Origin of the sequence: Nocardiopsis sp. NPDC057823 (genome assembly GCF_042797335.1) — a bacterium.
In the GTDB taxonomy this organism is placed as follows: domain Bacteria; phylum Actinomycetota; class Actinomycetes; order Streptosporangiales; family Streptosporangiaceae; genus Nocardiopsis; species Nocardiopsis changdeensis.
On sequence record NZ_JBHVLR010000016.1, the window covers coordinates 1 to 54,980 of the forward strand.

55 protein-coding genes (1 of these 55 running past the window's edge) are annotated in these 54,980 nt (G+C 74.6%); 21 read left to right on the forward strand and 34 right to left on the reverse strand.

Features of this window, described 5'->3' with window-relative positions; all coding sequences use genetic code 11:
- Positions 1–130 precede the first annotated feature (130 nt).
- Together ACFVNO_RS22855 and ACFVNO_RS22860 are read right to left on the reverse strand one after the other, a co-directional pair.
- A complete protein-coding gene (locus tag ACFVNO_RS22855) occupies positions 131–649 on the reverse strand; it encodes a hypothetical protein (protein WP_355261219.1) in 519 nt (172 codons plus the stop codon).
- Positions 650–823: 174 nt separating this feature from the next.
- Positions 824–2,206 carry an amino acid permease gene (locus ACFVNO_RS22860; RefSeq protein WP_355261821.1) on the reverse strand — a complete coding sequence of 461 codons (1,383 nt, stop codon included), beginning with the start codon at positions 2,204–2,206 and terminating at the stop codon, positions 824–826.
- Between the two features lie 345 nt (positions 2,207–2,551).
- Here ACFVNO_RS22860 and ACFVNO_RS22865 point away from each other — a divergent pair, with 345 nt between their 5' ends.
- The 3 genes from ACFVNO_RS22865 (at position 2,552) to ACFVNO_RS22875 (ending at position 5,421) form a co-directional block, all read left to right on the forward strand.
- Positions 2,552–3,844 (forward strand): histidine kinase, encoded by a 1,293-nt coding sequence (locus ACFVNO_RS22865; RefSeq protein ID WP_355261216.1) that lies wholly within the window; start codon positions 2,552–2,554, stop codon positions 3,842–3,844.
- Complete coding sequence (locus tag ACFVNO_RS22870; protein ID WP_355261213.1) at positions 3,841–4,488, forward strand: response regulator transcription factor; 648 nt, start codon at positions 3,841–3,843, stop codon at positions 4,486–4,488. Before ACFVNO_RS22865 ends, ACFVNO_RS22870 begins: the two co-directional genes overlap by 4 nt.
- A gap of 183 nt (positions 4,489–4,671) precedes the next feature.
- A complete protein-coding gene (locus tag ACFVNO_RS22875; protein ID WP_355261210.1) occupies positions 4,672–5,421 on the forward strand; it encodes a class I SAM-dependent methyltransferase in 750 nt (249 codons plus the stop codon).
- A gap of 54 nt (positions 5,422–5,475) precedes the next feature.
- On the opposite strand, the gene ACFVNO_RS22880 is transcribed toward ACFVNO_RS22875, so the two are convergent.
- The 6 genes from ACFVNO_RS22880 to ACFVNO_RS22905 form a co-directional block, all read right to left on the reverse strand.
- The gene (locus tag ACFVNO_RS22880) at positions 5,476–6,234 is read right to left on the reverse strand and encodes an alpha/beta fold hydrolase (protein ID WP_355261818.1); all 759 of its coding nucleotides are present in this window, start codon (positions 6,232–6,234) and stop codon (positions 5,476–5,478) included.
- A 24-nt stretch (positions 6,235–6,258) separates the two neighbouring features.
- Complete coding sequence (locus ACFVNO_RS22885) at positions 6,259–7,059, reverse strand: exodeoxyribonuclease III (RefSeq protein WP_378895750.1); 801 nt, start codon at positions 7,057–7,059, stop codon at positions 6,259–6,261.
- 21 nt (positions 7,060–7,080) lie between these two features.
- Positions 7,081–8,079 carry a tyrosine-type recombinase/integrase gene (locus ACFVNO_RS22890; protein WP_220561043.1) on the reverse strand — a complete coding sequence of 333 codons (999 nt, stop codon included), beginning with the start codon at positions 8,077–8,079 and terminating at the stop codon, positions 7,081–7,083.
- A 145-nt stretch (positions 8,080–8,224) separates the two neighbouring features.
- Positions 8,225–8,530, reverse strand: coding sequence for a hypothetical protein (locus ACFVNO_RS22895; protein ID WP_355261203.1), 306 nt, complete (start codon positions 8,528–8,530; stop codon positions 8,225–8,227).
- Positions 8,531–8,749: 219 nt separating this feature from the next.
- Positions 8,750–9,832, reverse strand: a complete 1,083-nt coding sequence (locus ACFVNO_RS22900; RefSeq protein ID WP_355261812.1) for an acetate/propionate family kinase — start codon at positions 9,830–9,832, stop codon at positions 8,750–8,752.
- A complete protein-coding gene (locus ACFVNO_RS22905; RefSeq protein WP_355261200.1) occupies positions 9,832–12,180 on the reverse strand; it encodes a phosphoketolase family protein in 2,349 nt (782 codons plus the stop codon). The genes ACFVNO_RS22900 and ACFVNO_RS22905 overlap by 1 nt, the downstream gene beginning before the upstream one ends.
- A 932-nt stretch (positions 12,181–13,112) precedes the next feature.
- Here ACFVNO_RS22905 and ACFVNO_RS22910 point away from each other — a divergent pair.
- On the forward strand, positions 13,113–14,264 hold the full coding sequence (locus ACFVNO_RS22910; protein ID WP_378895566.1) for a winged helix DNA-binding domain-containing protein: 1,152 nt from the start codon (positions 13,113–13,115) through the stop codon (positions 14,262–14,264).
- Positions 14,265–14,337: 73 nt separating this feature from the next.
- Here ACFVNO_RS22910 and ACFVNO_RS22915 read toward each other — a convergent pair whose 3' ends face one another.
- Positions 14,338–15,198 (reverse strand): haloalkane dehalogenase, encoded by an 861-nt coding sequence (locus tag ACFVNO_RS22915; RefSeq protein WP_378895568.1) that lies wholly within the window; start codon positions 15,196–15,198, stop codon positions 14,338–14,340.
- 457 nt (positions 15,199–15,655) lie between these two features.
- Between ACFVNO_RS22915 and ACFVNO_RS22920 the strand changes: the two genes are divergently transcribed.
- Complete coding sequence (locus tag ACFVNO_RS22920) at positions 15,656–16,303, forward strand: flavin reductase family protein (protein WP_378895570.1); 648 nt, start codon at positions 15,656–15,658, stop codon at positions 16,301–16,303.
- A 149-nt stretch (positions 16,304–16,452) separates the two neighbouring features.
- Positions 16,453–17,529 (forward strand): hypothetical protein, encoded by a 1,077-nt coding sequence (locus ACFVNO_RS22925; protein ID WP_378895572.1) that lies wholly within the window; start codon positions 16,453–16,455, stop codon positions 17,527–17,529.
- 7 nt (positions 17,530–17,536) lie between these two features.
- Here ACFVNO_RS22925 and ACFVNO_RS22930 read toward each other — a convergent pair whose 3' ends face one another.
- A complete protein-coding gene (locus tag ACFVNO_RS22930) occupies positions 17,537–18,028 on the reverse strand; it encodes a GNAT family N-acetyltransferase (protein WP_378895574.1) in 492 nt (163 codons plus the stop codon).
- Positions 18,029–18,077: 49 nt separating this feature from the next.
- On the opposite strand from ACFVNO_RS22930, the gene ACFVNO_RS22935 reads away from it, so the two are divergent.
- On the forward strand, positions 18,078–18,662 hold the full coding sequence (locus ACFVNO_RS22935) for a TetR/AcrR family transcriptional regulator (RefSeq protein WP_378895576.1): 585 nt from the start codon (positions 18,078–18,080) through the stop codon (positions 18,660–18,662).
- A 1-nt stretch (position 18,663) separates the two neighbouring features.
- Here ACFVNO_RS22935 and ACFVNO_RS22940 read toward each other — a convergent pair whose 3' ends face one another.
- A complete protein-coding gene (locus ACFVNO_RS22940) occupies positions 18,664–19,629 on the reverse strand; it encodes a helix-turn-helix domain-containing protein (protein WP_355261179.1) in 966 nt (321 codons plus the stop codon).
- A gap of 70 nt (positions 19,630–19,699) precedes the next feature.
- On the opposite strand from ACFVNO_RS22940, the gene ACFVNO_RS22945 reads away from it, so the two are divergent.
- The gene (locus ACFVNO_RS22945) at positions 19,700–20,653 is read left to right on the forward strand and encodes an NADP-dependent oxidoreductase (protein ID WP_378895578.1); all 954 of its coding nucleotides are present in this window, start codon (positions 19,700–19,702) and stop codon (positions 20,651–20,653) included.
- Between the two features lie 85 nt (positions 20,654–20,738).
- Here the strand turns inward: ACFVNO_RS22945 and ACFVNO_RS22950 are convergent, their stop codons facing one another.
- From ACFVNO_RS22950 to pabB, 5 genes are all read right to left on the reverse strand, one after another.
- Complete coding sequence (locus ACFVNO_RS22950; protein ID WP_378895580.1) at positions 20,739–21,416, reverse strand: DNA alkylation repair protein; 678 nt, start codon at positions 21,414–21,416, stop codon at positions 20,739–20,741.
- A 308-nt stretch (positions 21,417–21,724) separates the two neighbouring features.
- Complete coding sequence (locus ACFVNO_RS22955; protein ID WP_378895582.1) at positions 21,725–23,230, reverse strand: amidase; 1,506 nt, start codon at positions 23,228–23,230, stop codon at positions 21,725–21,727.
- Positions 23,231–23,277: 47 nt separating this feature from the next.
- Positions 23,278–24,033, reverse strand: coding sequence for an MBL fold metallo-hydrolase (locus ACFVNO_RS22960; protein WP_355261167.1), 756 nt, complete (start codon positions 24,031–24,033; stop codon positions 23,278–23,280).
- Positions 24,030–24,641 (reverse strand): DUF4291 domain-containing protein, encoded by a 612-nt coding sequence (locus ACFVNO_RS22965; RefSeq protein ID WP_378895584.1) that lies wholly within the window; start codon positions 24,639–24,641, stop codon positions 24,030–24,032. The genes ACFVNO_RS22960 and ACFVNO_RS22965 overlap by 4 nt, the downstream gene beginning before the upstream one ends.
- 53 nt (positions 24,642–24,694) lie before the next feature.
- Positions 24,695–26,698 (reverse strand): aminodeoxychorismate synthase component I, encoded by a 2,004-nt coding sequence (pabB, locus tag ACFVNO_RS22970; RefSeq protein WP_378895586.1) that lies wholly within the window; start codon positions 26,696–26,698, stop codon positions 24,695–24,697.
- 151 nt (positions 26,699–26,849) lie between these two features.
- On the opposite strand from pabB, the gene ACFVNO_RS22975 reads away from it, so the two are divergent.
- A complete protein-coding gene (locus ACFVNO_RS22975) occupies positions 26,850–27,065 on the forward strand; it encodes an SHOCT domain-containing protein (RefSeq protein ID WP_378895588.1) in 216 nt (71 codons plus the stop codon).
- A gap of 64 nt (positions 27,066–27,129) precedes the next feature.
- On the opposite strand, the gene ACFVNO_RS22980 is transcribed toward ACFVNO_RS22975, so the two are convergent.
- A complete protein-coding gene (locus ACFVNO_RS22980; RefSeq protein ID WP_378895590.1) occupies positions 27,130–27,915 on the reverse strand; it encodes a MerR family transcriptional regulator in 786 nt (261 codons plus the stop codon).
- 302 nt (positions 27,916–28,217) lie between these two features.
- Here ACFVNO_RS22980 and ACFVNO_RS22985 point away from each other — a divergent pair, with 302 nt between their 5' ends.
- Together ACFVNO_RS22985 and ACFVNO_RS22990 are read left to right on the forward strand one after the other, a co-directional pair.
- On the forward strand, positions 28,218–29,360 hold the full coding sequence (locus tag ACFVNO_RS22985) for a serine hydrolase domain-containing protein (RefSeq protein ID WP_378895592.1): 1,143 nt from the start codon (positions 28,218–28,220) through the stop codon (positions 29,358–29,360).
- A gap of 574 nt (positions 29,361–29,934) precedes the next feature.
- Complete coding sequence (locus tag ACFVNO_RS22990; protein WP_378895594.1) at positions 29,935–31,596, forward strand: ATP-binding cassette domain-containing protein; 1,662 nt, start codon at positions 29,935–29,937, stop codon at positions 31,594–31,596.
- Between the two features lie 40 nt (positions 31,597–31,636).
- Here ACFVNO_RS22990 and ACFVNO_RS22995 read toward each other — a convergent pair whose 3' ends face one another.
- The 4 genes from ACFVNO_RS22995 to ACFVNO_RS23010 form a co-directional block, all read right to left on the reverse strand.
- Positions 31,637–32,059 (reverse strand): VOC family protein, encoded by a 423-nt coding sequence (locus ACFVNO_RS22995; protein ID WP_378895596.1) that lies wholly within the window; start codon positions 32,057–32,059, stop codon positions 31,637–31,639.
- Complete coding sequence (locus ACFVNO_RS23000; protein ID WP_378895598.1) at positions 31,983–32,915, reverse strand: helix-turn-helix domain-containing protein; 933 nt, start codon at positions 32,913–32,915, stop codon at positions 31,983–31,985. The genes ACFVNO_RS22995 and ACFVNO_RS23000 overlap by 77 nt, the downstream gene beginning before the upstream one ends.
- Before the next feature lie 49 nt (positions 32,916–32,964).
- The gene (locus tag ACFVNO_RS23005) at positions 32,965–34,395 is read right to left on the reverse strand and encodes a sugar porter family MFS transporter (RefSeq protein ID WP_355261141.1); all 1,431 of its coding nucleotides are present in this window, start codon (positions 34,393–34,395) and stop codon (positions 32,965–32,967) included.
- A gap of 162 nt (positions 34,396–34,557) precedes the next feature.
- Positions 34,558–35,970, reverse strand: coding sequence for a sugar porter family MFS transporter (locus ACFVNO_RS23010; RefSeq protein ID WP_378895601.1), 1,413 nt, complete (start codon positions 35,968–35,970; stop codon positions 34,558–34,560).
- Between the two features lie 262 nt (positions 35,971–36,232).
- Between ACFVNO_RS23010 and bioB the strand changes: the two genes are divergently transcribed.
- Positions 36,233–37,294: a biotin synthase BioB gene (gene bioB, locus ACFVNO_RS23015; protein ID WP_355261135.1), complete on the forward strand. Its 1,062-nt coding sequence runs from the start codon at positions 36,233–36,235 to the stop codon at positions 37,292–37,294.
- 39 nt (positions 37,295–37,333) lie between these two features.
- On the opposite strand, the gene ACFVNO_RS23020 is transcribed toward bioB, so the two are convergent.
- Both ACFVNO_RS23020 and ACFVNO_RS23025 read right to left on the reverse strand, forming a co-directional pair.
- Positions 37,334–37,615, reverse strand: coding sequence for a YiaA/YiaB family inner membrane protein (locus ACFVNO_RS23020; RefSeq protein WP_378895604.1), 282 nt, complete (start codon positions 37,613–37,615; stop codon positions 37,334–37,336).
- An 88-nt stretch (positions 37,616–37,703) separates the two neighbouring features.
- Positions 37,704–38,822 (reverse strand): FAD-dependent oxidoreductase, encoded by a 1,119-nt coding sequence (locus ACFVNO_RS23025; protein ID WP_355261129.1) that lies wholly within the window; start codon positions 38,820–38,822, stop codon positions 37,704–37,706.
- A gap of 274 nt (positions 38,823–39,096) precedes the next feature.
- On the opposite strand from ACFVNO_RS23025, the gene ddaH reads away from it, so the two are divergent.
- The 3 genes from ddaH to ACFVNO_RS23040 all read left to right on the forward strand — a co-directional run bounded on the left by ddaH (position 39,097) and on the right by ACFVNO_RS23040 (position 41,612).
- On the forward strand, positions 39,097–39,843 hold the full coding sequence (ddaH, locus tag ACFVNO_RS23030; protein WP_378895753.1) for a dimethylargininase: 747 nt from the start codon (positions 39,097–39,099) through the stop codon (positions 39,841–39,843).
- A gap of 76 nt (positions 39,844–39,919) precedes the next feature.
- A complete protein-coding gene (locus ACFVNO_RS23035) occupies positions 39,920–40,963 on the forward strand; it encodes an NAD(P)/FAD-dependent oxidoreductase (protein WP_378895606.1) in 1,044 nt (347 codons plus the stop codon).
- A 25-nt stretch (positions 40,964–40,988) separates the two neighbouring features.
- Complete coding sequence (locus ACFVNO_RS23040) at positions 40,989–41,612, forward strand: class I SAM-dependent methyltransferase (RefSeq protein ID WP_378895608.1); 624 nt, start codon at positions 40,989–40,991, stop codon at positions 41,610–41,612.
- Positions 41,613–41,645: 33 nt separating this feature from the next.
- On the opposite strand, the gene ACFVNO_RS23045 is transcribed toward ACFVNO_RS23040, so the two are convergent.
- From ACFVNO_RS23045 to ACFVNO_RS23060, 4 genes are all read right to left on the reverse strand, one after another.
- The gene (locus ACFVNO_RS23045) at positions 41,646–42,251 is read right to left on the reverse strand and encodes a response regulator transcription factor (protein WP_220561090.1); all 606 of its coding nucleotides are present in this window, start codon (positions 42,249–42,251) and stop codon (positions 41,646–41,648) included.
- 22 nt (positions 42,252–42,273) lie between these two features.
- A complete protein-coding gene (locus tag ACFVNO_RS23050; RefSeq protein ID WP_378895611.1) occupies positions 42,274–43,395 on the reverse strand; it encodes a sensor histidine kinase in 1,122 nt (373 codons plus the stop codon).
- Positions 43,396–43,557: 162 nt separating this feature from the next.
- On the reverse strand, positions 43,558–44,115 hold the full coding sequence (locus ACFVNO_RS23055; RefSeq protein ID WP_355261114.1) for a Clp protease N-terminal domain-containing protein: 558 nt from the start codon (positions 44,113–44,115) through the stop codon (positions 43,558–43,560).
- Positions 44,116–44,119: 4 nt separating this feature from the next.
- Positions 44,120–44,311: a hypothetical protein gene (locus tag ACFVNO_RS23060; protein WP_378895613.1), complete on the reverse strand. Its 192-nt coding sequence runs from the start codon at positions 44,309–44,311 to the stop codon at positions 44,120–44,122.
- A 131-nt stretch (positions 44,312–44,442) separates the two neighbouring features.
- Here ACFVNO_RS23060 and ACFVNO_RS23065 point away from each other — a divergent pair, with 131 nt between their 5' ends.
- Together ACFVNO_RS23065 and ACFVNO_RS23070 are read left to right on the forward strand one after the other, a co-directional pair.
- Complete coding sequence (locus ACFVNO_RS23065; RefSeq protein ID WP_378895615.1) at positions 44,443–44,847, forward strand: RidA family protein; 405 nt, start codon at positions 44,443–44,445, stop codon at positions 44,845–44,847.
- 50 nt (positions 44,848–44,897) lie between these two features.
- Positions 44,898–45,740, forward strand: coding sequence for an alpha/beta hydrolase fold domain-containing protein (locus ACFVNO_RS23070; protein ID WP_378895617.1), 843 nt, complete (start codon positions 44,898–44,900; stop codon positions 45,738–45,740).
- 4 nt (positions 45,741–45,744) lie between these two features.
- On the opposite strand, the gene ACFVNO_RS23075 is transcribed toward ACFVNO_RS23070, so the two are convergent.
- Together ACFVNO_RS23075 and ACFVNO_RS23080 are read right to left on the reverse strand one after the other, a co-directional pair.
- Positions 45,745–46,524, reverse strand: a complete 780-nt coding sequence (locus ACFVNO_RS23075) for an SDR family oxidoreductase (RefSeq protein WP_355261102.1) — start codon at positions 46,522–46,524, stop codon at positions 45,745–45,747.
- 76 nt (positions 46,525–46,600) lie between these two features.
- Positions 46,601–47,137 carry a CGNR zinc finger domain-containing protein gene (locus ACFVNO_RS23080; RefSeq protein WP_378895619.1) on the reverse strand — a complete coding sequence of 179 codons (537 nt, stop codon included), beginning with the start codon at positions 47,135–47,137 and terminating at the stop codon, positions 46,601–46,603.
- A 55-nt stretch (positions 47,138–47,192) separates the two neighbouring features.
- On the opposite strand from ACFVNO_RS23080, the gene ACFVNO_RS23085 reads away from it, so the two are divergent.
- From ACFVNO_RS23085 to ACFVNO_RS23095, 3 genes are all read left to right on the forward strand, one after another.
- On the forward strand, positions 47,193–48,332 hold the full coding sequence (locus ACFVNO_RS23085; RefSeq protein WP_378895621.1) for an MFS transporter: 1,140 nt from the start codon (positions 47,193–47,195) through the stop codon (positions 48,330–48,332).
- Positions 48,333–48,371: 39 nt separating this feature from the next.
- Positions 48,372–49,328, forward strand: a complete 957-nt coding sequence (locus ACFVNO_RS23090; RefSeq protein WP_355261093.1) for a YafY family protein — start codon at positions 48,372–48,374, stop codon at positions 49,326–49,328.
- Positions 49,329–49,428: 100 nt separating this feature from the next.
- On the forward strand, positions 49,429–50,322 hold the full coding sequence (locus tag ACFVNO_RS23095; protein WP_355261090.1) for a GNAT family N-acetyltransferase: 894 nt from the start codon (positions 49,429–49,431) through the stop codon (positions 50,320–50,322).
- Here ACFVNO_RS23095 and ACFVNO_RS23100 read toward each other — a convergent pair.
- The 5 genes from ACFVNO_RS23100 to ACFVNO_RS23120 form a co-directional block, all read right to left on the reverse strand.
- Positions 50,303–51,316, reverse strand: coding sequence for a Gfo/Idh/MocA family oxidoreductase (locus tag ACFVNO_RS23100; protein ID WP_355261087.1), 1,014 nt, complete (start codon positions 51,314–51,316; stop codon positions 50,303–50,305). The genes ACFVNO_RS23095 and ACFVNO_RS23100 overlap by 20 nt on opposite strands.
- Before the next feature lie 136 nt (positions 51,317–51,452).
- Positions 51,453–52,442 carry a YihY/virulence factor BrkB family protein gene (locus tag ACFVNO_RS23105; RefSeq protein ID WP_355261806.1) on the reverse strand — a complete coding sequence of 330 codons (990 nt, stop codon included), beginning with the start codon at positions 52,440–52,442 and terminating at the stop codon, positions 51,453–51,455.
- Between the two features lie 229 nt (positions 52,443–52,671).
- A complete protein-coding gene (locus ACFVNO_RS23110; protein ID WP_355261084.1) occupies positions 52,672–53,247 on the reverse strand; it encodes a DUF3618 domain-containing protein in 576 nt (191 codons plus the stop codon).
- Entirely contained in the window at positions 53,223–53,645 is a 423-nt protein-coding gene (locus tag ACFVNO_RS23115; protein WP_355261081.1) for a phage holin family protein, read from the reverse strand. Before ACFVNO_RS23115 ends, ACFVNO_RS23110 begins: the two co-directional genes overlap by 25 nt.
- A gap of 11 nt (positions 53,646–53,656) precedes the next feature.
- Positions 53,657–54,346, reverse strand: a complete 690-nt coding sequence (locus ACFVNO_RS23120) for a hypothetical protein (RefSeq protein WP_378895625.1) — start codon at positions 54,344–54,346, stop codon at positions 53,657–53,659.
- A 364-nt stretch (positions 54,347–54,710) separates the two neighbouring features.
- Here ACFVNO_RS23120 and ACFVNO_RS23125 point away from each other — a divergent pair, with 364 nt between their 5' ends.
- Positions 54,711–54,980 carry the 5' portion of a hypothetical protein gene (locus tag ACFVNO_RS23125; protein WP_355261075.1) on the forward strand. 114 nt of this gene lie beyond the right edge of the window, so 270 of the gene's 384 nt are visible here — the first part of the coding sequence; it begins with the start codon at positions 54,711–54,713; its stop codon lies beyond the right edge, outside the window.

A 54,980-nucleotide genomic window follows, 5' to 3' on the forward strand; every position in this document is an offset into this window, starting at 1 on the left:
GGCCCCCCGGGGTCCCACACCGCCCCGCGTGGCGCCCCACCGGCCGCTCCCCCCCCCCGCCCCCCGGCCGGCCCCCCCCCCCCCCTCTTCCCGGGGATGCGGGCCCGCGGCCGTGCGGGGGACGGGGCGCTCAGGCCCGGTGCCGGGGCACGTGCTGGGCCTCGGGCTCCGCGCGCTTGTCCGCGGGCCGCTCCTCGCCCTCCTCGTACAGGCCCTCGAAGTACTCCTCCTCGGTGACCTCGTGCTCCTCGGTGCGCCGCCAGCGCCCGCCGACGAACACCGTGGCCGCCAGCACCAGCGCCACCGGCACGAACACGCCCAGCGGCAGCAGGTCCAGCGCGCCCTCCAGGCCGGGCACCGGGGGCAGGCGCTCCAGCAGGTGGCCGCGCACCAGCGCCACACCCGTCGCGGAGCCCAGCACCAGCGCCACCGACAGCGGCAGCATCGGGGTCAGCCGCGGGGGGACGGCCAGCAGCGCCACGATGACCCCCACGCCCACCAGGCCCGCCAGGACCAGGGGGCCGCTGCCCTCCAGGACACCGCGCTCGGCGGCGTGCAGGGAGCGCAGGTGGGAGAAGGCCCAACCGCAGGCCAGCAGCAGGACGGGGGCGAGGATGAGACCGGACAGGAAGCCGACGATATGTCGCACGGGGGTGCTCCTCTCAGGGGTTGCGCGACACCTTAGCGACAAAACAGGTGACCAGCACCCGAACCCCCACCGAACGGGACCACCCGGCCCCCGGCCCGCCGACCGTGCCCCGGACGCGCGGCGGGCGCCGCACCCCGGTGGGGGAGCGGCGCCCGCGTCCGGACGTCCGACGGGTCAGGGGGCCCCGGGGTCCCGGCGCAGCCCGTCCGCCCCGGCCCGCCCGTCCATGGGCAGGACGCGGTCCGAGGGCGGGCTGCCGAAGCGCCGCCGCACCTCGAAGGCGGCCAGGGCCACCGCGACCGCGCCCAGGGACGCCAGCAGCGCCGGGCGCTGGTCCGGGATGACCAGCATCGCCACCCCGATCACGACCAGGCCGACGAGCGTGGCCCAGGTCAGGTACGGGAACGCCCAGATGGCGAACCCCAGCCGCTCCGGCTCGCGCTCGCGGACCCGGCGCCCCACCACCAGCTGGGAGGCGCAGATCGTCAGGAACAGCACCAGCAGGATCGCGCCGATGGAGGCCACCAGGAACGGGAACACGTGCCCGGGGAACAGGTACTCGGCCACCGCGGCCACGTACCCGACCACCGTGCCCAGCAGGATCGCCCGCACCGGCACGCCGCGCCGGCTGGTCCCGCGCAGCACGCGCGGGGCGTCCCCCTGGCGGGTGAGGGTGAACAGCATCCGCGAGGAGGTGTACATCGCGGCGTTGAGCACGCTCAGCACGGCGATGAACACCACGATCTCCATGATCAGGGCCGCGCCGGGGATCCCGACGTGCTCCATGACCGCCACGAAGGGGCTGGCCCCCGGATCCACCGTGCCCCACGGCAGCACCGCCACGATGACCAGGATCGAGGCCACGTAGAACAGGCCGATGCGCCACAGCACGTTGGTGACCGCCGTGGCCACCCCGCGCTCGGGCTCGGCGCTCTCCCCGGCGGCGACGGTGATGATCTCCACGCCGCCGAAGGCGAACAGCACCACCACGGTCGCGGCCAGCACGGCCGTCCACCCCTGGGGCGCGAACCCGCCGTGCTCCCACAGGTTGGCGACCGAGGAGCCGTCGGCGCCCTGCCACAGGCCCAGCGCCCAGGCACCGCCGATGAACAGGAACGCCACGATGGTGGCGACCTTGACCAGGGAGAAGAACGACTCGGTCTCGGCGAAGACGCGCACGGAGATGAGGTTGGCGGCCGTCATCGACAGCAGGACCGCCAGGGCCAGGATCCAGGCCGGGACGCCGGGGATCCACCCGGCCAGGATGGTGGCGCCGGCGACGGACTCGGCGGCCACCAGGACCGCGTACATCCACCAGTAGACCCAGCCGATGGTGAAGCCCGCGCGGGGGCCGAAGGCCAGGCGCGCGTAGTCGGAGAAGGAGCCCGCGGCCGGGACCGACACGACCATCTCGCCCAGGGCGCGCAGGGTCAGGAAGACCAGGGCGCCGGCGATGAGGTAGGAGACCACGGACGCGGGGCCGGCCGCCTGGATGACCGCGCCGGAGCCGATGAACAGGCCCGCCCCGACCGAACCGCCGATGGCGATGAGCGCCATGTGGCGGCGCCGCAGGGTGTGGGCCAGCCCGGTGGTGGTGGACTGATCTGGGGTGTTCGCCGCGGGGTTGGGCGGCGTTGTACTGCTCGTCACATCCCCAACACTAGGAGCACACCGTCACCCCGGTGAGCACCGACCCCACAGAAAACACCCCATCAACCCACCAATATGGGGCAAATCACAGTGAAATCCGGCCAACCGGCACGCACATGACCGGGGACACCCACACGGGCGACCGCCGCCACCACACGGCGTGAGCGCCGCCACGCCACCGGTCCGTACCGGTCCGGACCCTCCCCACCACGGGGGAGGCGCACCACCGCCCCGGCGTGCGACGATCACCCTGTGCGCCACCTCCACCGACCGCTCACCACGGCCGCCCGACCCTTCACCAGCGCCCACACCTACCGCCGCTGGGCCTACCTCATCATCGGCGGCGCGCTCCTGACCCCCTACGCCATGGCCGGCCTCGTCCTGGCCACCCTCATCACCCAGGGCGGCACCGCCCAGGAGAGCCCCGGCCCCGCCGGCTGGGCCCTGGGCCTGCTCATCACCCTGGCCGCGCTGGCCGCCACCGCCCGCGTCCCCGCCGTCGCCGGCGCACAGCACCAGCTCGCCCGCGCCCTGCTGCGCGGCCCCCTGAACCTGCTGCCCGACACACCCCCCGCACCCGGTGTGCGCACCTTCGTGTGGCTGTGCCTGTTCACCTTCACCGGCATGGCGGTCTGCCTGGCCACCATGGTCGGCCTCACCGAGTCCGCCCTGCTCGCCGTCGCACCCCTGACCGGCGACCCCCTCGCCCCCGCCGGGCCCCTCACCGTCCTGGGCCCCTCCCCGGACCCGGTCCCCAGCCCGCTGGGCCCCCTCGCGGGCCTGACCCTGCTCCTGGCCGTCATCTCCGCCGTCGCCCTGACCGGCCACCTCATGGCCCGGCTCGCCCCGCGCCTGCTGGGCCCCTCGCCCGCCCGCCTGCTCGCCGACGCCCAGGCCCGCGCCCGCACCCTGGCCGAACGCAACCGCCTGGCCCGCGAACTCCACGACTCCCTGGGCCACGCCCTGTCCGTCATCACCCTCCAGTCCGCCACCGCCGCCCGCCTCATCGACACCGACCCCGACTTCGCCCGCCAGGCCCTCACCCACATCGCCGACCAGGCCCGCACCGCCACCGCCGACCTCGACCACGCCCTGGGCATCCTGCGCGAGGACACCACCGCCCCCACCGCGCCGCCCCCCGACCTCACCCACCTCACCCACCTGGCCGAGACCGCCTCCCACACCGGCACGCCCCTGCACCTGGCCCTGAACGGCGACCCCCGCACCGTCCCCGCCCTGCTCTCCCGCGAGACCTACCGCATCGCCCAACAGGCCCTCACCAACGCCCTCACCCACGCACCCGGCCGCCCCCTCGACCTCACCCTGGACATCGCCCCCCGACACCTGCACCTCACCGCCACCAACCCCCTCCCGCCCCGCCGCCCCCTGGGACGGCGCCGCACCGGCGGCCGCGGCATCACCGGCATGCAGGAACGCGCCCACCTGCTCGGCGGCACCCTCACCGCGGGCCCCCACCCCGCCGCCGACCCCACCCACTGGACCCTCGACCTCACCCTGAACTGGAAAGACACCGACACCCCATGATCCGGATCGCCCTGGTCGACGACGAAGCCCTCATCCGCGCCGGGCTCGCCGCCCTCATCAACGCCGAACCCGACATGGAGGCCGTCGGCCAGACCGACGACGGCGCCGGCGTCCCCGACCTGGTCGCCCGCACCCGCCCCGACCTGGTCCTCATGGACGTGCGCATGCCCCGCCTGGACGGCATCCAGGCCACCCGCACCCTCACCGCCCGCCCCGACGCCCCCCGCGTCCTGGTCCTGACCACCTTCGACAACGACGCCTACGTCTGGGACGCCCTGCGCGCCGGCGCCACCGGGTTCCTCCTCAAACGCACCCCGCCCGAGGACATCCTGGCCGCCATCCGCATCACCCACCGCGGCGAGAACCTGCTCTTCCCCACGGCCCTGCGCGACCTGGCCGCCACCAGCCCCTCCCGGCCGACCCCCGCCGCCCGCGCCGTGGCCACCCTCACCCCCCGCGAATCGCAGACCCTCACCCTCATCGCCCAGGGGCTCACCAACACCGAGATCGCCCACCGCCTGCACCTGGGCACCGAGACGGTCAAGACCCACGTCTCCAACATCCTCACCAAGCTCGGCGCCCGCGACCGCACCCAGGCCGTCATCGCCGCCTACGACTCCGGCCTCGTCCAGGCCCGCCGCTGACCGCGACCGCGCCGCGACGGGGGAGGGCCGGACCGGGCCACGGCGGGGGAGAAGGGGCGAACCCCGACGAACCCGCCCCGCCCCGGGCCCGCGGCGACGACACGCCCACCACAACCCCGGCACCCGGTCACCGGACTGCTACGTTCGGCAATCACACTCCGTCGCACCACCGGGAGCAGCACCGTGCCGACCATCGACCTGGACCACATCAGCACCCTCTACCGCACCCACCGCGACGGCCTCGCCCACGCCCGCGACCACATCCGCGCCCTGCCCGCCACCCCGGCACCCGCCCCCGCACCCCACGACATCGAAGCCGAGATCACCTACCTCCTCGTCCGCCACCACGCCCCCGACCACGTCGTCCGCATCGGCACCGCCCACAGCACCGCCACCGCCTGGACCCTCGCCGCCCTGCACCACAACGGCACCGGCCGCCTCCACACCTTCGACACCCACGACCCCCACCCCCACCACCTCCCGCCCGGCATGGACCCCGACCGCTGGACCCACACCAAGGGCGACGTCCGCGCCAAACTCACCCACCTGCCAGAACACACCGGACTGCTCGCCCTCGACAGCACCCACGGCGGCTGGTTCGCCCGCTGGTACCTCCACCACCTCCTGCCCACCCTGGACCCCCACACCCCCATCGCCGTCCACGGCGTCTTCCAGCACCCCCACACCCCGCCCTTCACCGAAGGCGCCCTCGTCCTGTCCTGGCTCGCCAACAACACCACCGGCTACTTCACCGCCTCCGCCGCCCGCGCGCCCCACGCCCACCGCGCCCTCACCGACCTCAAGGCCGCCCTCGGCCTGGACGCCCCCCTGCACCCGACCCGCACCGACCCCGCGATCTTCTTCCACCTGCCCACCCGCCCCCACCCCGCCTCACCGGCCACCACCCGGCCCCGCGCCCACGCCACCCACTGACCCGGCGCACGAAAAAAAGGGGGGCGGCCCCAGGCCACCCCCCACCGCACGCGCTCACACGCCGTCGGACTCCAGCGAACGCCCCTCACGCGCGGCCGCGCTCTCGCGCACCCACACCACGTCGGCCGCGTCCGACACGATCCGCGTGAAGTCCACCGGCTGGTCCAGGCTCACCATGTGCCCGGCCCGCGGCACGTTCAGCAGACGCCCCTCCGCGCACGCCTCGAAGAACTGCCGCTCGTGGATCCGGAAGTGGTCCCGGGCCCCGTTCACCAGCCACACCGGCCCCGGGTACCGCTCCAGCGCCGCCAGCGCGTCCATCTCCGCCACCGCGTCGATCACCGCCGTGGCCGCCTCCACCGCCAGACCGCCGTCCAGCACCGCCTCGGCCGCCGTGTCGCGCAACGTCAACCGGTGGAAGCGCTCGTTCAGCGTCGCCCCCTTGTCCGGCAGCCGGTCCATCAGCACCGCCGGGATCCGGTACACCTGCGCCAGCGCCTGCGCGGGCTTGGCCGTGCAACTGGCCGCCACCAGCCCCGCCACCTTCCCCGGCGCCGCCGCGGCCGTCGCGATCGACACGAACCCGCCCAGGCTCAGCCCCACCACCAGGGCCCGGCCGCCCACGCCGTCGATCGCCTCCACCACCGCGTCCACCGCACGGCCCAGCGAGAAGTCCTCACCCCGCCGCGACCCGTGGCCCGGCAGGTCGGGCGCGACCACCCGCCGGCCCTGCTCCGTCAACAGGTCCACCTGCGGCCGCCACATGCTCCCCGACACCCGCAGACCGTGCACCAGCACGATCGGCACACCCACCGGAACGCCCATGCACCCCACCCCTCACACCTGGTAGCGCACCGTCACCGGCGCATGATCGGACCAACGCCCCGCACGGTCGGGATACCGCTCCACCCGACCCTCCACCACACGGCCGGCCAACTCCGGCGTGCAGACCTGGTAGTCGATGCGCCATCCCGTGTCGTTGTCGAAGGCACGCCCACGATACGACCACCACGAGTACGGGCCCTCCTGGTCCGGGAACAGCGCCCGCACCACGTCCACGTACCCGGCCTCACCGAACACCCGGTCCATCCACGCCCGCTCCTCGGGCAGGAACCCCGAGTTCTTCGTGTTCGCGCGCCAGTTCTTCAGGTCGGCCTCCCGGTGCGCGATGTTCCAGTCCCCGCACACCACCAGGTCCCGGCCCTGCTTCCGGAGCTCCTCGCGCCGCCTGACCAGGTAGGGCAGGAACGCCTTCATGAAGCGCTCCTTCTCGTCCTGGCGCTCGGTCCCCACCTCGCCCGACGGCAGGTACAGGCTCGCCACCGACACCCGGCCGAAGTCCGCCTCCAGGTACCGGCCCGACGCCTCGAACTCGGCCTCGCCGAACCCCACCCGCACCGCGTCGGGCTCCACCCGCGAGTACACCGCGACGCCGGCGCGCCCCTTGGCCTCGGCCGGGGCCAACGCCACGTGCCACCCCGGGGGAGAGGCCACCTCCGGAGGCAGCTGGGCCGCCTCCGCGCGCACCTCCTGCAGGCACACCACATCGGCCGTCGAGGCCGACAACCAGTCCACGAACCCCGGCGACTTCTTCGCCGCGGCCCGCAGCCCGTTCACGTTCACCGTCGAGATCACCATCGTCTGCTGCACGCACACAGCCTAACCAGCGCCGCCCACGACCTCGCCGCGATCGCCCCCCGCCAACCGCCGCACCACCCCGTACGTCCGGTTCGACGACGCCGCGTCCCGCGTCGCCCGCGCCGTCACCTCGATGTACGCCTGCGAGGACGCCACCGAGGCGTGCCCCAGCAGGTGCATGATCTCGGTGACCGACGCCCCGTCCTCCGCCAGCCGCGTGGCGAACGTGTGCCGCAGCGCGTGCACCAGCGTCCCCCGCGCCACCCGGTCGTTCACCCCCGCGTGCCGGTAGCACTGCCGCACCAGGTACTGCAGCCCGCCCCGCCGCAGCCCCTCGCCCCGGTTGTCCACCAGCAGCGGGTCCGCCCCCGCCACCGCCCCGAACCGCTCCCGCCGCGACGCCAGGTACGCCTCCAGCAGCACCTCCAGCGGCCGCTCGATCGGCAGCACCCGCTCGCCGCCCCCCTTGCCGACCACGCGCACCCGCATCTCGCCCGACCGCCCCGACACCGAGTCCACCCGCAACGCCAGCATCTCCGCCGACCGCATCCCCGTCAGCAGCGCCAGCGCCAGCACCGCCAGGTCCCGCTCCGGCCACGGGTCGCGCGCCTTGCGCGCCCCCCGCGCCAGCGCCTCCAGCAGCCGCTCCGGCGTGTCCTCGCCCCGCAGCGGCTTGGGGCCCGAGGGCCGCACCCGCGGCCGCGGCACCGCCGGCATCGGGTTGCCCGACAGCACCCGCTCCGACACCCAGAACCCGAAGAACCCGTTCCACGTCGACCACGCCCGCAGCACGCTCGACGCCGCCCTGGACGCCGCGAACTCCGCGAAGGCCCCCCGCAGCGTCGCCACGTCCAGGTCCGCCCACCGCAGCTCCTCCGGCCGCGCCCCCCGGATCCCGGCCGCGCACCCCAGCACCCCCAGCAGGTCCCGCCGGTAGGCCGCCACCGTGTGCTCCGACGGCTTGGCCGCCCGACGCGCCACCAGATACTCCTCCACCGCATCCACCAGACGCTCGCTCATGCCCACAGCATTCCCGATCCCGGCCCCCACCGCCCACACGGCACGGACCCGCCGACCGGAACACCCCTTCCCCGCACACGACGAAGGGGCCCCCGCAGCACCCGCCGCGAAAGCCCCCACCGGACCCGCCCCTACGGGCGGACCCTCACTCCGTCTCCAGACCGGCCAGGTAACGGCGCACCAGACGCCGGCCCGCATAACGCTCCCTGCGGTTGGCCGCCCTCACCATCGCCTGCCACTCCGCCCTGCACGCCCGGTCGTTGCACCCCGAACAGCAGGTGCGACCCCACAGCAGCACACCGGGGTCCTCCCACCGGCACCGCGTCCCCTCGTCCCGGGGACCGGGACGCTCGGGCAGATCACACGGGCCGAAGCGGTGATCGTGCACCGCCCCGGGACCATGCTCGGCATGGCGCACCCACAGGGGCTTGGTGGCGTCCGTACGGGACATCTCGTTCCTTCCGGAACCCGCCGCCCGCACCCCGGACCCTCCGGACGGGCGGCCAGGTCCTGAACCTCACGCCCATCACCTCCCGCCGTACACGCATGGACCCCGGACGATACCCCCCACCCCCGCCACCGGCAAGGGAGAACCACGGGGGAGCAGACCCCGCACACCACGACGGGCGCGGACCCCGCGGCCCGCGCCCGTCCCACCGGGGGAGGGGGCTCACACCCCCGCCACCTCCCGCGCCCCCCGCGCGATCTGCACGTCCTCACGCGTGGGGACCACCAGCGTCCGCACCGACGCCCCCGCACCCGAGATGTCCGCCTCCCCGGACACCCCCTCGTTCGCCGCCCGGTCCACCACCACCCCCAGAAAACCCAGCCCCTGCGCCACCGCCCACCGCACCGGCGCCGACCGCTCGCCCACACCCGCCGTGAACACCAGCACGTCCAGACCGCCCAACGACGCCGCCATCGCCGCCACCGACGCCCGCAACCGGTGCACGTACACCCCGAACGCCAGCACCGACCGCTCCTCGCCCCGGCCGACCCCCGCCAGCACCTCCCGCATGTCCGCCGTCCCCGCCAACCCCACCAGACCCCCGCCCCGCTCCAGCCCCTCCGCCACCTCGTCCGCGCCCAACCCGCCCTCACGCTGCAACCACAGCACCATCCCCGGGTCCACGTCCCCCGAACGCGTCGCCATCACCAGCCCCTCCAGCGGCGTGAACCCCATCGTCGTGTCCACACACCGCCCCTCCGCCACCGCCGCCAACGACGCACCCGCACCCAGGTGCGCCGTCACGATCCGGCGCCCGCCCGTCCGCCGCGCCGCCACCCCCGACACGTACGCGTGCGACAACCCGTGGAACCCGTACCTGCGCACCCCGAACCGCTCCCGCCACTCCGACGGCACCGCGTACGTGAACGCCTCCGGCCCCAACGACGCGTGGAACGCCGTATCGAAACACGCCACCTGCGGCACCCCCGGCACCGCCTCCGTGATCGCCTCCACCCCCGCCAGCGCCTTGGGCTGGTGCAGCGGCGCCAACGGCGTCAGCGCCGCCAACCGCTCCACCACCCCCGCGTCCAACCGCACCGGCTCCGTGAACTCCCGACCCCCGTGCACCACCCGGTGCCCCACCGCCTCGGGGGAGGGCAGCCCCTCCAGGAAATCCCGCACCGCCGACGGATCCCACCCGCCGTCCACCAGCTCGACCGTCCGCGACCCCAGCACCGCGTCGTCGGAGTCCAGCAGGCTCAACTTCAGCGTCGAGGACCCCGCGTTCACCACCAGCACCCGCATCAGTACGGCCACACCCAATCCCTGATATCCGCCGGGTCCTCACCGTGCTCCCGCGTGTAGAGCCGGTGCCGCAACCGCTCGTCCACCATCCGCTGCCGGATGTGCGCCGCCCGCTCGCCCAGCCCCGGCACCCGGTCGATCACATCGATCACCAGGTGGAACCGGTCCAGGTCGTTGAGCATCACCATGTCGAACGGCGTCGTGGTCGTCCCCTCCTCCTTGTAGCCCCGCACGTGCAGGTGCCGGTGGTTCCGGCGCCGGTACGCCAACCGGTGCACCAGCCACGGATACCCGTGGAACGCGAAGATCACCGGCCGGTCCGACGTGAACAGCGCCTCGTACTCCGCGTCCGGCATCCCGTGCGGGTGCTCGCTCGCCGGCTGCAACCGCATCAGGTCCACCACGTTCACCACCCGCACCCGCAGCTCCGGGAACAGCCTCCGCAGCAGGTCCGCCGCCGCCAGCGTCTCCAGCGTCGGCACATCACCCGCGCACGCCAGCACCACGTCCGGGTCCCCGCCCCCGTCCGTGCTCGCCCACTCCCAGATCCCGATCCCGCGCGTGCAGTGCAGCACCGCCTCCTCCACCGACAGGTAGTCCAGCGCGGGCTGCTTGCCCGCCACCACCACGTTGATGTAGTCCCTGGACCGCAGGCAGTGGTCCGCCACCGACAGCAGCGTGTTCGCGTCCGGCGGCAGGTACACCCGCACCACCGACGACGGCTTGTTCAGCACCACGTCCAGGAACCCCGGGTCCTGGTGCGTGAACCCGTTGTGGTCCTGCCGCCACACGTGCGAGGTCAGCAGGTAGTTCAACGACGCGATCGGCCGCCGCCACGCCAGCCCCTGCGTCACCTTCAACCACTTCGCGTGCTGGTTGAACATCGCGTCCACGATGTGCACGAACGCCTCGTAGCAGCTGAACAGCCCGTGCCGCCCCGTCAGCAGGTAGCCCTCCAGCCACCCCTGGCACAGGTGCTCGCTCAGCACCTCCATCACCCGGCCCCGCCGGGCCAGGTGCTCGTCCACCGGGAGGATCTGCGCCCCCCACACCTTGTCCGTCGCCTCGTACACCGCCGACAGCCGGTTCGACGCCGTCTCGTCCGGCCCCACCAGACGGAAGTTGTCCGGGTTGTCGCGGATGACGTCGCGCAGGAAGTGCCCCAGCACCCGCGTCGCCTCACTGGTGTGGGTGCCGTGCCCCTCGAACACCGACCCGTAGCGCCGGAAGTCCGGCAGCCGCAGGTCCTTCAGCAGCAGGCCCCCGTTGGCGTGCGGGTTGGCGCTCATCCGCCGCCCGCCCTGCGGCGGCAGCCCGCGCAGCTCCTCCACCGGGGCGCCCGCCTCGTCGAACAGCTCCTCCGGCCGGTACGACAGCATCCACTCCCGGAGCATCCGCCGGTGCTCCTCGTTGGAGCGCACCTGCGCCAGCGGCACCTGGTGCGACCGCCAGGTGTTCTCCACCGGGGCCCCGTCCACCTCCCGCGGGCCCGTCCACCCCTTGGGGGAGCGAAGGACGATCACCGGCCACGTCGCCCGCCGCTCCAGCCCCGAGGTCCGCGCCACCCGCTGGATGTCGGCGATCCGGTCCATCGCCTCGTCCAGGGCCTCGGCCATCCGCCCGTGCATGTACACCGGGTCGTCGCCGCTGACCATGATCGGGTGGTAGCCGTGGCCCCGGAACCGCTGCAGCAGCTCGTCCTCGGGGATGCGCGCCGACACCGTCGGGTTGGCGATCTTGTAGCCGTTCAGGTGCAGGATCGGCAGGACGGCGCCGTCCTGCACCGGGTCCAGGAACTTGTTGGAGTCCCAGCTGCCCGCCAGCGGCCCGGTCTCGGCCTCGCCGTCGCCGACGATGCAGGCGACCACCAGGTCCGGGTTGTCGAACACGGCCCCGAAGGCGTGGGCGAGCGCGTAGCCCAGTTCGCCGCCCTCGTGGATGGAGCCCGGGGTCTCCGGGGCGACGTGGCTGGGGATGCCGCCGGGGAAGGAGAACTGGCGGAACAGGCGCTTCATGCCGGGCCCGTCGCGGCTGACGTCCCGGTAGACCTCGCTGTAGGTGCCCTCCAGCCAGGCGTTGGCCACGGCGGCCGGGCCGCCGTGGCCGGGGCCCATGATGTACATCATGTCGAGGTCGCGGGCCTTGATGACCCGGTTCAGGTGGGCGTAGCAGAAGTTGAGCCCCGGGGTGGTGCCCCAGTGGCCCAGGAGGCGGGGCTTGATGTGCTCGGGGCGCAGTTCCTCCCGTAGGAGGGGGTTGTCGAGCAGGTAGATCTGGCCGACGGAGAGGTAGTTGGCTGCGCGCCAGTAGGCGTCGATGCGTTGGAGTTCGTCCTGGCCGAGTCCCATGCTCTTCTCCCTGGATGGTGTGGTCGGGGGAGTGCGGGGATCGGCGGGCTCCCGGGTGAGGGGGAGGGGCTCGTCGATCAGGGCCACGGTAACCGCGGGGGATCGCCGAACTCCAGACGCCGAGCCGGTCCGGTGACCTTCGGGGGGATGCGGGGTTCGGGCGCCCTGAAACGGTCATTCGATGGGATGGAGGGCGCCATGGGCATGAACTTCACAAGGACACGCAAATGATGCATAAAGCATGTTATGCATCAAAACTCGGCGGATGGGGGTGGGGGTGGAGCGGGGGACGCCCGCCGTTCGGCACCCGGCTGCTTCCGGCTGTTGGGGGTGCGGGGAGTCGGGGGCCGGGATCTCCGGGGGCCGACGGAGGTGGCCCTGGGGGGCATGGGTCAATGCCGGCGGAACGCAGCGGGCGGCGTCGCCCGGGAGTGATCCCACCGGTGGCGCGGGAGCCCAGGTGACGAGTGTGCGCGGGCGGTCGAAGACGCCGCGGGCGATGGCCGGCGGGCCGATGTCGCGGGCGGGCGCCCGGACCGCAGGACATGACTCTCCGGATTCGCCGATCACCTTCCGTGGTCATCGATCCTGTGGCCGACGTGCCGCCTGGGCGCGCCGCCTGTCGGCTCGCCCCGGATTCCGTCGGCGCTCGTGCGCGCGGGCGTTCGTCGAGCCCCGGGCGTCCGTGTGCCGCGCGGCGGGATGGCGCTCGAGGCCCCGAACGGCGGCCGGAGCACCGGAACGCCTGCGGTGCGGGCGTTCCAGCCCCTCTCGGCCTTCCTGTACACACCGCCGATAATGCACATTATGTCAAGTAAAACGTTGGAGCGCCCTCCCCACAGGGTTTCCCGGCTCTCATCTCGAGGACAGAACCTGACCTCCACTCTTCCTAGGGTGGATCCACGGACACGGAGCCACCCCCGAGGAGCACGATGGGCACCCCCACCACTTGGCAGGACATGACCGCGCGACGCCTGTGGCGGCACGGGCTCGCCGCCCCCGGCGACAGCGCCGCCGACGTCGTCTCGGCGATGTGCGGCGCCCACGCCCAGGTGATGTCGGCGGCCGAGCTGTCCGTGGGACTGCGTCTCAAGGGCGCGGACCGCACCCGCGTGCGGTCCGCGCTGTGGGACACCCACGAACTCGTCAAGACCTTCGGGCCGCGCGGGACCGTGCACCTGCTGCCCGCCCGGGAACTCCCCCTGTGGTCCGCGGCGCTGGAGTCCGCCGAAAGCGCCCGGGGAGGCAAGGGCGCCCACAACGGCCTGCTCACGCCGGAGCAGGTCCGGGAGCTGGAGCTCGCCGTCACCGAGGTCCTCGCGGACCGGGAGCTGACCGTAGACGAGCTCACCGACGCGCTGGCCGAGCACGCGGGCCCCTGGGCGGCGGACCGGGTCATGGAGGCCTTCCAGGACAGGTGGCCGCGCTGGCGGGCGGCCACGCAGACCCTGGCCAACCGGGGTGCGCTGTGCTTCGGCCCGATGCGCGGGCGCAGGGTGACCTACACGAGTCCGCGCCGTTGGCTGCCGGACTTCGCGCCCGCGGAGGCCGGGGCGGCGCTGGAGCACGTGGTGCTGTCCTATCTGCGGGCGTACGGTCCGGCGACGCCGCAGCACTTCGCGCAGTGGATGGCGGCTCCCCGGCGGTGGGCGAGCGCGCTGTTCGCGTCGCTGGAGGGGCGGATCGAGCCCGTGGAGGTGGAGGGGACGGTCGCCTACCGGGTGGCGGGGGACGCCGGGGAGGCTCCGGGGTCGGTGCCGGAGGTGCTGCTCCTCCCCTATTTCGACGCCTACACGGTGGGGTCGCACCCCCGTGACGTGGTCTTTCCCGGTGCGGTCGGGCGGCGTGCGCTGGCGGCGGGCCAGGCGGGCAACTTTCCGGTGCTGTACCTGGACGGGGTGGCCGCGGGCGTGTGGCACCAGCGGCGTTCGGGGCGTCGGCTGGACGTGACGGTGGAGGCGCTGGTGCCGCTCTCGGCGGCCCGGCGCGAGGCCGTCGCGGAGCGGGTGGAGCGGATCGGCGAGATTCTGGAGGCGGTGCCGCGGTTGACGTTCGGCACCGTGTCGGTGGGTCCGCACGCCTGAGGGGTGGTGCCCCTCCCCCGGTGCCCGGCGCCGCATGCGCGCGGCCTCCTGGGGCGTCCTCCGCCTGTCGTGGTCAGGGGAATCGCTTGCGGATCGCCGCCGTGATCGCTTCCGGCGCGTGCTCCTGGATGAAGTGCCGTGCGTTCGGCAGTTCGACCACCTCCAGGTCGGTGAAGGCGGCGCGTATCCGCGGGAGCGAGGTCCTCGGGCGGAACACCATGTCCTTCATTCCCCACACCACCAGGGCGGGCTTGTCGCCGAGCAGGGTGGGCACGTCCCGGGAGAGCCGGTCCAGCAGCGGGCGGGCGGCGCGGATCTGCCCGGGCATGGCGGCGAGGCCGCGGCGGGCCTGTGGGGTGGGCTGTACCGCGCGGTAGTGGTCGGCCTCGTTCGCGGTGAGCGTGCGCCTCAGTTCCGAGAGCATGACCCGTTCGATGAGGAAGTTCTGTTCGAGGATCCGCCGCTGCATGGGAGGGCTGCTCATGATGACGCTGAAGGCCCGGTTCGCCAGGGCGTCGACCGGCCAGAACACGGTGTTGCCCAGGACGGTCCCCCGCAGGCGGTCCGCTCGGCGGGTGGCCGCTCCCAGACCGATGGGGCCGCCCCAGTCGTGTCCCATCAGGACGAACCCGTCGAGTTCGAGGTGGTCGATGAGTTCGCCGAGGACGGTGGTGTGTTCGGCGACGGTGTAGCCGAAGGCGGCGGGGCGTTCGGACGGCCCGAAGCCCAGGTGGTCCACGGCGATGCAGCGGTAGCGGTCGCGCAGGTCCTTCACGAGGTGGCGGTAGAGGAAGCTCCATGCCGGGGCGCCGTGGCAGAACAGGATGGTCGGCCCGGTCCCCTCGTCGATGTAGTGGACCCTGCCGGCGGAGGAGTCGAACCAGCGCGACTGGAAGGGGTACAGGTCTGTGTCGGGGACGAAGCCGGTCGGCACGGGGACTCCTTCTGTGGTGTGTCCGCCGCCCGGACGTCTCCGCCCGGTCGCGCCGCCGCGAACCCTTTGCGTGGAATTTCAGGGCCACCCTACAGAGCGGTCGCGCGGCGGGTGTCGCGGGCCCGTCGTGTGTGCGGGCGCCGTAGGCATCGGACGGGTGTTCGGTGATGTGCGTCACTCTGGGATGGCGTTTGCGGTTGGGTGTTCGGGTAGTGGGCTGGTGCACTCGCAGCTCCGTCCCGTACGGGTTCCGCAGTCCCGGGGCGTGTCGAGCGCGAGTGCCGGCCGCGCGCCGATCGGGGGGTGACGTGCGTGGCCGCGCCGTAGCCCCGGTCCGGGGGGAACCGGGTGACGGCGCTCCGAGAGGGCCCCTGCGCGGCGCCGCGTCGCGCGGGGGCCTCCGGGAGCGGGGACACTTCGTCGGCCGGCGAAACGAGTCGTGCCTAGGTTTTCGACCATGACTTCCGACGGACATCTGCGTATCGAACCCCGCATCCTCTACTTCGGGACCCCTGTGGCCCTGCTTTCGACGCTCAACGGTGACGGGACGCCCAATCTGGCGCCCGTCTCGTCGGTCTGGGCGTTGGGGATGACGGTGGTGCTGGGGCTGGGGGCCACCGGGCAGACGGCGCGCAACCTGGGGGAAGGTGCCGGGCTGGTGGTGAACCTGCCCTCTGCCGACCTGTGGGAGCGGGTGGAGCGGTTGGCGCCGCTGACGGGGCGGTACCCGGTTCCCGAGGGGAAGCCGCCGGGCTGCCGGTTCGAGGCGGACAAGTTCGGTGCGGCGGGCCTGACGGCGCAGGAGTCGGAGCTGGTCGGTCCCCCGCGTGTGGTGGAGTGCCCGTTGCAGTTGGAGGCGGTGGTGCGCGAGGTGCGGCCGGACGGTTCCGGTGCCCATGTGGTGGTGGAGGCCGAGGTGGTGCGGGTGCATGCCCGGGAGGATGTGGTGGTGCCCGGGACCGACCATGTCGATCCGGAGCGCTGGCGGCCGCTGGTGTACAGCTTCCGGCACTACTTCGGGCTCGGTGCCGAGGTCGGCCACTCCCACCGCTCCGAGACCGCCGGGGGCCGCTCCCCCGCGCCGGTGCGGGGTGTCGCGTCGTAGGGCGGGTGCGTTCCGTTCGGCCGGCCCTGCCGCCCGGGGCCGGCCCTCCCCCATTGGTGGGTGCCCGGTACTGACAGGATCGGCCGTGTCGGTCCGATGCCCGGGGTGTGGCCCCTCCCCCGCCGGGCCCGCTCGGGTGGAGGTCGCCGGTGGTGGAATTCGTGTGCGCGGGGTGCGGGGCGGTGCTGAGCGCGCCGGTGGAGCGGGTGGTGCTGCCCGACCACGCGCACCAGAAGTGGGGCAACGGTGTGCTGATGCCGGTGTTGATGCGTTCGGGGACGTATGCGGTGGACCCCCGGCGGTCGGGTCCGCCGTGGCTGCCGTGGGAGGCGGTGGACGAGGCGGAGGCGGCGGCCCACGGTGTTCTCGCCCCGGTGCACTCGGTGCCCCTGGGGGCGGCGGGGGCGGTGGTGCTGGCCCCGGGTGACGTCCGCGGAACGGTGCTGGTGACGGAGTGGTGCGCCGGTTACTGCTGCGGCTTGGACGGGTCCGCGGGGCCGAACCTGGCGTGCGCCGGGTGCGGGCGGGCGGTGGGCGCCCGGATCGACGACTGTTCGCTGTGGCAGTCGGTGCGCCTGGAGGCGGACGCGGTGCGGGCGGTGGGTTCCGGGTCCGTGCCTTCGGGGTGGGCACGGGCGTTGGCGGATGCCCGGTGGGAGGAGCCTCCGGGCGGGGCGGCGCCGGGGCCCGGGGCGGGGGCGTGGCCGAGGGCCTCGGCCCTGGAGGGTGTGTGGGAGGCCGCCGAGGGGGCGGCGCTGGCGCATCTTGTGGTGGCGGGGGCGGGGGTGGGCGTGGTGTGCGAGGGGGCGGCGGCGGTGCTGTTCTCGGCCGCGTGCGAGGCGCTTCTCCCGGCCGGGGACCGGGGGTTGCGGACGGCGCTGGCGGGTCCGGGGCTCGGTGTGCCGGACGCGGATGTGCTGGTGGTGCCGGTGCATCCGCAGACGGGCGAGGTGTGGCGGCCCGGTGGGGGTGCGCCTGTGGTGCCGCTCGCCGCGGGCGCCTGGGCGCACCTGGCGCTGCCGGGCGGGGCGGCGTCGGCCCTGGCGTGGGGGCGGGCGCCGGAGCCGGCCCTGCTCGATGAGGTGTCGGTGGGGGTGCTGCCCCATCGGCGGTTCCGGCCGGACCGGGGGGTGTTCCTGGATGTGCTGGCCCGGCTCCCGCGGGTGAGGGAGCCGGTGGTGCGCGCGGTGTACGAGCGGGTGCAGGTTGCGTGGGACGCGTTCTAGGCGGGGGTCAGAGAAGGCGGGACCAGGTTTGGCCGGTGAGGTCGGTGCCGAAGGAGTGGTGGCGGTTCTCGGCGGTGAGGGTGAATCCGTGGGCCTGGTAGATGCGGCGGGCGGCGGCCAGGACGCTGTTGGTCCACAGGGTCATCCGGGTGAATCCGGCCTGGCGGGCGAAGTCCAGGCACCGGCGGACCAGGAGGGTGCCCAGGCCCAGGCCGCGGGCGGCGGGGTCGACCAGGAGCAGGCGCAGGCGGGCGGTGTCGGGGGCGTCCGGGTCGGGGACGCAGAAGACGCAGCCGGCGCGGGTGCCGTCGACTTCGGCGATCCAGGCGCCGCGGGGGCCGTCCTGGTCGGTGTAGTCGGCGACGATGCGGGCGACCAGTGCTTCGAAGTCGGTGTTCCAGCCGTATTCGCGGGCGTAGACCTCGCCGTGGGCCTGGATGGTCCATCCCAGGTCTCCGGGGCGGTCCAGGGGCCTGATCTCGGCCTTCGGTTCTCCCATGGCCGCACCTCCGTCACTGAAACACTCGTTTCAGTGCGATGATAGCCCCGTGACGGCGGCGGGAACAAACGCCCCTTCGGCGCGCGAGAGCGAACTGCTGGAGGCGGCCTACACCTATGCGCTCGGCCACGGTCTGGCCGAGCTGTCCCTGCGTCCCCTGGCGGCGGCGATCGGGTCCAGTCCGCGGGTGCTGCTCTACCTCTTCGGGAGCAAGGACGGGCTGATCCGCGCCCTGTTGGCGCGGGCGCGGCGGGACGAGCTGGACCTGGTGGACCGGGTCGGGCGGCGGGCCCGCGGGCGGGGCGGCGACCTGGCCTCGACGGCGCTGGAGCTGTGGCGGTGGCTGGCCGACGACGCCCACCGGGCGCTGTTGACCCTGTGGGCGGAGAGTTACGTGCGTTCGCTGACCGAGCCGCAGGGGCCATGGGCGGGGTTCGCCGAGGCCACGGTGCGGGACTGGCTGGAGCTGCTGGCCGAGGCGCAGGACGTCGGGGAGCGGGGGTCCCCCGAGGGGGTGGCGCGGCGCACCCTGGTGTTGGCGGTGCTGCGCGGTGCGCTGCTGGACCTGTTGGCGACGGGGGACGTGGAGCGCACCACCGCGGCGGTCGGGCTGGCGCTGTCCCGGGCCGGGTGACTCAGCCGGCGGGTACGGCGCGGCGGAAGGTGCGCCGGTAGGCCGCCGGGGAGACGCCCAGAGCGGCGCGCAGGTGCTGGCGCAGGGAGGCGCCGGTGGCGAACCCGACCCGGGAGGCGACCTCCTCCACGGCCAGGTCGGTGGTCTCCAGCAGGTGGCGGGCGCGTTCCACGCGCTGGGCGGTGAGCCAGCGGCCCGGGCTGGTGCCGACCTCGTCGGTGAAGCGGCGTACGAAGGTGCGCAGGCTCATCCGGGCGTGGGCGGCCAGGTCGGCGAGGGAGAGGGGTTCGTCCAGGTGTTCCAGGGCCCACTGGCGGGTGGCGGCGGTGCCGGTGCGGTCGGGGTCGGGCACCGGGTGCTCGATGTACTGGGCCTGGCCGCCGTCGCGCCAGGGCGGGACGACGCACATGCGGGCGACGTGGTTGGCGACCTCGCTGCCGTGGTCGCGGCGGACCAGGTGCAGGCAGATGTCCACTCCGGAGGCGGCGCCGGCGGAGGTGAGCAGGTCGCCGTCGTCGACGAACAGCACGTCCGGGTCCAGGTCCACGTGGGGGTACCAGGCGCGGAAGACGTCGGTGAGCGCCCAGTGGGTGGTGGCCGGGCGCCCGTCCAGCAGGCCGGCGGCGGCCAGGGCGAACGCGGCGGTGCAGATGGACACCAGGCGGGTGCCCGGGCGCAGTCCGGCCAGGGCGGCCAGCAGTGCGGGCGGGGGTTCGCGGGTGATGCGCCCGGTGTCGAACGGGGGGATGACGACGGTGTCGGCCCGGGCCAGGAGTTCGGGGCCGTGGTCGACGGTGATGGAGAAGTCGGCGTTGGTGGGGACGGTGGGGCCTTCCAGGGCGCAGGTGCGCACCAGGTAACGCCCGTCGGCGGAGCCGAACACCCGGGCGGGAATGCCCAGTTCGAAGGGGTAGACGCCGTCCAGGGCCAGGACGGCGACGAGGTGCGGGCGGGGTTCGGCGCTCATGGCACGATCGTATCGAAAGATGGCGATCATGCCATTGTCCGTCGGTCGGCCGCGGAGCAGGCTGGTTCCCATGAGTCACACGAGCGATGACGCGATGATGCGGGCGGTCTCCCAGGACGCCTACGGCGGCCCCGAGGTGCTGCGGGAGGTGCGCCTGCCCCGGCCGGTGCCCGGGCCGAGCCGGATCCTGGTGCGGGTGCGCGCCGCCGGGGTCAACCCCACCGACTGGAAGCACCGGGCGAACGCCGGGTTCCTGGACCGGCTCCCGCTGGTGCTGGGCTGGGACGTGGCCGGTGTGGTGGAGGCGGTCGGGTACGGGGTCACCCTGTTCGAGCCGGGCGACGAGGTGTTCGGGATGCTGCCGTACCCGTACGGGGTCGGCTCGCACGCCGAGTACGCGGTGGGGCCGGCACGGGCGTTCGCGCGCAAGCCGGCCGGGATCGACCACCTCCAGGCCGGGGCGCTGCCGCTGGTGGCGCTGACCGCCTGGCAGGCCCTGGTGGACACCGCCGACGTGCGGCCCGGGCAGCGGGTGCTGGTGCACGCCGCCGCGGGCGGGGTGGGGCATGTGGCGGTGCAGATCGCCAAGGCCCGCGGGGCGTACGTGATCGGTACCGCCAGTGCGGCCAAGCACGGGCTGCTCAAGGAGTGGGGCGCCGACGAGGCGGTGGACTACCGGGAGGTGGACTTCGCCGAGGTGGTGCGCGATGTGGACGTGGTGCTGGACCCGTTCGCCGGTGAGGTGCTGGACCGGTCGCTGGGGGTGCTGCGGCCGGGCGGGATCGCGGTGTCGATCCTGGCGGTGACCGCCGGGCAGCGGGCCCGGGCGCGGGAGCTGGGGGTGCGGGTGGCGGGCCTGCTGGTGGAGGCCGACCACGCGGGGATGGCGGCGATCGCCGATCTGGTGGAGCGCGGTCTGCTGCGGGCGCACGTGCAGGAGGTGTTCCCGCTCGCGGAGGCGGCCCGGGCGCACGCGCTGGGCGATACCGGGCACGTGACCGGCAAGCTGGTGCTGGAGGTCTGACCGCGGGGCCGCCCCTGTCCGGGGCGGCCCCGGCTTTCGGCCTCTTTCGCGGCGGGGGCCGGGACCGCGCCTGCTCTCGAAGGGATCACTCGTTGTCGGCCGGAAGCAGGTGCGTCGCCAGGCGCAGGGTCGGGCGGCTCATCCGGTGCCGGTGCTCGGCGAGGAAGTCGAGCAGGCGTCGTCGGTCGATCTTGCCGGCCTCGCGCAGAGCGGTGCCGACCGGTTTGGTGACGAGTTCACTGGGGTCGTCGAGTAGGAGATCGGCCAGGGCGAGCGGGTCGTCGAGGTCCCCTTGCCTGATGAGCCAGAAGGAGGCGGTGATCGCGGTCCTCCGCTCGATCGCCGCATCGGACCTCGCGAGATCGAACAGCGGTCGACGCGACTTGTCGAGCAGGTACCAGCCGACGACACGCGGGGCCGAGCGGTCGACGAGGTCCCAGATGTTGATGAATTCGTGGTGGTTCATGTAGGTCTCGTAGAGCCGACGCCGCCCGTCGTCGTCCAGGCTGCGGTGCCGCGCCTTGAAGTCGAGGATCGAGACGCCGACCATGCGCATCTCGTACCACGGGCCGGCCAACAGGCCGGGGACGTGGGAGAGGTCGATGTCCTCCCACTCCTCGGCGGTGTCGAACACCTCCCGCATCCGCACACCGATCGCGTCCAGGCCGCTGTCGGGCGGCAGGCGTCGCATGATCTTGTCCCTCTCCGCGGGGCTCTGCCGGTTGATCAAGGCGTCCTGGATCCGCTCAAGGGGCTGTGCCATTCCGCCGGCCTTCCTGTCGTCGGTCGGTGTTCCGGGGAACCCGCCGGTCCGGGCCCGGGCCACGGGTGAACACCCGGGACCGGGGCGGGTCCCCGATTCCAGAGAACACGTCAGAGCGTCCCGATGCCAGAGCGCGCGTCGCCCGTGTGCGGGCCGGGTCCGGGGGGTCGCCCGGCGGTCTCGTCGTCGGTCGGCGGGGTTCCGGCCGGTACGGCGGTGTGGCCGCGGTCGTTGCGCCTTTCCCGGCGGGGTCGCCGGACCGGTCCTCCCCCGGTCGCCTTTTCCCGTGTGCCGGCCGGGTGTACCGGTCAGGCGGTGGCGGGTTCGGGGAAGGGGACTCCGGCGGGGCGGCGGTGCGCCCAGGGGCGGGCCCGTTCCAGCTGGGCGGCCAGGCGCAGCAGGAGCCCCTCCCCCGCCGCCGGGGCGATGAACTGCACGCCCAGCGGCAGTCCGGTGTCGGTCCAGTGCAGGGGCACGGACATGGCGGGGGTGCCGGTGAGGTTGGCCAGGAGGGTGAACGGGGTCGCGGTCAGGTTGTTCATGACCTCGGTGGTGACCAGGTCGGTGCGGGTCACCAGCCATTCGGTGCGGGTGCGCACCAGGAGGCGTTCGGCGCCGCGCAGCCAGGCGGGCGGGTCCAGGCGTCCGATCGTCACCGGCGGGCCGGCGATGGTGGGGGTCAGCAGCAGGTCGTAACGGGAGTGGAAGTCGGCCAGCGCCAGGATGTGGGCGTTCCAGCGGTCGTGGCCGCGCACGTAGTCGCCCGCGCTGCGGGCCCGGCCCATGGCGGCCAGGATGAGGGTGTCGGGTTCGAAGTCGTCGTCGGTGCAGCCGGTGTCGGCCTTGACGCCGTCGACCAGGGCGGCCATGGACCCGTACCAGAGGGTGAGGAAGTCCTCGGTCAGGGCGCGGCCGTCGATGGCGGGTTCGGCCTCGGACACGTCGTGGCCCAGGTCCTCCAGCAGGGCGGCGGCGTCGCGTACGGCGCGCACGGCCTCGTGGTGGACGCGGGTGCCCAGGGGCGAGCGGTCGGTGAAGCCGATGCGCAGCCTTCCCGGTTCGCGGCCGGTCTCGGCGGTGTAGGGGCGTTCGGGCGGGGCGATGGGGTAGGGCGAGGTGGGTTCGGGGCCGGCCATGACGTCCAGGAGCAGGGCGCTGTCGCGGACGGTACGGGTCAGGACGCCGTTGACGGAGGCGCCGTGCATGGGTTCGCCCCAGGCGGGGCCGAAGGGGACCCGGCCCCGGCCGGGTTTGAGGCCGAACAGGCCGCAGCAGGCGGCGGGGATGCGGATGGAGCCGCCGCCGTCGTTGCCGCCCGCGGCGGGTACGACGCCGGCGGCGACGGCCGCGGCCGAGCCCCCGGAGGATCCGCCGGGGGTGTGGGCGGTGTTCCAGGGGTTGCGCGCGGGGCCGAACTCGCGGGGTTCGGTGATGCCCTTGGCTCCGAATTCGGGCACGTTGGTCTTGGCGAAGGGGACCAGGCCGGCGTCGAGCCAGCGGCGGACGATCTCGGCGTGGCCGGTGGCGGGCACGTGGCGCAGGGCGCGGTTGCCGGCGGAGGTGGGGAATCCGGCGTAGTCCTGGAAGAGGTCCTTGAGTAGGAAGGGCACTCCGGACAGGGGGCCTGCCGGGGGGTGGGCGGCCCGGCGGCGGGCCTCGTCGTACATCTTCAGGACGAGGGCGTTGAGGCGGGGTTCGACCTGTTCGGCGCGGTGGATCGCGGCCTCCAGCACCTCGGGGGCGCTCACCCGGCCCGTGGCGATGAGGTCGGCCAGGCCCACGGCATCGTGTTGCAGGTATTCGTCGACTCGCATGCACGGAACCTAACACCGTTATGAAACGTGTTCTAGTTCTGTGCGGCTCACACTCGCAGGGTCTCGCCCTCGCGGGCGTGGGCGACCGGGCGCCCCAGGGCGGCGCCGGCGCGGGCCGCGGCCCGCTCGGGGGTCAGGGAGGGGCCGGTGTGGGTCAGGACCAGGCGGGCCGCCCCGGCCTCGGCGGCCGCGGCGGCGGCCTCCTCCGGGGTCAGATGCGCCCGCTCCTCCCCCGGCGGCGGGGCGTCGTGGTCGGCCTCGCACAGGAACAGGTCGGCGCCGCGGGCGGCGGCCGCCAGCTGCGGGCAGGGGGCGCTGTCGCCGCTGTAGGCCAGGGTGCGCCCGTCGTGGCGGGCGCGCAGCGCGTAGGCCGGCACGTCGTGCACCACCGCGTGCGAGGTCAGTTCCAGGTCGCCCAGGCGCACCCGGTGGCCGTCGTGCAGGTCATGGAAGGAGAACGTGTTCTCCAGGAACGCGGTGTCGGGTCGGCCGAAGAACCCCGCCAGCCGCCGCGCCAGCCCGGCGGGGGCGTAGACCGGGATCGGCCCCGCGGCGGCGAGGCCGCCGTAGCGCAGCGCGTAGAACGCCGCGGCCAGGTCGGCGCAGTGGTCGGCGTGCAGGTGGGAGATCCACACCGCGTCCAGGGCGGCGGGGTCGGCGTGGGCGCGCAGGGCCGCCAGGGTCCCGAACCCGGCGTCCACCCACACCGACCGCTCCCCCGCCCGCAGCAGGTACCCCGAGCAGGGCCGGCCGGGCAGCGGGGCGGGTGAGGCCGTGCCCAGCACGGTCACCGTCATGGTCATGCCGCGGCTCCGGGGCGCAGGCGGTCCAGCAGGCCGGGGGTCTCGGGGTAGGGGCGCTCGGCGGGCAGCAGGGCGGCGGCCGCCTCCGTCTCTCCCCGCCGGACCAGGTCGTGGACGCGGTGGACGGCGGGGGTGGCGTCGGTGATGGAGACGATCCACTCGTCGGCGTAGCGGGTGGAGGCCTCGCCCGCCAGCCCCAGCTGGAGGGAGCGGTGCTCCAGGGGGCGCAGGCGCAGGTCGCGTTCGGGATCCCACTGCACCCGGGCGGGGGCGGCGGCCAGCTCCCGCCGCCAGGCGTCGCGGTCGGCGTGCACCCCGGGCCTGTAGTGGGACAGGCAGGCGCGGCGCAGCGCCCACTCGAAGCCCTCGCGGGTGATCTCCACCGCCAGCACCGTCTCCTGGCCCTCCTTGCGGGCCCATCCGCACCGGTACATCATCCACAGGAACGAGGGCTTGATCCAGGTCATGCGGCCGCGCTTCCAGTCGGCGGGGAAGCGGCCGTCGCGGGCGGCGGGCAGCCCCAGGCGCGGGGAGTAGGCCTGGTAGACGGTCACCGTGGTGTCGGTGTACCGGGCGCGGATCTGGTGGAGCGGGACCTCGGTGTTCACGGTGTTCACCCTGGCCGCACCCGCCCCGCCCCCGCAAGCCGATTTCGCGGCGGTCAGCGGCCGTGCAGGGGGACGGCGGCCTTGAGGAGCATCTCCGCGTACTCGTCCTCGGGGTCGGAGTCCAGGACGATGGCGCCGCCCGCGCCGACGGTCAGCTCCTCGCCCCGGCGGACGGCGGTGCGGATGGCGATGCTCAGGTCCGCGGCGCCGGAGTCCGACAGGTAGCCCAGGGCGCCGGAGTAGACGCCGCGGGCCGACCCCTCCAGGGCGTCGATGATCTCCATGGTGCGCAGCTTGGGGGCGCCGGTCATGGACCCGCCGGGGAAGCAGGCGCGGACGGCGCCCACCGCCGACACGTCGGCGCGCAGCCGCCCGCGGACGGTGGACACCAGCTGGTGGACGGTGGCGTAGGACTCGGTGTACATGAACGCGGGCACGCCGACGGTGCCGACCTCGCACACCCGGCCCAGGTCGTTGCGGAGCAGGTCGACGATCATGAGGTTCTCGGCGCGGGTCTTGGCGCCGGTGCGCAGCTCCCGGGCCAGGCGGGCGTCGGTGGCCGGGTCGGGGTGGCGGGGGGCGGTGCCCTTGATGGGGCGGCTCTCGGCCTCGCCCTCGCCCGTCACCCGCAGGAAGCGCTCGGGTGAGGCGCTGAGCACGCTGGTGGGGCCCAGGCGCAGCAGGGCGGCGTAGGGCGCCGGGGAGGCGGCCCGCAGGCGGCGGTAGAAGTCCAGGTCGGTGCCGGTGTAGCGGGTGTGCAGGCGGTTGGTCAGGCAGATCTCGTAGCTCTCCCCCGCCGCCAGCTGGGCCAGGCACTCCTTGATGTCGTTGAGGTAGCCCTCGCGGGGGCGTTCCAGCAGGCCGGCGGGGTCTTCGGGGGCGGCGGCCGGGGGCGGGGCGCCCAGCGGGGGGAGGTCGGCCAGGGCGGCGGCGGTGGCCGCCAGCCAGGCGTCGCCGTCGGGTCCGTCGTCGGCGCAGACCAGGTGGGTGCGGCCGGTGTGGTGGTCCACGGCGACGAACCGGTCGCAGCGCAGCCACACCGCGTCGGGGGTGGGCGGGGTGTGGGCGGCGGGGGCGCCGCAGTCGGCCTTGAGCTCGTAGCCGAAGTAGCCCACGTACCCGCCGGTGAACTCGAAGGGCAGCGGGGCGGGGGTGCGCGGCCGCTGGCGGCGTTCCAGGGCGTCGAACACGGTGCCGGGCTCGGTGGCGGCGGTGCCGTCGGGGCGCCGGACATGGACGGGGCCACCGACCCGGTAGGTGAGGACCTCGCCGGTGGCCGCGCCCAGGAAGGAGAAGCGGGCCGGGCCCTGGGGGCGGGAGCTGTCCAGCCAGAACGCGTACTCGGCGTCGCCGTACAGGCGGGCGAAGGCGGCCTCGGTGTCCACCGCGCCCTCCAGGGTGCGGGTGCGCGGTGCGGGGGCGGCCCCGGGGAGGGCGGCGGGAGGTGCGGGGCGCGCGGGCGGTGCCGGGGCGGGGCGGTGGGGGCGGGCCAGGTCCAGGAAGTTGCCGATGAGGGCGGCGCCGTGCTCCCCCGCGATCGACTCGGGGTGGAACTGCACCCCCCAGCGGGGCAGGTCGCGGTGCTCCAGGGCCATGACCACGCCGTCCTCGGCCCAGGCGGTGGCCGCCACGGGGGCGGGCAGGGGTTCGGGGACGGCCAGCGAGTGGTAGCGCACGGCGGTGAAGTCCTGGGGGATCCCCGCGAACAGGCCGGTGCCGGTGTGGCGGACGCGGGTGAGGTGGCCGTGCCGGGGCTGGGGAGAGGACTGGACGTCGGCTCCGGCCAGGTGGGCGATGGCCTGGTGGCCCAGGCACACGCCCAGCACCGGCAGGGGTGTGGCGGCCAGCAGTTCGGGGACGCGGCCCAGGTCGCGGGGGTGCTGGGGGCGGCCCGGGCCGGGCGAGACGACGACGGCGTCCAGGTCCGCGAAGTCGAACCCGTCCCAGGCGGGGTCGTCGTTGGTGAGCACGGCGGGCTCGGCCCCGGCGACCTCGGCGATCAGCTGGAACAGGTTGTAGGTGTAGGAGTCGTGGTTGTCCACGAGCAGAACGCGCATCCCGCCCCTTCTCCTGTGGATGGCGACATTCCAGGATACGGGGAGCCTGCCGGGGTCCGGTCGTCCACAGGGGCGCGGTGCCCCCTGGTGCGGGTGGGGCGGCCCGGGTACACAGGAAGTGGGGACTTCCCCTCGTTGAAGGGAGTACGCGGTGACCGGTCTGTTCGTCACGGTCGCGGTCCTGGTGCTGGTGGCGCTGGGCGTCTATCTCGCGGTCACCGTCTCGGCCTCGGTGGGCGCGGGCAGGGCCGACCCGGGGCCGCGGCGCCCACCGGTGGACCGGGCCCAGGAGGAGCTGCGGCTGAGGTACGCGCGCGGGGAGATCGGCCGGGAGGAGTACCTGCAGCGCAAGATCGACCTGGAGTGAGCCCCGCCCAGGGGCCGCGGTGCGGCCCGGCCGGGCGCGCGGTGGCCCGGCCGTGGGCCGGGTCTCAGTGGTGCGGGATGGGAACGCCCGCGGAGCGGAGCTCGGCCTCGACCAGTGCGTTGAGCCGGGCCCAGGCCGGCGACCGGCCCTCGCGGTGGTGGTCGATCATCCCGTACCGGGTGGCGGTGTCGGGTCCGATCCTGAAGTCCGCCGGCACCGCCAGCAGCTCGCGGTCGGCCAGCAGGTTGGCGGCGATGGCCGTGGCGAGCTCCTCGATCCGGGGGTCCTCGGGTTCCCAGGACTCCGCCTCCACACTGCGCTTGATCAGGTCGACGTACCCAGGGTCGTCCAGCCGGTGTTCGAGGTTGGTCAGGAAGTGGTCCAGGCCCTCCGGTGCCAGCGCCCGGAACAGCACCAGGGCCTCGCGTTGGCCGGCCACGTAGTCGGGACCGAAGCCGAGTCCGGCCATCCGGTCCAGGACCGCGAGGGCGCGGTCGGACAGCAGGGCACGGTCGTCGGCGAGCCGGTACAGCGCGTCCCGTCGGGCGATCAGGTCCGTGATCCGGTCGGTCAGACGCCGCTCGACGTCGGTGAGGGCGTCGGCGAACCGCTCCGGGTCGGCGTCGAGCAGGGACGCGATCTCCGACAGCGGTACGCCTGCGGTGGCCAGTGTCCGGGCCTGGACCAGCCGCAGCAGGTCGTCCGAGCCGTACCTGCGGTAGCCGGAGCCGTCACGCCGCGGTTCGGCGAGGAGGCCGAGCCGGTGGTAGTGCCGCACGGTCTTGACCGTGACCCCCGCGAACGCCGCCGCCTGCCCGATCGTGACGCCCTCGGCCCGGTCCCCCGTCATCGGTTCGGCCCGGGTGTGCGGTCGCGGCCGGGCGTCGTGCCCACGGCCTCGGCCGGGGTGTGCTCGCAGAGCGTCGTGCCCGGGGTCGGATCCGGAGATCTCCCCGAACGGGGCGGGTTCGCTGTGGTCACATGGTGAGTGTGCACCCTGCCCCTGGGGCGGGGTCAACCCGCGCGGCCGTGGACCGAGGGGGCGCGCACGGTCCCGCGCCCCGACGCGCCGCCCCTCGGCCACGGGTCGTCGGAACGACGCGGAGAATCGGGGCTTGACCCTGCCCCGAGGTCAAGGTCGACGCTCGGGGCATGAGCGAAACGAACAAGACCGACCGGAACAACGAGACCACCGGCGGGCAGGACCGCCCGGAACTGCGGGCGGCCCTCCAGGAGATCGTCGACTCCGGGTTCGCGGGGGTGCAGCTGCGGGTGAACGACCGGGGCCGGGAGTGGGTCGGCAGCGCCGGGGTGCGCAAGCTGGGCGAGAGCGGTGAGCCGCCGACCGACGGGCACTTCCGGATCGGCAGCGTGACCAAGACCCTGGTCGCGACCGTGGTGCTGCGGCTGGTGGCCGAGGGCGTGATCGGGCTGGACGACCCGGTGGCCGACTCCCTGCCCGGGTTCGGGCTGGACGGGAGGATCACGGTGCGGATGCTGCTGCAGCACACCAGCGGGGTGTTCAACTTCACCGGCGAGTTCGAACCCGACGGGACCCTCCGGCCGGGGATCCCGGCGCAGGGCCGGGAGTACGTGGACGGCCTGTCCCGCACCTACCGGCCGCAGGAGCTGGTCCTGCTGGCGTTGTCCGAGCCGGCCCGGTTCGAGCCGGGAACGGGCTGGAGCTACTCCAACACCAACTACGTGCTGGCCGGGCTGCTGGTCGAGGAGGTCACCGGCCGCACGCTCGCCTCCGAGATGCGGCGGCTGATCCTGGAACCGCTGGGGATGTCGAACACCGTGTCTCCGGAGGGCTCGCCGGAGATCCCCGAGCCGCACGCCCACGGCTACTACCGGTACGAGGACGAGGGCCGGTCGAAGCTGGCCGACGTCACCCGCATGAACCCCTCCTGGGCGTCCAGCGCCGGTGACATGATCTCGACCACCGAGGACCTCCACACGTTCATCTCCGCGCTCATGGGCGGCAGGCTCCTGCCGGCCCCGCTGCTGGCCGAGATGCGCACGCCCCACCCTGAGAGCGGCGACTTCCGCTACGGCCTGGGGCTGTTCGTGGAGGACACCGACTGCGGAGGCACGGTCTTCCACCACAACGGCGGCTTCGCCGGCTGGGCGGCGCTGATGTACAGCACGCCCGACGGAGGCACGACCCTCACCGCCTCACTGACCGTCGGGGACGGCGAGCTCGACTTCGCCGCCGTGGCGCAGGCGTTCGAGAAGGCGAAGCGGCGGCTCGTCGCGGAGGTCTTCTGCGGCGGGTCCCGCACGGCGAGCTGAGAGCGCTCCCGGACCCGCGTGCCCTCCAGGGGCGGCCGGGGTACGGCGGGGGGATGCCGAGGGGGCCGGCCCCGGTGTGCGGCGGGACGGCGCGGTCCTCGTCGCTGAACCCCCCTTGACGCGCACCCGCACGGCGCCTTCGCGTGCGGGTGCGCGGATGCCCGCCGCCTCCGGGGCCGCGGGGGCGGTGCCGGCGGCGGGCGGCGCACCGCGGGCTCGGGTCGGTCCCGGTACGCCCGAGCGCGCCCGCCCCGGCCCCCGCCCGGGCCGGGGCGGGTGCCGGATCCGGTGGCGGATGGGGGGTGACAAACGCGGAGGGGTCGTGTACGGTGTGCCCCGTCCTGTTGTCTACGAATGAGGTGGACGTTGCGCATCTGAGGTTCGCGATCATCACGCGGCACGGCCCCGACCGGCCGTTCGCCACGGCCCCGGGCCGTCGGCGGATCCGCGTGGATGGAACCTCGGTGCACGAGCCGTCCCCCAACGGGACCCTCTCACCTCTCCTGTCGGCCCCGGCCGCGTGGTGCTCGCATACGAAGCCCCTGTCACTTCGCTTCCGTATTGCGAGAGAACCATGTCCCAACCCACTGTCGCCGGTGCCTCCGTGGCCGTTTCCGCCCTGGGTTTCGCCTGGGCCGACGGCACGGCCGTTTTCGAGGACCTGTCCCTGACCGTGGGCCGCGGCCGCACCGGTCTGGTCGGCACCAACGGCTCGGGCAAGTCCACCCTGCTGCGGCTGCTGGCCCGGAGGCTGCGGCCGGCCTCGGGGTCGGTCACCGTCGGCGGCCGCCTGGCCTACCTGCCGCAGAACATCACCCTGGACACCGGCCTGCGCGTCGACCAGGCCCTGGGCATCGCCGACACCCGGGCGGCGCTGGCCGCCATCGAGTCCGGCGACGTGTCCGAGGAGCACTTCGAGGCGGTCGGCGACGACTGGGACGTCGAGGAGCGCGCCCTGGCCACCCTGGGCGGGCTCGGTCTGGACGGCATCGACCTGGACCGCACCGTCGGGGAGATCTCCGGCGGCGAGGCCACCCTGCTGCGCCTGGCCGCCCTGCTGCTGGAGCGGCCCGACGTCCTGCTGCTGGACGAGCCCACCAACAACCTGGACCTGTTCGCCCGCAAGCGCCTCTACGACGCCGTGGACTCCTGGCGCACCGGCACGCTGATCGTGGTCAGCCACGACGTCGACCTGCTGGAGCGCGTGGACCGCATCGCCGAGCTGCGCTCGGGGTCGGTCACCTGGTACGGGGGCGGCTGGTCGGACTACCAGGAGGCGCTGGCGGTGCAGCAGGAGGCGGCCGAGCGCGCCCTGCGGGCCGCCGACGCCGACATGAAGCGCCAGAAGAGGGAACTGGAGGAGACACAGGTCAAACTGGCCCGACGCCAGAAGCAGAACCGCAGGGTGCAGGCCCAGGGCGGCATCCCCAAGATCGCCGCCGGCAACCTCAAGCGCTGGTCCCAGGAGTCCTCGGCCAAGCTCAAGGGCGTGCACGAGGACCGGATGCAGGAGGCCCGCGAGCGCCGGGAGGAGGCCGCCGAGGCCGTGCGCAGCGACGCCGAGATCAAGGTGGAGCTGCCCGAGACGGCGGTGCCCTCGGGGCGCGAGGTGCTCAAGGCCGAGGGGCTGACCCCGGTGCACGGGGCGCTGGCGAACGCGGACCTGTGGGTGCGCGGCCCCGAGCGGATCGCCCTGGTGGGCCGCAACGGGGCGGGCAAGACCACCCTGCTGCGCACCCTGCTCGGGGAGCTGGAGCCGAGGGAGGGGTCGGCGCGGGTGTTCGTCCCGGCCCGGTTCCTGCCCCAGCGGCTGGACGTGCTGGACGACGCCCTGACGGTGGCCGAGAACGTCGAGCGGCTGGCGCCGGGGGTGGAGGACCAGCGCATCCGCGCCCAGCTGGCCCGGTTCCTGTTCCGGGGGGCGCGCTCGGCGCAGGTGGCGGGGACCCTGTCGGGCGGTGAGCGGTTCCGGGCGGCGCTGGCGGCCCTGCTGCTGGCCTCGCCGGCTCCGCAGCTGCTGATGCTGGACGAGCCCACCAACAACCTGGACGTGTCCAGCGTCCGGCAGCTGACGGGGGCCCTGGAGGCCTACGAGGGCGCGCTGGTCGTGGCCAGCCACGACCTGCCGTTCCTGGAGTCGATCGGGATCACCCGGTGGCTGTTCGTGGGCGAGGAGCTGGTGGAGACCACCGCCGAGGGGGTGCGCGCCCTGCTGGCGGGCGAGCCCGCGGAGTGACGCCGCGCGCCCCGCCGCACCCGCGGCGGGGCGCGCCCGGTCATGCGCCGGGGTAGTCGCCGAAGGACCACAGGTTGCCCTCGGGGTCGCGGACGGTGAACTCGCGGGCCCCGTAGTCGGTGGTCTCCAGGGGACGGACGATGTCGGCGCCGTGGCCGGCGGCCCGCCGGTACAGGGCGTCGGGGTCGGCGGTGACGACGTAGGTGCCCGCGGTGCCGGGCTCGCGCGACCAGGTCCGGCCCGGGGTGTGGTCGCCGAGCATGATCCCGCCGGCCCCCTCGGGCCACAGGAGTTCGGCGTGGGCCACCCGTCCGTCGGCGTCGTCGTGGCGGGCGGTGGCGGTGAATCCGAAGGCCCCGGTGTAGAAGTCGATGAGCGCCGCGGCGTCACGCGCCTGCAGGGTCGCCCATACGCGCGGCCGCAGGGCCGCGGTGGCCGGGGTGGTGGTGTCGTGTGTGCTCATGGTCCCAGGCTCCCCCGGGGCCGGGAGCGGTGTCTTGTACGTTCCGGAACTCCCGGGCGGCCCAGGCGGCCGGGGGCAGCCCGGCGAAGCGGCCGAACTCCCGGCTCAGGTGGGCCTGGTCGGTGTACCCGGCCGCGGCGGCGGCGCCGGCCAGGTCGGCGTGCCCGTTGCGGCGGATCCCCGCGGCGATGCGGCGGCGGGCGTGGTCGAAGCGCATGAGGCGGGCCACGGTCTTGGGCGGGCGGCCGACCTCGCGGTGGAACAGGGTGCCCAGGTGGCGGGGGGTCAGGCCCACCTGCCGGGCGATGTCCTCCACGCGGGCCCGGCCGCCGGATTCCTCCAGCAGCCGCCAGGCGCGGGCGAGTTCGGGGCGGGGGCGCCGGTCGCGGTAGCGGTCGCGCAGGTGGTCCGCGATGAGCGCGAACCCGTCCTGCCAGGTGGAGGTGGCGGTGAGGCGCTCGTGCAGTTCCCGGCCGCGCGGGCCGGTCAGGGCGAGCCCGTCGTAGTCCTCCACGCCCAGTTCGGCGCAGGGGACCCCGAACAGGGAGCGCACGGCCAGGGGGTGCAGGGCCAGCTGCACCCCGGCCTGGCCGGGCTGCTGGCGCACGTGGGAGGCGCTCAGGTGGAGTCCGCCCAGGAGGACGGGGGCGGGTCGGGCCGTGGCCAGGGAGCGGGCGTCGGGTGCGGCGCGCACGCCCTCGTCGAGGCAGACGATGAAGGTGACGGTCGCCGAGGGCAGGCCCAGGTGGACCGCCTCGGGGACCGCCAGGGCCCGGTAGCCGACCATCGACACGACCCCGGGGGCGGTTCCGGCGGGGGCGGTGGCGAACTCCCAGGCCCGCTCCGGCTCGTCCATGCCTTCGACGCTAACAGAGCGGGCCCGCGCGGGTCGGCGGTCCGGCGGGTCAGCCGGTCATCTCCTCCAGGGTCTTGCCCTTGGTCTCCTTGACGAACCTCCACACGAACAGCAGCGACAGCACCGCGAAGCCGGTGTAGACGAGGTAGGAGCCGCTCAGGCTCCAGTCGCGCATGCTGGGGAAGGTGACGGTGACGGCCCAGTTGGCGATCCACTGGGTGGCGGTGGCCACGCCCATCGCGGCGGCGCGGATGCGCAGCGGGAACATCTCGCCCAGCAGCACCCACACCACGGCGCCCCAGGACAGGGCGAAGAACAGCACGAACGCGCTGGCGGCGGTCAGGGCCACCACGCCCCAGCCGAAGCTCAGGGTCACCTCCTCGCCGACGGCGGTGGCGTGCCCGAACGCGTAGGCGGCCACCGCCAGGGCCAGTGCCATGCCGGCCGAGCCCACCAGGAGCAGGGGGCGGCGGCCCACCCGGTCGACCAGGGTGATGGCCACGACGGTGCCGACGATGTTGATGATCGAGGTGAACAGGCTCAGCAGCAGCGAGTCCCCCTCGGGCACGCCCACCGACTGCCACAGGGAGGAGGAGTAGTAGAAGATGACGTTGATGCCCACGAGCTGCTGGAACGCCGACAGGGCCATGCCGATCCAGACGATGGGCAGCAGTCCGAGCCGGCCGCGCAGGTCGCTCAGCCTGGGGCGCGTCTCCGAGCCCAGGGCCGACCTGATCTCGGTGATGCGCCGGTCCAGCCGGGCGGGGCCGCCGCCCTCGACCTTGGCCAGGATCTCCTTGGCCTGGTCCACGAGTCCGACCCGCACCAGGTGGCGGGGCGATTCGGGGATGACCAGGGTGAGCAGCAGGTAGACGGCGGCGGGCACCAGTTCGGCGCCCAGCATCCACTGCCAGGCCTGGAGGGGGCCGAGCATGTTCGAGGCGCTGCCGCCGGCGGCCAGGGCGATGAGGTAGTCGGCGAGCTGGGAGACGGCGATGCCCAGCACGATGGCGAGCTGTTGCAGGGAGCCCAGGCGGCCGCGGTGGGCGGCGGGGGCGATCTCGGCGATGTAGGTGGGGGCGATGACCGAGGCCATGCCGATGGCGATGCCGCTGAGCACCCGCCACAGGATGAGGTCCCAGATCGCGAACGGCAGCGCCATGCCCACGGCGCTGACGGCGAAGAGCACGCCGGCGATGCGCATGGTGCGGATGCGCCCGTACCGGTCGGCGAGCGAGCCGGTGACGGCCGCGCCCACCGCCGAGCCGAGCAGGGCGGAGGCGACCGTGAACCCCAGGGTCGCCGAGTCGACGCCGAATCTGGCCTGGATGGCGTCGACGGCGCCGTTGATGACGGCGCTGTCGTAGCCGAACAGGAATCCGCCCATGGCCGCCGCGGCGGCGATCATGGTCACCTTGGCGAGGTCGCCTCCGCCCTCCGCGAGGCCCTCGGTCGCCCCCGCGCTGCCTTTCCCGGTCACACCCGCTCCCTTCCGCGGCGGCGCGCGCCGCCGGTCCCGGTCAGGGTGGCGGGGCGGGTGCGGGGCCGGCGGGCGCGACACCCCGGGGCGGGGCGAACCCGGGGGCGATCATGCCCGGGCCTTGGTCCGGGCCCGGGCGTGCGGGGTGGGCGGCGCCGGGTGTCAGCCGGTCATCTCCTCCAGGGTCTTGCCCTTGGTCTCCTTGACGAACCTCCACACGAACAGCAGGGAGAGCAGGGCGAACCCCGCGTAGATGAGGTAGGAGCCGCTCAGGGTCCAGTCGCGCATGCTGGGGAAGGTGACGGTGATGAGCCAGTTGGCGAGCCACTGGGTGGCGGTGGCCACGCCCATGGCCGCGGCGCGGATGCGCAGGGGGAACATCTCGCCCAGCAGCACCCACACGACCACACCCCAGGACAGGGCGAAGAACAGGACGAACGCGCTGGCCGCCACCAGCGCCACGGCCGCCCACGCGAACGGCAGGCTCACCGCGTCCCCCTCCACGACCGCGTGCCCGAACGCGTAGGAGGCGGTGGCCAGGGCCAGGGTCATGCCGGCCGAGCCCACCAGCAGCAGGGGCTTGCGGCCGATCCGGTCCACCAGCGAGATGGCGATGACGGTGCCGACGATGTTGACGATGGAGGTGAACAGGCTCAGCAGCAGCGAGTCGGACTCGGCGACGCCCACCGACTGCCACAGCGAGGAGGAGTAGTAGAAGATGACGTTGATGCCGACCAGCTGCTGGAACGCCGACAGGGCCATGCCGATCCACACCACGGGCAGCAGCAGGTAGGGGCCGCGCAGGTCGCTCAGCCTGGGGCGCACCTCCGAGCCCAGCGCCCGGCGGATCTCGGCGATGCGGCGCTCGACCCGCTCGGAGCCGCCGCCCTCCACCTCGGCGAGGATGGTGCGGGCCTTGTCGAGCCGGCCCACCCGGACCAGGTAGCGGGGGGATTCGGGGATGAGCAGGCTCAGCAGCAGGTAGAGCAGGGCGGGCAGGACCTCCACGCCCAGCATCCACTGCCAGGCCTGGAGTGGGCCGATCGTGTTGTGGGCGCTGCCGTCGGCGATCTGGGCGATGCCGTAGTTGACCAGCTGCGAGCAGGCGATGCCCAGCACGATGGCGAGCTGTTGCAGGGAGCCCAGGCGGCCGCGGTAGGCGGCCGGCGAGACCTCGGCGATGTAGGTGGGGGCGATGACCGAGGCCATGCCGATGGCGACGCCGCCCAGGACGCGCCAGACGGTCAGGTCCCACACCCCGAAGGGCAGGGCCGACCCGATGGCGCTGACCGCGAAGAGCACGCCGGCGACCTGCATGACCCGGATGCGTCCGAACCGGTCGGCCAGCGACCCCGCGGTGGCGGCGCCCAGCACGCAGCCCAGCAGCGCCGACGCGATGGTGAATCCCAGGGTCGCCGAGTCGACCTCGAACCTGGCCTGGATGGCGTCGACGGCGCCGTTGATGACGGCGCTGTCGTAGCCGAACAGGAATCCGCCCATGGCCGCCGCGGCGGCGATCATGGTCACGTGGACGATGTTGACGTCCGCCCCCGCTCCCCCGTTGACGGTGCTCACGTTCGCTCCTTCCGGTGGGCGTTCTCTCCAGGGTGGTCCTCCTACCCACGATGCGTCACGGATGCGCTACCGGTGGCGGGGCAACGATGGCCGACGCTTGGCCCGTTCGGGGGCGGGGCGTGGCCTGTGCGCGGCGGGGCGGGCCCGCGCGGCCACCCGGGCCCGGGGCGGGAACGGGTGCGCCCTTACAAGAAGTCGACCGGTGTTTTTGGCGCGTCCGGGGGGTGCGCGGACCGGGGCCGCGCCCTCAGGATCGTGTGCTGTGACGACCTACCAGAACCTCGCCGACAAGGCGCTGCGCCGAGAACCCCCCTCCCGCGACGAACTGCGCGCCGTCCTGGGCTCCTCCGACGACGACCTGATGGACGTGGTCGCCGCCGCCTTCCGGGTGCGGCTGCGCTACTTCGGCCGCCGGGTCAAGCTGAACTACCTCGTCAACATGAAGAGCGGCCTGTGCCCGGAGGACTGCTCCTACTGCTCCCAGCGGCTCGGCTCGCGGGCCGAGATCGTCAAGTACACCTGGCTCAAGCCCGAACAGACCCGTGAGGCGGTCGCGCAGGGGGTGCGGGGCGGGGCCACCCGGGTGTGCCTGGTGGCGTCCGGCCGCGGGCCCACCGACCGGGACGTGGAACGGCTGGCCCCCACCGTCGAGGACATCAAGAGGGAGCACCCGGGGGTGGAGGTGTGCGCCTGCCTGGGGCTGCTGTCGCAGGGGCAGGCCGAGCGGCTGCGGGAGGCGGGTGTGGACGCCTACAACCACAACCTCAACACCTCCGAGGAGCGGTACGCCGACATCTGCACCACCCACGGGTTCGCCGACCGGGTCGAGACGGTGGAGCGGGCGGCGCACGCGGGGCTCTCGCCGTGCTCGGGGCTGATCGCGGGGATGCGCGAGGGCGACGACGACCTGGTGGACGCCCTGTACGCGCTGCGGGAGCTGGGCCCGGACTCGGTGCCGGTCAACTTCCTCATGCCGTTCGAGGGGACCCCGCTGGAGGGCACCTGGGAGCTGACCCCGCAGCGGTGCCTGCGCATCCTGGCCGCGGCCCGGTTCGTGTTCCCGGACGTGGAGGTGCGCCTGGCGGGCGGGCGGGAGATCCACCTGCGCACCCTGCAGCCGCTGGCGCTGCACATCGTCAACTCGCTGTTCCTGGGCGACTACCTCACCAGCGAGGGACAGGCGGGCAGGGCGGACCTGGAGATGATCGCCGACGCCGGGTTCGAGGTGCAGGGGGCGGGAGAGCCGACCCTGCCCGCCGAGCGCCACGACCTGCTGCGGCCGCGCCGCCGGGGCGCCGGGACCGCTCTTCCGCCCAACGCCTGACACCGGTTCCGGGCGCCGTCCCCGCCCGGAACCGGCGGCTCAGCGCGGCTGGGGGACCTGCTCGGTGCCGTTCCACTCCTGGTACTGGCGGGCGGCAGCGGCGGCGGCCTGGTCGTCCTGGCGGTCGCGCACGCACTTGGCCAGGGTGAAGGTCGCGGTGATGACGTAGAGCAGGCCCATGCCCAGGAAGGCGCGCATCCACAGGTCGACGGGCAGGAGGACCACTCCGACGCCCAGGCCGACGGAGGCGGCGGCGAAGGAGACCACGGACTGGAGGTAGAACTGGGGGGTGGACCGGGGGGTGGGGGCGAACGGGTTCATGGGCCCATGGTCTCCGGGGCGCGGGCGGCGCGCCTGAGTACGCCTACTCAGTACCGGCCCGGCACCGCCCGGGCGGCGGTCCGCGCGGTCAGGCCGGGGCGGTCGGCCGGTCCGGGCGCAGGGCCGCCAGGTCCTGTCCCGGTTCGCGGCCCATCGCCAGGCGGGCGGCGACCGCGCCCTGGTAGGCGCCCAGGGACAGGCCCTCCCCGCCCAGGCCGGTGGCCACGATCACCCCGGGCAGCCGCTCCAGGGGGCCCAGCAGCGGGAGCCCGTCGTGGGTGCCGGGGCGAAAGCCCACCCGGGTCTCCACCACGGTGGCGTCGGCCAGGCCGGGCATCAGCTCCAGGGCCGAGGTGAGGTTCTCGGCCAGCCCCTTGGCGGTGACGCGGCGGTCGAACCCGGCCTCGGGCTCGCGGGTGCCCCCGGTGACGACGCGGTCGGGGCCGAACGCGACGGTGTGGCTCTGATGTTCGCCGAAGCGCACCACCGGCCAGGGGCGGGTGTCGGTCCCGGGCAGCGCGAAGTGGGTCATCTGGCCGCGCACCGGGAACACCGGCAGCTCCACCCCGGCCACCGACAGCAGGCGCCCGGACCAGGCCCCGGCCGCCACGATCACCGCCGGCGCCTCCAGGTCCTCGCCGCCCACCCGCACCCCGGTGACCCTGCGGCCGTTCCACAGCAGGTGGGCGTCGCCCTTGCGGTAGTGCAGGCCGCGCTCCTCGGCGGCGTTGAACAGGGCGTCGCGCAGCACCCTGCCGTGGACGCGGGCCATGCCCTCGACGTACACGCCGCGGTAGGCGGCGTCCAGCAGGGGGAAGCGTTCGCGGGGCTCGCCCGGGGCCAGGCGCTCGACCCGGCCCATGCCCTCGTACCCGGGCATGGCGGCCAGGGTGGAGACCAGGTCGTACCCGGCGTCGTCGCCCTCCAGGTCCACGGACATGCCGCCGACGCGCTCGTACCCGGTGGCCTGGCCGTCGTCGGCGAGTTCGGCGATGAGCGCGGGCAGGTGGGCGGCGGCGCCCCGTTTGAAGGCCTGCATCCCGGGGTCCTCCCAGGGGAAGGGCCAGGGGAAGACGACGCCCTGCCCGGCGGCGGTGGCCTGCCCGGTGTGGGCGGAGTCCACCAGCGCGGTGGACACGCCCTTGCCGGCCAGGTGGAACGCCGCGCTGGCGCCGACGATGCCGCCGCCGACCACGATCACGTCCATCGCATCCTCCAGGGGTCCTCCGGGGCGGTCGACCACACTATGCCGCCGGTGCGGTGCCCTCCAAGCGTTCGGGCACGTGTCGGGGCCCGGGCCCGGTCCGCGCGGTGGGCGGGGAGGCCCCGCCGGGCGCGGTGCGGCGCGAACGAGCCGAAAGACCCGCGTGCCGTATCCGGGGGCGGGGTAGGCAGCGGCGATAGGTTGTGCGCTCCAGCGAGGAGCACACCCGTTTCCGGAGGTAGAACACGTGAACACGCACTCTCCCGGGGTCGCCCTGATGCGCCGGCCCGGGCCGGGCCTGGCGCAGGGCATCGTCACCCACATCGAGCGGGTGGAGGTCGATCCGGTGCTGGCCGCCCGCCAGTACACCATCTACCAGGAGGTGCTGTCCTCGGCGGGGTGGCGGGTGTTCGAGGTGGAACCGGCGCCCGAGCACCCCGACTCGGTGTTCGTGGAGGACTCGGTGGTGGTGTGCGGGGACCTGGCGGTGCTGACCCGGTCGGGTGCGCCGGAGCGGCGCGGGGAGGTCGACGGGGTGGAGGCCGCGGTGCGGCGGCTGGGGCTGCGGGTGGCGCGGATCGAGGCGCCGGGGGTGATGGACGGCGGCGACGTGCTCCAGGTGGGCGCCACGGTGTACGTGGGCCTGGGCGGGCGCACCGACGAGGCGGGCGCGGCGCAGCTGGAGCGGCTGCTCAAGCCGCTGGGACGGGAGGTGCGGCGGGTGCCGCTGGGCGCGGTCCTGCACCTGAAGTCGGCGGTGACGGCGCTGGGCGACGGGACCCTCATCGGGCTGGAGGAGCTGGTGGACGCCTCGGCGCTGCCGCCGGTGCGCCGTCCGGCGGAGGAGCCCGGGGCGCACGTGCTGCCGTTGGGCGGCCGGGACGTGCTGATCAGCGCGGCGGCGCACGGCACCGTCCACGAGCTGGCCGGGCAGGGGTGGCGGGTGCTGCCGGTGGACATCTCCGAGTTCGAGAAGCTGGAGGCGTGCGTGACCTGCCTGAGCGTGCTGGTCCCCGACCTGTGACCGGCCTCACCTCCAGGCCGTTTGCCATTGCGGCAAAGATTTTTGTGTTTTTTGCGGGCCGGGCCGCATCCTGGCCGTGGAGGTGATCGAGGTGACGGAGAACGGCGCCTACGACTACGACGTGGTGGTGATCGGCGGCGGTGCGGCCGGGCTGAGCGGGGCGGTCGCCCTGGCCCGGTCGCGCCGCTCGGTGGTGGTGGTGGACGCGGGCGAGCCCCGCAACTCCCCCGCCGAGGGTGTGCACGTGCTGCTGGGCCGGGAGGGGGTCTCCCCCCGCGAGCTGGTGGCCCGGGGCCGCGAGGAGCTGCGCTCCTACGGCGGTGTGGTGGTCGAGGGCGAGGTCGTGGGGGCCTCCCGCGGCGACGACGGCCTGTTCGCGGTGGCGCTGGGCGACGGGCGCACCCTGCGCTCGCGCCGCCTGCTGGTGACCACCGGCCTGGTCGACGAGCTGCCCGGCGTGGCGGGTCTGCGGGAGCGGTGGGGGCGCGATGTGATCCACTGCCCCTACTGCCACGGCTGGGAGGTGCGCGGGCAGCGCATCGGTGTGCTGTCCGTGGGCCCGATGTCGGTGCACCAGGTCCTGCTGATGCGGCAGCTGAGCGACGACGTGGTGTTCTTCGCCCACACCGCGGCGCCCATCGGCGCCGAGGACCGCGAGCGGCTGGAGGCGCGCGGCGTGGAGGTGGTCGAGGGCGAGGTCGTCGCGGTGGAGACCGACGGCGACCGCCTGAGCGGGGTGCGCCTGGCCGACGGCCGGGTGGTGGAGCGCGACGCCGTGGCGGTGGCCACCCGCATGGTGGCGCGCGCCGGCTTCCTGGCCGCCCTGGGACTGGAGGTGCGGGAGCACCCGATGGGGGTGGGCGAGCACGTGCCGGTGGAGGCCGGCGGCCGCACCGGGGTGCCGGGTGTGTGGGCGGCGGGCAACGTCACCGACCTGACGGCCCAGGTCGGCGCGGCCGCCGCGGCGGGCACCATGGCGGGCGCGCAGATCAACGGCGACCTGGTCATGGAGGAGACCGACCGCGCGGTCGAGCGGATGCGCGCGCGGCGGCCGTTCTCGGCCGGGGCCGAGGCGCGGGTGCACGAGGCGGTGGCGGGCGAGAGCCGCCACGGACTGTGACGCAGGAATGGAACGAGGGGGACGTATGGGGCAGGAGTTCGACCGGGCCTACTGGGAGGACCGCTACCGGGAGCACGGCCACGGGTACGGCGCGCCGCCCAACCCGCAGCTGGTGGCCGAGGTGTCCGGGCTGGCCCCGGGGCGGGCGCTGGACGCCGGGGCGGGCACCGGGGCCGAGGCCCGGTGGCTGGCCGGGCAGGGGTGGGAGGTGACGGCCGTGGACATCTCCCAGGCGGCCCTGGACGCCGCCCGCGAGCGCGCGGCCGCGCTGGACACGGCTGTGGCCGGGCGCATCACCTGGGTGCGCGCGGACCTGACCGAGGAGATCCCCGGGTCCGGGTTCGACCTGGTGTGCAGCCACTACGCGCACCCCACCGGCGGGTACCGGGCGTTCTTCGACCGGCTGGCGGCGGCGGTGGCCCCGGGCGGCACGCTGTTCATCGTCGGCCACGACCACGCCGACGACCACGGCCACGGGCACGGCGGGTCGCTGGAGCACTCGCGGGTGGGTGCCGCCGAGATCGCCGAAGGCCTCGACGGGAGGGAGTGGGAGGTGCTGGTGAGCGAGTCCCGCAGCCGCGAGGTCGACCGGGGCGGGCACGGGGCCGTCCTGCACGACTCGGTGCTGCGGGCCCGCCGCCGCGCCTGAGGCCGGGACCGGGGCGGGCGGTGCCCGCCCCGGTCAGAGCCAGTCGTGTTCGCGGGCGTAGCGGGCGGCCTCGTGCCGGGTCCGGGTCTGGGTCTTGTGCATCGCGTTGGACAGGTAGTTGCGCACGGTGCCCTCGGCCAGGTGCAGGCGCGCGGCGATCTCGGCGACCGAGTACCCCTCCCGGGTCTCGCGCAGCACGTCGACCTCCCGGTCGGTGAGCGGGGAGTCGTCGATGACGGCCAGCGCCGACACGTCCGGGTCGATCCACCTCCTGCCGGCGTGCAGGGCCGCGATGACCTCGGCGATGTGCGCGGGATCGGCCGCCTTGCTGACGAAGCCCTGGACCCCCAGTTTGAGCGCCCGGCGCAGCACCCCGGGGCGGGCGTGCCGGGTCAGCATGAGGACCACCTGTCCGGGGTGCTCCCGCCGCAGCCTGGCGACGGCCTCCAGGCCGTCGGTGCCGGGCATCTCCAGGTCGATGACGAGCACGTCGGGCCGGTGCCGCAGTACCGCCTCCACGGCCTGGGCCCCCTCGGCGGCCTCGGCGAGCACGGAGATGTCCCCCTCCAGGGGCAGCAGCGCCGCCAGTGCCGACCGCAGCAGGGCCTCGTCGTCGGCGAGCACCACGGTGGTGGTCATGGGCGTCCTCTCGGGGTCGTGGTCAGCGGCCGGTGTCCGCGGCGGGGAAGGACACGGCCGTCAGGAAGCGGCCGTCCTCGCGCCGCGCGGTCAGGGTGCCCCCGGCCCCGGCGACCCGTTCCGCCAGGGCGGCCAGCCCGCGCAGGGCGGGGGTGGGGCCCCGGCCCGCGCCGTCGTTGGTGATGATGATGCCCGTCTCGACCAGGGTGATCCCCACCCGGCCGGCCTGGGCGTGGCGCAGGATGTTGGTGGTGGTCTCCCGCAGCACCTGGCCGACCAGTTCCGCGGAGCGCTCGTCCACCTCTCCCTCGCGTTCCACCTCCACCCGGATGCCCGCGGCCTCGAACAGGTTCTTGGCGTTCTCCAGCTCCGCGGACAGGTTGAGCCTGCGCTGGGCGTAGGCGAGCTCCCGGGTCCGGGCGATGGTGTCCCCGACCAGGTCGTGGACCTCGCCCAGTTCCCGTTCGGCCCGGTCGGTGTCGGTGCGCAGGAGCCTGCGGGCCAGGGCCGCCTTCAGCTTGACCACGTGCAGGGTGTGGCCCTGGATGTCGTGCAGGTCGCCGGCGAAGCGCACGCGCTCGCGCATGACGGCCACCTCCGCCTCGCGCTCGCGGGCCCGCTCCAGCTCGGTGAGGATGTCGCGGACCGCGAAGACCAGGGAGACGAGGACGAACCCGGTCGCGGCGACGGCCGCGGTGGCCACCCCGTACCGGAGCGCGGCCTCCACGGGGCCCTCGGGCGCCAGCGCCGCCTTGACCGCGACCAGGGCCGCGCCGGCGGCGACGAGCGCCGCGGTGGCCGTCCTGGGGCGGCGCGACAGTTCGGAGACGGTGATGGTGGCCACGGCCGCGACGCTGTAGACGGCCGTGGCGGAATCGGCGGTCAGGACCCCGAAGACCCACACGGCCGCGACGAAGGCCAGGCCGGGGAGGAGGACCGCGGCGCGGGGCTCGCGGCCGGCGGCCCACCGGTTGACGATGAGCATGGTCACGGCCAGGGCCGCGCCCATCATGACCGCTTCCTGCCAGGTCCCGGCGTCGGTCGCGATCAGCAGGGCGCCGACGGCGGCGATCGCCCCGGACACGATGTCCATGTTGAGCCTGCGCAGGCGCCCCTGGGTCTCCTCGGTCTGCTCCGGCCCCATGCGCGTCCCCCCGTGTCCGCGGCCGTCGGCGCGCCGGCCCGCGGACCCGGCGCGGCGCGCTCCCAGTCTGGCGGGGGCCGGGCCGCCCCCACCAGTGACACGGCGTCACGGTCCCCGCGCCGGGCGGGGGCACGGGTCACCCGGTCGGCTTCGGGCGGGGTCTCAGGCGGCCTCGTCGAGGAGTTCGCGGGTGCGGTCGCGGGCGTGGTCGTAGGTGAGGCCGTGTTCGGCCAGGACCGAGGCGGCGGGTTCGGGCAGGCCCTGGCGGAGCAGGGCCAGCAGGATGTGGGCGGAGTCGATGGACGTGTGGCCCGCGGCGATGGTCTCGCGCAGGGACAGCTCCAGGACCTTCTTGGCCCTGGCGTCGAAGGGGCCGCCCAGGCGGCCGCGCCGTTTGGGCGGGGCGGGTTCGGCGGGCGGTGTCAGGGCCTGGGGGCCGAAGGCCTCCTCCAGGCGGCGGAACAGGGCGTCGGTGTCGATGCCCACGGCGCGCAGGGCGTGCAGTTCCCGGTCGTTGAGCCCGGCGGGGCCGGTCGGCGGGTCGGCGAGCATCGCGGGGGTGATCCCGGCGTCGGCGAGGATGCGGGCGCCGGTGCCGCCGGCGCGGGCCAGGGTGAGGAGCAGGTGGGCGGGTCCGACCTTGGCGTCGCCCTGCTCGGCGGCGGTGGCGACGGCGTCGGAGACGATGGCGCGGGCGGTGCGGCTGAAGCGTTCGAACACGGTGTCACTCCCGGTGGGCGTGTTTCTGGTGGACGGCCTGGCGGGTGACGCCCAGTCGGTCGGCGATCTCCTGCCAGGACAGGCCCTGCTCGCGGGCGGCGCGCACGTGCAGGGACTCCAGGTGGTCGGCGAGTTTGCGCAGTGCGGCGACGGCGGTCAGGCCGGTGGCCGGGTCGAGCGGCATTCCCTCTTCCATGGTGTCAAGATATGTTGACACGCTTTTCCTGTCAAGGAATCTTGACGCATCTGCCGTCGGCAGAAACCAGAACCGCCGCCGCCCCTTCCGCGTTGGAGACGGGTGAGAACACCACCGACCCCGGGAGACCCATGTCCGCCGTCCGCCTCGTCCGCAGCGCCACCCTCACCCCCGACGTCGACTACGCCTACGCCGCCACCGTCAACGGCCCCCTGCGCGCGGTGTGGACCGCCGGGGCCTGCCCCCTGGACGAGAAGGGGGCCACCGTCGCCGTCGGCGACGTCGCGGGCCAGGCCGAGCAGGTCATGCGCAACCTGCGCACCGCCCTGGCCGACGCCGGGGCCTCGCTCGCCGACATCGTCAAGACCACCGTCTACGTCGCCTCCCCCCGCCAGGAGGACCTGGTGGCCGCCTGGGAGGTGGTGCGCGCCCACATGGGCGACCACGACGCCCCCTCCACCCTGCTCGGCGTGGCCGCCCTGGGCTACGACGACCAGCTCGTGGAGGTGGAGGCCGTGGCCGTGGTGGCCGATTGAGCCGATAATCCGATGACAGGACGAAGGGGAAGGCGGTAGACCTGTCCTCCATGGACGTCCACCGCCTTCCCACCGACCCCGAGGCCGCGGCCCGGGTGTCGGCGGCCCTGACCGACCCGGCCCCCCTGCGCGACAGCGGGGGCGAGCCCGCGCCCGGAGGCGTGTGGGCGAACGCCCCGGGCGCCTCCCGTGAACGCGGCGTGCTGCTGTACGTGTACGGCGGCGGGTTCGTCCACCGCGACCCGGGGCTGATCACGGCGGCCGCCCGGCGGCTGTCGGCGGCCACCGGCCGCCCCGCCCTGGCCGTGCACTACCGGCTGGCGCCCGACCACCCCTTCCCCGCCCCCCTGGACGACGTGGTCGCCGCCTACCGCTACCTGCTCGCCGAGGGGTTCGCGCCCGGGCGCGTGGCGGTGGTCGCCGAGTCCTCCGGCGCGGCGCTGGCCCTGTCCGCGCTGCTCGTGCTCAAGGCGGCGGGGGACCCGCCGCCCGGGACCGTGGTGACCCAGTCCGCCGTCACCGACATGACCCTGGGCAGCCCCTCGCTGTCCGCCGACACCCCGGGCGACCCGGGGGTGGACCGCGCCCTCATCGCCGACCTCACCGGCCGCTACCTGGGCGGGGCCGCCCGCGACCGGGCTCCGCAGTCGCCTCTGCACGGCGACCTGGCGGGCCTGCCCCCGCTGCTGATGGTGGTCGGCGGGGCCGAGGCCCTGCTGGACGACACCCTGCGCTACGCCGCGGCCGCGCACGCGGCGGGCACCCGGGTGCGGGTGGACGTCCTGGAGGGGCTGCCGCACGCGTTCTCGCTGCTCGCGCTGACAGAGGGCGAGGCCGCCGGGGAGCTGCTCATGGAGCGCGTCGCCGACTGGATCGACCGCTGGGCCCGGTGAGGGCTCAGCGCTGGGCGGCCGGGCGCACGACGATCTCGTTGACGTCCACGTCGGCGGGCTGGTCCACGGCGTAGGCCACGGCGCGGGCGATGGCGTCGGCCGGGATGCTCGCCGCCCGGTACCCGACCATGAGTCCGGCCGCGTGCGGGTCCGTGATGTGGTCCGCGAGCTCGGACTCCACGACCCCCGGGGAGACGGTGGTCACCCGGATCGAGGGGTCGGACTCCAGGCGCAGCCCCTCGGTCAGGGCCCGGGCGGCGAACTTGGTGGCGGAGTAGACCGCCGAGGTGGGCACGACCTCGCGTGCGCCGATCGAGGCGATGGTGACGACGTGCCCCGAGCCCAGGTCGCGAAAGCGCGGCAGCACCGCGGCGATCCCGTTGTAGAGGCCCTTGACGTTGACGTCGAACATGCGGTCCCACTCGTCGACGAGCAGCGATTCCAGGCGGGAGAGCAGCATCACCCCGGCGTTGGCGACCAGGACGTCCAGGCGCCCGTGTTCGGCGATCACGTCCGCGACCAGGTCGGCGAAGGCGGCCCGGTCGGTCACGTCCAGGGTGCGGGCCAGGGCGGTGTGCCCGGCGCCGGTGAGCTCGTCGGCGACGGCGCGCAGGCGGTCCGCGCGGCGCCCGGTGAGGACGACGGTGTGCCCCTGGCCGGCGAGCCGCCGGGCCACGGCTTCGCCGATCCCGCTGCCCGCGCCCGTCACCAGGACGACCTTGTGCGTGCCGTGCGCGCCCGGGGTGCCGTCGGTGTCTTCGGTGGTCGTTGCGTGTGTGCTCATGGGGTTCACCCTCGCGGCCGCGGACGGCCGGGGGAAGGCCGCGGCGCTCCTGGGAGTGCCGCACCCGGGTTCCCGGTCAGGCGCGGGCGCGGTGGGCGCGCACCCGGGAGCGGGTGGCGCAGCGCTTGGAGCAGAACCGGCGCGCGCTGCCGCTGCCGGTGTCGATGAACACCCGGCCGCAGCCCTCGGCCCCGCACACCCCGCCCGGCGGGCGCTGGCGGTCGGTGAGCAGCAGCGCCAGCATCAGGCCGGCCGAGGCGGCGAACCACTCCGCCAGGGGCGCGTCGTCGCGGGAGTCGGTGTGGACGTGCCAGTGGGAGGCGCCGCCGTGGTCGGTGAGCCGGGGCGGGTGCGCGGCGGCCAGCAGGGCGTTGACCTTGGCGGCGGCCGCCGCGGTGGTGCCCGCCTCCAGGACGCCGCGGATCCGCGCGGCGGCCTCCCGCAGCGCGGCGAGGTCGCGGCCGGTGACGGGGTCGTCCTCGCCGTGGGCGCGCAGCACCTCCTCCACGCGGACCGGGTCCGTGTCCGGTGCGGCCAGGGCGTTGACGAGGTCGGCGGTGCGGGCGGCGACGGCCCGCACCGAGCGGCCGGTCAGGGCGGTGGAGGTCGGCATGCGGCCACTGTAACGCCTCTTCTGTTTTGAGGCGTTACTCCGTAGCGTCCGGTCCGTGCGCGACGTGATGAGGTACCTGGGCGGGGCGACGGCCGCCCGGACGGGCGACGAGATGTCGGGGCCCGCGCTGCTCCTGCTGGGGGTGGCGCTGACCGGTGAGGCCGTGGCCGGATCGGCGCTGCTCGCCGGGCTGACCGGGGCGGCGGCGGTGGGCGGGCCGCTGGTGGGCGCGCTGCTGGACCGCTCGCGGCGGCCGGGGCGCGTGTTGGCGTGGGCGCTGGGCGGGTACGCGGCCGGGTTCGCGCTCATCGCCCTGGCGCTGGGCCGGGTCCCGCTGCCGTGGGCGGTCGGCGCGGCGGTGGCGGTGGGGCTGCTCGGCCCGGTGCTCTCGGGCGGGTGGACGGCTCAGCTGCCCCGGGTGGCGCCGGCCCGGTGGCGCGCCCGGGCGGACGCCTGGGACGCGATGACCTTCGGCGCCGCCTCCCTGCTGGGTCCGGCGCTGGCGGGGGTGGTGGCCGCGGGGGCCGGTGCCGGCGCCGCTGTGGTCGCCGCGGCGGTGCTCATCGCCCTGGCGGTCCCGGCCGCGCTCGCGCTGCCCGGCACCCCGGCGGCGCACGCCGCCGGCCCGGTCCTGCCCGGGCTGTGGGAGGGGGTGCGCGCGGTGTTCGCCCCGGGGGCGCTGCGCCGGGCCACCGCCTCCAGTTCGCTGTCCATCGCCGGAACCGGGATGCTCGTGGTGTGCGCTCCGCTGCTGGGGTCGCGCCTGCTGGGCGGGGCCGAGCAGGGGGCGCTGCTGCTGTCGGGGATGGCGGTGTGCTCGCTGGCCGCCAACCTCCTGCTCGCCCGCCGCCCCGGCGCGCTCTCCCCCGACGCGCTGCTGCGGGTGTGCGTCTGCGTCCAGGGGCTCGGCACGGCGGGCGCCGCGCTCGCGGCCGCGCCGCCGGCACTGCTGGTGTGCCTGGCCCTGGTGGGCGCCGCCGAGGGGCCGCAGCTGACCGCCCTGTTCGCGATCCGCCACCGGGAGGCGCCCGACCGCCTGCGGGCGCGGGTGTTCACCACCGGGGCGAGCCTGAAGATCTCGGCGTTCGCCGCCGGCGCCGCCCTGGCCGGGCCGCTGGCCCAGGTCTCGCTCCCGGCGTGCCTGGGCGCGGCGGCGGCGCTGCACCTGGCCGCCGCCCTGATCCCCCACCGGTAGCGGACACATCCTGTCCTGCACTCCTGGCAGACTGCGGGTATGTCGACCACCACGTCCTCACGCCTGCTGCGACTGCTGTCCCTGCTCCAGACCCGCAAGGACTGGCCCGGGAGCGAGCTCGCCGACCGCCTGGAGGTGAGCGCCCGCACCGTGCGCCGCGACGTGGACCGGCTGCGGGAGCTGGGCTACCCGATCCAGGCCACCATGGGCACCGGCGGCGGCTACCAGCTGGGCGCGGGCGCCGCCCTGCCGCCGCTGCTGCTGGACGACGACGAGGCCGTCGCCGTCGCAGTGGGCCTGCGCACCGCCGCCCAGGGCGGGGTGAGCGGTATCGAGGAGACCTCGGTGCGCGCCCTGGCCAAGCTGCTCATGGTGCTGCCCTCGCGGCTGCGCCGCCGGGTGGACGCCCTGGGCACCTTCACCGTCCCCATGCCGGGCCGGGGCCCCAGCGTGGACGCCGACGTGCTGGCCCTGGTGGCGGGCGTGTGCCGCGACGGGGAGCGGCTGCGCTTCGACTACGAGCGCCACGACGGCACCGTCTCGCGCCGCGTCACCGAGCCGCACCGCCTGGTCTCCCGGGGGCGGCTGTGGTACCTGGTGGCCTGGGACAACGAGCGCGAGGACTGGCGCACCTTCCGGGTGGACCGGATGCGCCCGCTCACCCCGACCGGGCCGCGGGTGCCCCCGCGCGACCCGCCCGAGCAGGGGGTGGCCGCCTACCTGGCCGAGCGAATGAACTTCCACATGTGGCCGCACCGGGCCCGGGTGCGGCTGCTCATCGGCGCCGAGGAGGCCGCCGGGCGCGGCATCGGCGAGTACGGCCGCCTGGAGCCGGTCGACGACACCTCCTGCGTCCTGGAGGTCGCGGGGGACTCGCTCCAAACCATGGCCTGCTACCTGGCCATGCTCGACGTGGAGATGCGGGTGGAGGAACCGGAGGAGCTGCGCACCGAGATGGCCGCCCTGGCCGCCCGCCTGCGCCGGGCCGCCGACTGATCCCGCGGGGGCCTCCTGCGGGAAGTCCGAGCGGGCACATCCCAGAACAACTACTGTGGGCAGTTACATGACTTCCTAGAGTGATGAAAGTGGGATCCGCGTGCTCACCCGGGACCGTGCCCTCCGACCGACGCCCGCCCTCGACCCCCCGCCGACCGTCCGCGACCTGTGCCCCGGCTACCGGATCGCCCGCTGGGACTCCCCCGCCTCCCTGTCGGCGGACCGGCGGGAACGCCTCCACATGATCCTGCGCGGCCTGGCCGCCCGCGCCTTCGGCGCCGACCACTCCGCCTACTGGCACGCCCGCGTCGAGGGCGGGTTCTTCGACCGCGTCACCTCCCTGGCCCTGATCCTGGACCACGGCGGGGTCCCCGTGGGCTGGGGCGGCTACCACCGGCTGCGGCTGGGCGGGCGACCCGCCCTGTACCTGGACGCCACCGGCGTGGTGCCCGCCCACCGCCGCACCGGGCTCACCTCGGCGCTGATGACCCACTTCCTCACCCGGGAGATCCGCACCCGGCCGCTGCGCGGCATGGACGTGGTCATGCGCACCCGCCACCCCGCCGTCTACGCCGGGTGGCTGCACGGCCTGGGCCCGCACCGGGTCTTCCCCAACACGCGCCGGGCCCTCCCCGCACGGGTCCGGCGCGTGGCGGCCGAGGCCGCGGACTGGCTCGGCGACGGCCCCGGCCTGGATCCCGACACCCTGGTGGTGCGCGACGCCTACCGGGTGTTCGAGGGCGACGTCTACGGGGTGCGGCCGCGCAGCGGGCACAGCGACATCGACGACCTCTTCGCCCGCACCGTCGGCCCCAAGGACGCCCTCATGGTGGTGGCGCACCTGGACGCGGCGGCGCTGGCGCGCTGCGCCCTGGCCCGCGCCGCCCGCTCCCGGGTGCGGCGCATGCCGGCCCTGGGCGGGCGGCCCCGGCGCGGCGGGGCCGCGCCGGTCCACCCCGACACCGCGGACCTGCTCACAGCGGCACGGCCTTGACGGTGGGCGCGCTGTACACCAGCCCGCCCATGTCGCGCACCTTGTCGGTGAGCGCGGCCAGGCGCAGGCTCTCCTCCCAGGGCATGTCCGGGCTCTGGGACAGCCCGGCGGCGACGCACCGGGCGACCTCCTCGGCCTCGTACTCGTAGCCGTTGGCCCGGAAGGGGCGCTCGAAGGTCTCCGGCTCGCGGCCCTCGCGGTGCAGGACCACCTCGGTCGCCGCCCAGAACAGCGGGAGCTCCACCCTGCCCTGTGTCCCGGCCAGCACGGCCCGGTCCGGCAGGGTGGTGAGCGAGGCGCACGACAGGGTGGCGGTCGCCCCCTGCTCCCCGCGCACCAGCACCGTGGTGTGGGTGTCCACCATGTGGTCCGGCGACAGCCGGCGGGTGGCCCCCACCACGGTGAGCTCCCCCAGGTACCACGACGCCAGCATCAGGGGGTACACGCCCAGGTCGAGCAGGGCGCCGCCGCCCAGGTCGGCGTTGAACAGCCGGTGGTCGGGGTCGTAGGGGGCGTTGACGCCGAACTCGGCGGAGATCTGCCGCAGTTCGCCGATCGCCCCGTCGGCGACCAGCTCGCGGGCCAGGCGGTGGGCGGGCAGGAAGCGCGTCCACATCGCCTCCATGAGGAACACGCCGTTGTCGCGGGCGGCCCCGGTCATCTCGGCGGCCTGGAGGGCGTTCATCGCCATCGGCTTCTCCACCAGCACGTGCTTGCCCGCGTTCAGGCACAGCAGGGTGTGCGGGTGGTGCCAGGGGTGGGGGGTGGCCACGTAGACCACGTCCACGTCGGGGTCGGCGGCCAGTTCCGCGTAGGAGCCGTGGGCGCGGGGCACGTCCCAGGCGGCGGCGAACTCCTGGGCGCGCTCCCATGTGCGCGAGCCGACCGCGGTGACCCGCGCCGTGGGGGTGGCCCGCAGGCCTTCCATGAAGGAATGGGCAATCCCGCCCGTGCCGAGCACGCCCCAGCGCAGTACGCCGTTCTCATCTGTCATGGGGGCATCCTAAAAACCCGGTCGTCTCCGGGTCGACGGGGGGCGGGTCCCCGGGCCCGCCCCGGCCGCCGCCGCGGGCCCGGACACGGAGGGGCCCCGGCGCGCGGGCAGCCTCGCGCGCCGGGGCCGGGGAACCTCAGGAGCGGTGCTGCTCCCGGTGGCGGTCCTCCCGGGACATCCCCTGGCGCGGGACACCCCCCTCGTGCCCCTGGTCCCGCGGACGGCGCCCGCGCCCGTCCTTGGGATCGTCGCGCATCTCGACGTAGGGCTCCACGCCCTCGGGGAGTCCCCCGGAGACGGCCCGTCCGCGCTCGATCTCGGCGTTGAACTCCTCGCCGAGCAGGATCGCGATGTTGCTGATCCACAGCCACACCAGGAAGATCACCACCGTCGCCAGGCTGCCGTAGGTCCTGCCGTAGGAGGCGAAGTTGGCCACGTAGAAGGCGAAGGCCGCCGAGGCCAGGATCCACAGCACGATCGCCAGCACGCTCCCGGGGCTGACCCACCGGAACCCGCGCCTGGCGTTGGGCGAGGCCCAGTACAGGAGCGCGATCATGAACACCACCATGAACAGCAGCACGGGCCACTTGGCGATGTTCCAGACCGTCACCGCGGTCGGCCCGAGCCCCAGCAGGTTCCCGAGCCGCTCCGCCACGCCCCCCGTGAGGGTGACGCCGACCACGGTCAGGGTCAGCAGCACGACCATCAGCAGGGTGACGCCGACACGGATCGGCAGCGTCTTCCAGATCGGCCGTCCCTCGGGGACGTCGTAGACGACGTTGGACGCGCGCATGAAGGCCGCGATGTAGCCGGAGGCCGACCACAGGGCCACGGCCAGGCTGACCAGACCGAAGATCCCGGCCGCCGCCCGGTTGGCCTGCAGGTTCTCGATCGCCGTGGTCAGGAGTCGGCCGACGTCGGCCGGCACGGTCCCCGCGATGTTCTCGGTCAGGGTCCGCGTGGCCTCGGGACCGGCCAGGCCCACCAGGGACACCAGCACGAACAGCGCCGGGAAGAGGGCCAGGATCGCGTAGTAGGTGAGACCGGCGGCGAGGTCGGTCAGGGAGTCGGCGCGGAACTCGGTCACGGTCCGGCGCAGGGAGGCCCACCACGAGGAGGCGGGCATGTGGGTCGGCGCGTCGGCCTCCTGCCGGGCGGAGTCCCGCGCACGCGCTTTTTCGGGATCGTGTCCCGCCATCTTCCGCTCCTTCCTCGTTCGTCCCCGGCCGCCGGGTCCTCGCACACCGGCCGGGAGAGGCGGCGGCCGGGCGGACGTCCGGCCGCCGCCGTCCCGTCCGGCCCCGTCGTGTCGCCCCGGTGCCCGGGGCACGACGGAACGTGCGCGGGCGGCCGGGTCAGGAACCGCGCATCTCCTCGGCGGCAGCCCCGGCCTCGTGCCGGGCGTGCTCACCGGTGGTGCGCGCGGCCTCGGCGGCGCTGTCCCTGACGTGCTCGCCCGCGGTCCGCGCGGACTCCACGGCCTGCTCCTTCACGTGTTCGGCGGACTCGGCCACCGCCCGGCGGACCGGTTCGACCGCCTCGCCGGCGTGCTCGCCCAGGCGCTGGGCGGCCCGCTGCTCGGCACGGCTCTCGGAGAGGACCGAGGCGGCCAGCAAGCCGGCGCCGAAGGCGATCAGCCCGGCGGCGACGGGGCTGCCCTGGGTCCGACGCACGGCCTGTTCGGGCACCGACCTGGCCAGGTCGGCTGCCTGGTCGGCGGTGTGCCGGACCCGCCCGGTCACCTCGTCGCGGGAGGGGGCGGCGCCCATGACCCGCTCCTTGAGCCTGCGGCCCCTGTCCCGGATCCGCCGGGTGCCGCGGTCGGCGATGCTGCCGGGCCGGGCCCGGTCCACGAGCCGGTCGGAGTCGTGGACCAGTTCGGTGCGGGTCCGGTCGATGTCCTGCCTTATCTCGTCGGGTGTTTCGCCCATTGGACATCCTCCTTCAGGGTCTCGATGGTCCGTTCGGGCTTGGGCGAGACCTCGCGCATGCGCTTGCGGCCCGTGACGAACAGGATCAGGGCGACGATCGCCCACACCAGGGCCACGGCCAGCGCGGCCCAGCCCGATCCGATCAACACCGCCAGCCCGAACACCGCGGCGAGGCTGAGCAGCAGCAGCGCCATGTAGGCGGAGAACCCGGCGCCGCTGAGCAGGCCCGCGGCCTTGCCGGCCTTGACCGCCTCCTCGCGGACCTCGGCCTTGGCCAGGGCGACCTCCTGCCGGAACAGGGTCTGCAGGTCGCCCGTCACCTTGCCGAGCAGTTCGGAGAAGGTGGGGTCGCGCCCGTCGTCCTCATCGCGCGGCGGTGGCTGCGGAACTGTCGCCATGTCGGCCTCCCTCAGTAGGGCCGCCCCGGCGTACCGGGGGCGGCGGGCGGCGGAGCGACCTCGTCCGGCTCCGGGGCGCCGTATCCGGGCGGCTCGTGGCCGGACGCCCCGGGATGCCCCTCCTCGTGGCGGTGGAGCCACTCGGCCGGGGTGTCGGGCCCGGTGTCCCCTTGGCGCGGCCTCGGCGTCCGCTCACCGGAGCCGGCCGCCTCGGGCCGCTCGTCCCCGCCCTGGTCCGTGAAGTCGGACGACGCCTTGAGGACGCGCCCGGCCACGAACCCGGCCAGTGCCGCACCGGCCAGGAAGGCCACCGGCCTGCGGCGGGCGAAGTCCTTGGTCTCCTCGATCAGGCCGTCGATCCCCCGCCGCTCCAGGAAGTCCGCGGCGCCCTGCCCGCCCTGCGCCACCTGGCGCACGACGTCGCGCACCGGGGACCCGGGGACCCCCTGGTCGGCCATGGACGACAGCTCGTCGGACCACTGGCGCAGGTTCTGCGAGGCCCGCCGGGTCTGCTCCCGGGCCTCCTCGCGCAGCCGCGACCGGACGTCCTCCGCGACGTGCACGGCCTCCGAACGGGCCTCCGCGGTCAAGGAGCGAGCCTGCTCTCCCGCTGTCGACGCGACCTCCCCGGCCGCCTCCCGGGCGGTCCCGGCCAGCTCTTCGACCTTTCCGGCCCCGCCCGCTGCCTCGTTCGAGTGCATCACCAAGCCTCCTCGAAGCCGGTCGTCTCCTCGGTTGGGGCCGCGCCTACCCGTGCCGCCCTCCGGCTACACATCGCACGCCGGGGCCCCGCGGGAAACGCGGGTCGGAGAGGGGCGGATACGCCCCGGACCGGGCGGCGGGAGCCGGGGCGGATACGCCCCCGGCCGTCCCCGGGGGGCGGGATCGCCCTTCTCCCGGCGGATTCGCGCCCCACGGCCCCGGTCCGGGGCCCCGGCCGGGGGCATCCTAAAAACCCGGTCATCTCCGGGTCGACGGGGGGCAGGTCCTCGGTTTCCGGCCGCCGGGCCCTTACCGTGTCCCCTAGGACGCGAAGGGGTCCGTCCGCAGGAATCGGAGGGGGACATGTCGGAGACGCTCGCCCACAGGCTCGGGGTCCGCGCCGGGGACCGGCTGCTCGTCCTCAACGCCCCCGAGCGGTACCTGCGGCTGCTGGAGCCGCCGCCCGACACCCACATCGACCTGGGCCCCATCGAGGGGGCCGAGTACGACTCCGTGCACCTGTTCGCGCTGGACCGCGCGACGGTGGACCGCGAGGTCCACCCGATCCTGAAGACCCTGTCCCCGGCCGCGGCGGTGTGGGTGTGCTACCCCCAGCCCGGCGGCACCATCATC

Bases quoted from the DNA above. Each gene is read 5' to 3' on its own strand.
- ACFVNO_RS22860 (WP_355261821.1), bottom strand. From the start codon at position 2,206: ATGGCGCTCATCGCCATCGGCGGTTCGGTCGGGGCGGGCCTGTTCATC.
- ACFVNO_RS22870 (WP_355261213.1), top strand. From the start codon at position 3,841: ATGATCCGGATCGCCCTGGTCGACGACGAAGCCCTCATCCGCGCCGGG.
- ACFVNO_RS22885 (WP_378895750.1), bottom strand. From the start codon at position 7,059: ATGGTGATCTCGACGGTGAACGTGAACGGGCTGCGGGCCGCGGCGAAG.
- ACFVNO_RS22890 (WP_220561043.1), bottom strand. From the start codon at position 8,079: ATGAGCGAGCGTCTGGTGGATGCGGTGGAGGAGTATCTGGTGGCGCGT.
- ACFVNO_RS22895 (WP_355261203.1), bottom strand. From the start codon at position 8,530: ATGTCCCGTACGGACGCCACCAAGCCCCTGTGGGTGCGCCATGCCGAG.
- ACFVNO_RS22900 (WP_355261812.1), bottom strand. From the start codon at position 9,832: ATGCGGGTGCTGGTGGTGAACGCGGGGTCCTCGACGCTGAAGTTGAGC.
- ACFVNO_RS22905 (WP_355261200.1), bottom strand. From the start codon at position 12,180: ATGGGACTCGGCCAGGACGAACTCCAACGCATCGACGCCTACTGGCGC.
- ACFVNO_RS22910 (WP_378895566.1), top strand. From the start codon at position 13,113: ATGGGCACCCCCACCACTTGGCAGGACATGACCGCGCGACGCCTGTGG.
- ACFVNO_RS22920 (WP_378895570.1), top strand. From the start codon at position 15,656: ATGACTTCCGACGGACATCTGCGTATCGAACCCCGCATCCTCTACTTC.
- ACFVNO_RS22930 (WP_378895574.1), bottom strand. From the start codon at position 18,028: ATGGGAGAACCGAAGGCCGAGATCAGGCCCCTGGACCGCCCCGGAGAC.
- ACFVNO_RS22940 (WP_355261179.1), bottom strand. From the start codon at position 19,629: ATGAGCGCCGAACCCCGCCCGCACCTCGTCGCCGTCCTGGCCCTGGAC.
- ACFVNO_RS22945 (WP_378895578.1), top strand. From the start codon at position 19,700: ATGAGTCACACGAGCGATGACGCGATGATGCGGGCGGTCTCCCAGGAC.
- ACFVNO_RS22950 (WP_378895580.1), bottom strand. From the start codon at position 21,416: ATGGCACAGCCCCTTGAGCGGATCCAGGACGCCTTGATCAACCGGCAG.
- ACFVNO_RS22955 (WP_378895582.1), bottom strand. From the start codon at position 23,230: ATGCGAGTCGACGAATACCTGCAACACGATGCCGTGGGCCTGGCCGAC.
- ACFVNO_RS22960 (WP_355261167.1), bottom strand. From the start codon at position 24,033: ATGACCATGACGGTGACCGTGCTGGGCACGGCCTCACCCGCCCCGCTG.
- pabB (WP_378895586.1), bottom strand. From the start codon at position 26,698: ATGCGCGTTCTGCTCGTGGACAACCACGACTCCTACACCTACAACCTG.
- ACFVNO_RS22980 (WP_378895590.1), bottom strand. From the start codon at position 27,915: ATGACGGGGGACCGGGCCGAGGGCGTCACGATCGGGCAGGCGGCGGCG.
- ACFVNO_RS22985 (WP_378895592.1), top strand. From the start codon at position 28,218: ATGAGCGAAACGAACAAGACCGACCGGAACAACGAGACCACCGGCGGG.
- ACFVNO_RS22990 (WP_378895594.1), top strand. From the start codon at position 29,935: ATGTCCCAACCCACTGTCGCCGGTGCCTCCGTGGCCGTTTCCGCCCTG.
- ACFVNO_RS22995 (WP_378895596.1), bottom strand. From the start codon at position 32,059: ATGAGCACACACGACACCACCACCCCGGCCACCGCGGCCCTGCGGCCG.
- ACFVNO_RS23000 (WP_378895598.1), bottom strand. From the start codon at position 32,915: ATGGACGAGCCGGAGCGGGCCTGGGAGTTCGCCACCGCCCCCGCCGGA.
- ACFVNO_RS23020 (WP_378895604.1), bottom strand. From the start codon at position 37,615: ATGAACCCGTTCGCCCCCACCCCCCGGTCCACCCCCCAGTTCTACCTC.
- ACFVNO_RS23025 (WP_355261129.1), bottom strand. From the start codon at position 38,822: ATGGACGTGATCGTGGTCGGCGGCGGCATCGTCGGCGCCAGCGCGGCG.
- ddaH (WP_378895753.1), top strand. From the start codon at position 39,097: ATGCGCCGGCCCGGGCCGGGCCTGGCGCAGGGCATCGTCACCCACATC.
- ACFVNO_RS23040 (WP_378895608.1), top strand. From the start codon at position 40,989: ATGGGGCAGGAGTTCGACCGGGCCTACTGGGAGGACCGCTACCGGGAG.
- ACFVNO_RS23045 (WP_220561090.1), bottom strand. From the start codon at position 42,251: ATGACCACCACCGTGGTGCTCGCCGACGACGAGGCCCTGCTGCGGTCG.
- ACFVNO_RS23050 (WP_378895611.1), bottom strand. From the start codon at position 43,395: ATGGGGCCGGAGCAGACCGAGGAGACCCAGGGGCGCCTGCGCAGGCTC.
- ACFVNO_RS23060 (WP_378895613.1), bottom strand. From the start codon at position 44,311: ATGGAAGAGGGAATGCCGCTCGACCCGGCCACCGGCCTGACCGCCGTC.
- ACFVNO_RS23065 (WP_378895615.1), top strand. From the start codon at position 44,443: ATGTCCGCCGTCCGCCTCGTCCGCAGCGCCACCCTCACCCCCGACGTC.
- ACFVNO_RS23070 (WP_378895617.1), top strand. From the start codon at position 44,898: ATGGACGTCCACCGCCTTCCCACCGACCCCGAGGCCGCGGCCCGGGTG.
- ACFVNO_RS23075 (WP_355261102.1), bottom strand. From the start codon at position 46,524: ATGAGCACACACGCAACGACCACCGAAGACACCGACGGCACCCCGGGC.
- ACFVNO_RS23080 (WP_378895619.1), bottom strand. From the start codon at position 47,137: ATGCCGACCTCCACCGCCCTGACCGGCCGCTCGGTGCGGGCCGTCGCC.
- ACFVNO_RS23090 (WP_355261093.1), top strand. From the start codon at position 48,372: ATGTCGACCACCACGTCCTCACGCCTGCTGCGACTGCTGTCCCTGCTC.
- ACFVNO_RS23100 (WP_355261087.1), bottom strand. From the start codon at position 51,316: ATGACAGATGAGAACGGCGTACTGCGCTGGGGCGTGCTCGGCACGGGC.
- ACFVNO_RS23105 (WP_355261806.1), bottom strand. From the start codon at position 52,442: ATGCCCGCCTCCTCGTGGTGGGCCTCCCTGCGCCGGACCGTGACCGAG.
- ACFVNO_RS23110 (WP_355261084.1), bottom strand. From the start codon at position 53,247: ATGGGCGAAACACCCGACGAGATAAGGCAGGACATCGACCGGACCCGC.
- ACFVNO_RS23115 (WP_355261081.1), bottom strand. From the start codon at position 53,645: ATGGCGACAGTTCCGCAGCCACCGCCGCGCGATGAGGACGACGGGCGC.
- ACFVNO_RS23120 (WP_378895625.1), bottom strand. From the start codon at position 54,346: ATGCACTCGAACGAGGCAGCGGGCGGGGCCGGAAAGGTCGAAGAGCTG.